The organism is Curvibacter sp. EU05-FHT14A10 (assembly GCF_058791075.1).
In genome coordinates, this window is the sequence record NZ_JBYTDE010000028.1 from 1 (window position 1) to 46,494 (window position 46,494).

Genomic DNA, 46,494 nt, shown 5'->3' on the forward strand with positions numbered 1-46,494 from the left:
CCTGTTGATGCGCGGCTGTCCAGCTCCTGTGCTTCAACCACCGCTTTGACGACCCATGCCCGCCCCGGCAGTTCCACACTCCATTTGGTTCTTTCCGGTTTGGATCACCGTTCGCGACATGCATTGTTTGTCAACTCACGCTGCGTCTGGAATCACCCAGCGCTCCGCTGCCGACCGAATGTGGGCCCGCATGGCGGACTCAGCCATCAAGGGGTCTCTGGCGACCAGGTTGCGATAAATCTGCTCGTGTTCTGCCAGTGCAGCGCTCCAAGTGGGTTGGCTTTCCAGTCGATTGCGCATGTGACTGGCCAGAGGCCGTTGTCTTTCATCGAAGAGGGTGCTGATCAGTGCCGTCAGCACCGAGTTGCCAGCCATCTCCGCAATGCGCACATGAAACTCTCGATCATGCGCCAACACATCCCGGCCCGCGATGATGTCGGCCCGCATGCCTTCGATGCTTTCCCGTACGCGTGCTAGCCCTTCCGTGGTGGCGTTCACGCAGGCGAGAACAATCACCGAGCCCTCGACCACCCCCCGGGCCTGCATCAATTCTGCAGGGCTCTCGCCCATCGGAATGGACATGGCAGGCCGTCGCATGGCTCGCGCGCAGACATAAACGCCGGATCCCATGCGGATCTCCACGCTGCCTTCGATCTCCAGCGCGATCAGTGCCTCGCGAAGCGAGGGACGTGACACCCCCAGTTGCTGCGCCAGGTCTCTTTCGGGAGGCAGGCGGCTGCCTTCGCGGAAATCACCGCTTTGGATCAGCACACGCACCCGATCTGCAATTTGTTGATACAGGCGTCTGGGCTCCAGGCTCTTTTCCAAGTCGTTCATAGGCAGGTTCATGTGAATTTTGGTCTGTCCAATTGGTCAGGCCAAAGGGGCCTTTGATGAAGTGTAAAGGCGATCAATAGGCCTCTGAATGCGAGATTGTGAGCAATTCGGCATGAATTTGTCTCTTTCATGATGGGATTCGGGTAAACCCGGTAAGGCCAATTTGCTTTGTGCATTCAAATTGGCCTTACCAAAAAGAAGATCAGGTGCCTTTGCATGGCACCGCCCATACCACTTTGAACTACGCTTTCGACTTCTCTGCTCCGCTCGCGTATGCCCCAGACCTGCTGGCCGGTGCGTGGACCACTTTGACGCTGTCACTGGCATCCACGTTCTTCGGCTTTCTGCTGGGGGTTCTTTGCGCCATCGCCAATACCAAGGGCACTCGCTGGATGGCGCGGTGTGCAGGGGCGTACATCGAGGTGATCCGGAACACACCCTTGCTGGTCCAGGTCTTCATCGTCTATTTCGGGCTGTCGTCGTTGGGTTGGCAGGTGGGCGCCTTCACCGCGGCCACCGTGGCGCTGGTCGTCAACGTGGGGGCCTACACCAGCGAGATCGTGCGTGCCGGTATCGAGTCCATTCCGAAAGGTCAACTGGAGGCGGCTGAGTGCATCGGCCTGAGCCGATGGCAGACCCTGTTGCATGTGGTGCTGCCACCGGCCATCGAGCGGGTGTACCCAGCGCTGACCAGTCAGTATGTGCTGCTGATGCTGGCCTCTTCGATCTGTTCACAGATTTCGGCTGAAGAACTGACGGCCGTGGCCAACCGCATTCAGTCCGATACCTACCGATCGGTAGAAACCTACCTGATTGTGGCGCTCGCCTACTTGCTGATGTCTTTGCTCATGCGGGGCCTGTTCTGGCTGCTGGCCCGCCTCGCTTTCCCACGCCGTCGCCGTCTCGGCACCCCACTCTGACCTGTTACGGAGCACGACATGGGATTTCTCAATGCGGCGCATCTGCGCTTTTTGTTCGATGGTTTGCTGTGGACTGTGGGCCTGTCTTTGCTGGCGTTCGCGGGTGGCGGTCTGCTGGGCTTTGCCGTGGCGCTGGGCAGCTCTTATGGTCCGCGCTGGTCGCGTCTGCTGGTATCGCTTTACATCAAGCTGATCCAGGGCACGCCACTGCTGGTGCTGTTGCCGCTGACCTATTTTGGCTTGCCGGCCCTGGGCCTGGACGTGGCTCCCCTGGCGGCGGCGGCCCTGGCTTTGTCCATCTACGTGTCGGCTTACCTGGGTGAGATCTGGCGCGGCTGCATCGAGTCCGTGCCGCGCACCCAGGCCGAGGCCGCCGAATGCCTGGCCCTGCGCTGGCACCAGCGGGTGTGGCATGTGATCCTGCCGCAGGCCATCAAGATCGCCACGCCGCCTACCGTGGGCTTCATGGTGCAAATCGTCAAAAACACGTCGCTGGCGTCGGCCATCGGCTTTGTCGAGCTGGCCCGGGCCGGGCAGATCATCAACAACTCCACCTTCGAGCCCTTCGTCATCTTCATGATCGTTGCCGCGCTCTATTTCGTCCTGTGCTACCCGCTGTCGGTGCTGAGCCGCAGCCTCGAGAGGAAATTCCATGTCGCCCATCGTTGAGATCGACAACATCTCCAAGTGCTTTGGCAGCACGCGTGTGCTTGAAGGGGTGTCCTTCACCGTGCGCAAGGGCTCGGTGGTGGCCATCATCGGCCAAAGCGGCTCGGGCAAGAGCACCGCTTTGCGCTGCATCGACCGGCTCGAAACCGTGGACAGCGGGCACATCAAGGTCTGTGGGCACGATGTGACCGGCCCGGGGCTGGACCTGCATCAGCTGCGCCGCGACGTGGGCATCGTGTTCCAAAGCTACAACCTGTTTCCTCACCTCACGGTGCTGCAGAACATCATGCTCGCCCCGCGCCTGGTTCAGAAGGCTCGCAAGGCCCAGGCCCGGGACACGGCCCTGGCGGTGCTCAATCAGGTGGGCCTGGCCGACAAGGCCGATCACTACCCCTCGCAACTCTCGGGCGGGCAGCAGCAGCGCGTGGCCATCGCCCGCTCGCTGGCCATGTCGCCCCAGCTCATGCTGTTCGACGAGGTGACCTCGGCCCTAGACCCCCAACTCACCGGCGAGGTGCTGCGCGTGATGGAGCGCCTGGCGGCTGACGGCATGACCATGATCCTCGTCACCCATGAGATGGCTTTTGCCCGCAAGGTGGCAGACGAAGTCATCTTCATGCACCGCGGCCGCGTGTGGGAGCACGGGCCTGCCTCCATCCTCGACGCGCCCGCCACCACCGAGTTGCGCGACTTCGTCGGCAACGGCCTCTGATCCGCTCATTCCATTCATACCCAGGAGACAAACCCATGAAAGCCCGTCGTTCCCTCTTGTTGCGCACCCTGCTGGCTTCAGCCGTCTTGCTGGCCCTGGGCCAGGCGCCGGCCCACGCCGACCTGCTCAAGGACATCCGTGAAGCGAAGAAGATCCGCATCGCGCTGGACACGGGCTCGCCCCCTTATGGTTTTGTGGATGACGCCCTGAAGCCCGTGGGCTCCGACGTCGAGACGGCCCAGATGCTTGCCCATGACCTGGGCGTGGCCATCGAAGTGGTGCAGACCACCAGCCCCAACCGCATCCCATTCCTGCAGACTGGCAAAGCCGACATTGTGGTCGCCTCGCTGTCCGTCACGCCCGAGCGTGAAAAGGTGATCGACTTTTCGGTGCCCTATGCCCAGATCCAGGCAGTCGTGGCCGGGCCCAAAGGGGCCGACATCAAGGGCTTTGACGACCTCAACGGCAAGCGCGTGGCCACCACCCGGGGCTCCAACAACGACAAGGTAGCCACCCAGTCGGCCAAGGGTGCGCAGATGGTGCGCTACGACGACGACGCCACCCTGGTCACCGCCACCGTGAGCGGCCAGGCCGACATCATTGCCACCTCGCCAGCCATCGTGAACACGGTGCTGGCCAAGGCCCCCCAGAAAGATCTGGCCATCAAGTTCGTGATGCAGACCGTGCCGCTGGGCATCGGACTGCGCAAGAACGAGCCCGAACTCAAGGCCTGGCTCAACGACTGGATCAAGCGCAACACCGACAACGGCAAGCTGGGTGCGATCTACAAAAAGTACCACGGCGGCTGATCCGTCCACTCCACCCACTCCTCCTCTACCCACCCGCCACCGAGATCCCGCCATGCTGACCGTCATCTGTGAAACCCCCGGAACCCTGCGCGCCCTGGAGCGCGACCGCCCCAGCCGCGGCGAAGGGGAGGTGCTGGTGCGCGTCAAGCGCGTCGGTGTGTGCGGCACCGATCTGCACATCTTCACCGGCAACCAGCCCTTTTTGCAGTACCCCCGCGTGATGGGGCACGAGCTGTCGGGCGTGGTCGAAGAGGCGGCGCCCGGCGGTCGCCTGGCCGTGGGCGATGTGGTCTATGTGATGCCCTACCTGTCGTGCGGGCAATGCGTGGCCTGCCGGCAGGGCAAGACCAATTGCTGCGTCAACATCCAGGTGCTGGGCGTGCACCGTGACGGCGCCTTCACCGAGTATTTGTCATTGCCCGAAGCCTTTGTGCACAAGGCCGAGGGCGTCACGCTCGACCAGGCTGCCATGATCGAGTTCCTGGCCATCGGCGCCCACGCGGTGCGCCGGGGCCGGGTGCAGGCCGGCCAGCGCGTGCTGGTGGTGGGGGCCGGGCCCATCGGCATGGCCGCCATGATCTTTGCCCGCCTGCGCGGGGCTGAAGTCACGGCCCTCGACGGGCGCCAGGACCGACTCGATTTTTGCCAGCGTGAGCTGGGCCTGACGCGCACCGTGGCCTTGGGAGAGGGCGATGAGGCCCAACTGGCCGAAGCCAGCCAGAACGAGTTCTTTGACCTGGTGTTCGATGCCACAGGCAATGCCCGGGCCATCGAGCGCGGCTTCGCCTTCGTCGCCCACGGCGGTCAATACGTGCTGATCTCGGTGGTGCGCGACACCATCAGCTTCTCTGACCCCGAGTTCCACAAGCGCGAAACCACTTTGCTGGGCAGCCGCAACGCCACCACCGAAGACTTCGAAACCGTGTTGAGTGCCATGCGCGCCGGCCAGGTGCCCACCGCCGCCCTCAACACCCACCGCATGACCCTGTCCGATGTGCCCGCCCACTTTGCCACCTTGCTGGACCCGAAGCAGGGCGTGGTCAAGGCCATCGTCGAAATCTGAGCCCGCCACCGCCATGGTCCAACCCATACTCCAGTTCGGCACCAGCCGCTTTCTGCAGGCCCACGTCGACCTGTTCATCGCCGAAGCCCTGGCCCAGGTGCCCGGGGCGGGCGACGCCCTGGGCGGTATCACCGTGGTGCAGACCACCGACCGCGCCGACGGCGCGGCACGCATTGCCGCACTGGCCCTCGGCCAGGGCTATCCGGTGCGCGTGCGGGGCGTGGCCGGTGGGCAGCGGGTGGATCGCCTGCAACACTGCGATGCCGTGCGCGAGGCCTGGCACGTCAACACCCGCTGGCCGGCCCTGCGTCAGGCCGTGGCCGAGGGCCATGTGACGGTGATCGTGTCCAACACGGGCGACCAGGGCTACCAGCTGCACGAGCAGGACGGCCCCGAGCTACTCGCCCAGGCCAGCCCCGCACCGCACAGCTTCCCGGCCAAACTGCTGGTGCTGCTGCACGGGCGCTGGCAACAAAGCCCCAACAAAACCCTCACCTTGCTGCCTTGTGAGCTGGTGGAGCGCAACGGCGAGGTGCTGCGCGACCGGGTCTGCCAACTGGCACTGCAGTGGGGCCTGCCCGAAAGCCTGCAAAGCTGGCTGCGCCAGGGGCCCGTCTGGGCCAACTCCCTGGTCGATCGCATCGTCTCCGAGGCCATCGACCCCATTGGCGCCGTGGCCGAGCCCTATGCCGTGTGGGTGGTCGAGCGCCAGGCCGGTTTGCAACTGCCCTGCCGGCACCCGGCCATCGTGCTCACCGACGACCTGGCCGCGCACGAGCGCCTCAAGCTGTTCCTGCTCAACGCGGCCCATACCTTTCTGGCCGAGCGCTGGCTGATCGAGCAGCGCCCCGTGGCGGAGACCGTGCGCCAGGCCATGGCCGATATCCCCCTGCGCGCCGAGCTAGAAGCCTTGTGGCGTGACGAAATCCTGCCCGTGTTCCAGGCCTTGGGCGAAGGCCCCCAGGCCGAGGCCTACCTGCGCGACGTGCGCGAGCGCTTCGAAAACCCTTTTCTCGAGCACCGCATCGCCGACATCGCCCAGAACCACGCGGCCAAAAAGCTGCGACGCCTCGCCCCCATCGTGGCCTTGGCGGCCCAGCGCGCGCCTGGCCTGGTGCAAGCGCGCCTGCAGTCCGCACTGGCCCCTACGCCTTGATGCGCCCCCCAACTGACTCCACCCAGCGCCCGTCCATGACCTCCGACCCCCTCACCCCAGCGCCCGCCCTGCAACTGTCCGCCCTCGACAACGTCGCCGTGGCCCGTCAGGCCCTGGTGGCGGGCCAGGCCCTCGCGCTGGGTGCCGGCCCGGCCGTGCTCGTGCAAGAGCCCATCCCCTCCGGCCACAAGGTGGCCTTGCAGCCCATCGCCAGTGGCCAAGCGGTCTACAAGTACGGTCAGCGCATCGGTCTGGCCTGTGCCGACATCGCGCCGGGCCAGCACGTGCACGTGCACAACCTGGCCATGGTGAACTCGGATGGTGCTCAGCACCCCGGGCAGGGCTACGTGCCCACCGTGCCGGCCGGCGATGCCTTGGGCTTTGACGGCTTTGTCCGTGCCGATGGTCGTGTGGGCACGCGCAACTACCTGGGCGTGATCGCCAGCGTCAACTGCTCGGCCACCGTGTGCCGTCACATTGCCGATGCCTTCAAGGGCGAAGCCCTGGCCGCCTACCCGCATGTGGATGGCGTGGTGGCCATCACCCATGGTAGCGGGTGCGGCATGGGCGGTGATGGCGAGGGCCTGGCGCTGTTGCAGCGCACCTTGCGGGGCTATGCCAGCCACCCCAACTTTGCGGGTGTGCTGGTGATTGGTCTGGGTTGCGAGGTCAACCAGATCGCCCCCCTGGTCAGCGAGATGGCGGCCCGCCCCGCGGGCCTGTTGGCCAGCCTCACCATCCAGGACGAAGGCGGCACCCGCGAGACCATTGCCGCGGGCAAGGCGATCGTGCAGGCCATGCTGGCCCAGGCCAATCAGTTTCAGCGCCAACGGGTGCCGCTGTCGCAGCTCACCGTGGGCCTGCAATGCGGCGGCTCGGATGCTTACTCCGGCATCAGCGCCAACCCGGTGCTGGGCGCCGCGGTCGACCTGCTGGTGCGCCATGGCGGCCGGGCCATTCTTTCTGAAACCCCCGAGATCTATGGCGCCGAGCATTTGCTGACCCACCGTGCCGCCACCCCCGAGGTGGCCCAGCGCCTGATGCAGCGCGTGGCCTGGTGGGAGCGCTATGCCGCTCTGCACGGCGGTGACCTCAACAACAACCCTTCGCCCGGCAACAAGGCGGGTGGCATCACCACCATCCTCGAGAAATCACTGGGCGCCGTGGCCAAGGCCGGCTCCACCGGCCTCATGGAGGTGCTCGAATACGCCCAGCCGGTCCAGGCCCCGGGCCTGGTGTTCATGGACACCCCGGGCTACGACCCGGTCTCGGCCACGGGCCAGGTGGCCGGTGGGGCCAACCTGATCTGCTTCACCACCGGGCGCGGCAGCACCTATGGCTGCAAGCCCACGCCCTCGCTCAAGCTGGCCTCCAACACCCCCATGTTCCAGCGCATGTCGCTCGACATGGACTTTGATTGCGGCGGCGTGGTCGACGGGCGCCAGACCGTGCTCGAAGCGGGCCAACACCTGTTTGCCCTCATGCTGGCCACGGCCTCGGGCCAGCGCAGCAAAAGCGAGGACAACGGCCTGGGGGACAACGAGTTCCTGCCCTGGCAACTGGGCGCGGTCATGTAGGCGAGGTGCCCGCCTGGGTCATTTGTGACGAGATCTGTCGCAATTTGAGAAAATCTGAGGCGGTATCTAATTGTTTCCGGGCTTACCCGGATAGGCCCAACTGGGTGGCGCTCTAACCTCCCCTGCGAGAACAACAACCCAGATGGAGCCCCACGATGAGCGTTCAATTCAAGATCAACGGCAAGCCGGTCACGGCCCAGGCCGAGACCGACACCCCCTTGCTGTGGGTGATCCGTGACGAGCTGGGCATGACCGGCACCAAGTTCGGTTGCGGCGCTGCCCTGTGCGGCGCCTGCACCGTGCATGTCAACGGCCAGCCCGCACGGTCCTGCCAGACCCCGCTCAGCGCCGTGGCCGGCAAGAACGTGGCCACCGTCGAAGGTCTGTCCAAGACCGCCAACCACCCGCTGCAGGTGGCCTGGCTCAAGCACGAGGTGCCCCAGTGCGGTTACTGCCAGTCGGGCCAGCTCATGAGTGCGGCAGCCCTGCTGTCGCGCAACAACAACCCCAGCGATGCCGACATCGACGCGGCCATGAGCGGCAACCTGTGCCGCTGCGGCACCTACAACCGCATGCGCGCCGCCATCAAGGATGCCGGCGCCATGATGCGCAACAAGGCCTGACCCCGGGAGACCCACATGAACAAGCACCAATCTGTTGCCAACACCTCCCGCCGGGCCTTCCTCAAGACCTCCACCGCCGCCACCGGTGGCCTCATCATGGGCGTCAGCCTGCCCCTGCTGGGCGCGGGCGCTGCGCAGGCCGCCGGCACCGTGCACACCCCGAATGCCTGGGTGCACATCGCCGACGACAACCGCATCACCCTGATGGTGGCCCGCTCCGAGATGGGGCAGGGCGTCTACACCTCCATGTCGATGCTGATTGCCGAAGAGCTCAACGTCGGCCTCAAGCAGGTCCAGGTGGTGGCCGCACCACCGGCGGCCGTCTATGTCAACGCCCTGTTGGGCGCGCAGATCACCGGTGGCTCCACCTCGGTGCGCGACGGCTGGGAGAAGCTGCGCGTGGCCGGCGCCCAGGTGCGCCAGATGCTGCTGCAGGCAGCCGCCAACCAGTGGAGTGTCGACGTGGCCAGCCTCAAGGCCGACCAGGGCATGGTCACCGGCCCGGGCGGCAAAAAGGCCAGCTACGGCCAATTGGCTGAAGCCGCTGCCAAGCTGCCCGTGCCTGAAAAGCCCGCCCTCAAAGACCCGAAAGACTTTGTCCTGGTGGGCAAGCGCACCAAGCGCATCGACACCCCCGCCAAGGTCAATGGCACGGCCGAGTTCGGCATCGACGTCAAGCTGCCCGGCATGGTCTACGCCTCGCTGGCCCAGTGCCCGGTGATTGGCGGCAAGGTGGTCAGCTTTGATGCCGCCAAGGCCAAGAGCATGCCCGGCGTCATCGATGTGGTGCAGATCCCCGACGGCGTGGCCGTGGTCGCGGCCAGCTGGTGGCAGGCCAAAAAGGCGCGCGACACCGTCACCATCCAATGGGATGAGGGCGCCGGCGCCCAGCTCAGCAGCGAAGGCATGATCAACAGCACCCGCGCCGCCGCTGCCAGCGCCAAGCCCATCGAGATCGCCAAGCCCCAGGGTGACGTGGCCGCCGCCTTCAAGGGCGCAGCCAAGGTGGTCGAGGCCGAGTACGTGCAGCCCCTGCAGGCCCACGTGCCCCTCGAGCCCATGAACTTCACGGCCCATGTCAATGGCGACAACATCCTGCTGGTGGGCCCCACCCAGTTCCAGCAAGGCGCGCAGGGGGCCGTGGCGGCGGCGCTGGGCGTCAAGCCCGAGGCCATCACCCTCAAGACCACCTACCTGGGCGGAGGCTTTGGCCGCCGCCTCGAGTTGGACTTCATCGTGCAGGCGGCCCAGATCTCCAAGGCCGTCAACAAGCCGGTCAAGCTGGTCTGGACGCGTGAAGACGACTTCACCCACGACTTCTACCGCCCCGTGGCCGTCAACCAGCTCAAGGCCGGGCTCGACGCCAGCGGCAAACCGGTGGCCATGCACTTCAAGGTGGCCTCGCAGTCGGTTACCCAGCGCGCCTTCGGCCTGCCCGCCAACACGCTGGATCCCTTCATGGCCGAAGCCTCGGTGCCGGGCTACAACATCCCCAACACCCAGCACGACCTGGTCATCCACGATGCCGGCCTGCGCGTGGGCTACTGGCGCGCGGTCAGCCACAACATGAACGCTTTCGCCAACGAAAGCTTCATCGACGAGCTGGCCCTGGCCGCCGGCCAGGACCCCTACCGCTACCGCCTCAGCCTGCTCGAAGGCAAGCCCCGCTTTGCCAACGTGCTCAAGCTGGCCGCCGAGAAGGCCGGCTGGGGGCAGCCGCTGGCCAAGGGCCGGGCCCGCGGCATCGCGCTGATGGAGGGCTATGACACCTACATGGCCCAGGTGGCCGAGGTCAGCCTCAACGAGGCGGGTGAGGTGCATGTGCACCGGGTCACCGTGGCGGTCGATCCGGGCCACATGGTCAACCCCGACACGGTCGAGGCCCAGATCCAGTCCAGCGTCGTGTTCGGCATGGGTGCTGCCCTCAAGCACCAGATCACGCTCGAGGCCGGTCGCGTGCAACAGACCAACTACAACACCTTCCAGCCGGTGCGCATGTTCGAGGCGCCCAAGGTCGACATCGTGCTCGTGCAAAGCCAGGAAAAGCCCGGAGGCATCGGCGAGCCCGCCACGGCCGTGGTGGGCCCCGCCATTGCCAATGCGGTGGCCGCGCTCACCGGCAAACGGGTGCGCCGCCTGCCCATCACGGCCGAAGCGCTCAAACAGGCCTGAGCCAGGCCTGAACGAGGCCTGAACGGCCCGGGCCCCCACTGAAGACCCAGCCCAGACCAGGGCCGTGTCTTCGGGCCATGGCCGGCCACCGTCATTTCGGCAGCCCAAGCCGTCAGAATGACAAACTGCCCTGTTGCCACCGGCACTTTGTGCTCTGGCAACGGTGCAGCACCCCGCCTAGACTTTTTCTCATCGATCCACCCCTTGAGAGAGAGTCCGCCATGTCCCGCAATTCCCACACCCCCCTGCGCAGCGTCCTGGTCCTGGGGGCCGGCAAGGTCGGCGGCACCATCGCCGACATGGTGGCCGAGGCCCACCAGCTGCCCGTCACCCTGGCCGACCAGCAGCCCGCCACCCACCCCGACGACGCCCTGGTGCAGCCCCTGCAGCTCGACGTTCGTGACCCGGCTGCCCTCGCGGCGGCCCTGTCACAGCACCCGGTGGTGATCAATGCCTTGCCCTACTTCCTGGCCCAGACCGTCGCGCCCCAGGCGGCCCGGCTCGGGGTGCACTACTTCGACTTGACCGAAGACGTGGCCGCCACCCAGGCCATCCGCCAGTTGGCGGTGGGCGCCCGCAGCCTGCTCATGCCCCAGTGTGGCCTGGCGCCGGGGGTGATCGGCATGTTGGGCATGCAACTGGCAGAGGGCTTCGACGAGTTGTTCGATCTGAATCTGCGCGTGGGCGCGCTCACCCGCCACGCCACCAACCGCCTGCGCTACAACTTCACCTGGAGCATCGACGGCGTCATCAACGAGTACTGCCAGCCCTGCGAGGCCATCGTGCAAGGCCAGCGCGTCAGCACCCAGGCCCTGGAGGGGCTGGAGCAACTGCTGCTCGATGGCGACACCTACGAAGCCTTCAACACCTCGGGTGGGCTGGGCACCCTGTGCGAAACCCTGCAGGGCCGCGTGCGCAACCTCAGCTACAAAACCCTGCGCTACCCAGGCCACCGCGACGCCATGGACTTTCTGCTGCATGACCTGCGCCTGATCGAACAGCGCGACCTGCTGCGCCAGGTGCTGGACCACGCCGTGCCGCACAGCCGTGACGACGTGGTCATCGTGCATGCCTCGGCCACCGGCCTGCGCCAGGGCCGCCTGGAGCAACAGACCCGCCTCGCCCGGGTGCAAGGGGGACTCTTGCGGGGGCGCCTACGCACCGCCATCGAGCTGAGCACCGCCGCCGGCGTGGTCGGGGTGCTGGAGCTGCTGCAACGCAGCCAACTGCCCGCAGCGGGCTTTGTCCGCCAGGAGCAGGTGCCCCTGCAGGCCTTGCTGGCCACCCGGGTCGGTCACCACTACGCCGGCCTGCGCGAGGCGGCTCAACCTGGCCTGGATGTTGCGACAGCCTCTGCGCCTGCAGGGGCAGCGACGGTGCCGCTCCTGCGCAAGGCACTTGCCGTTCACGCCTGATCGTGTGCCGCTCAAAAGCTGTGCGGTGGCATACTGGGCCGCGTCGGCCATGCGCCTGCAGCGCGGCGGTGCGTGGCTCGGTGGCCTGGCCGCCGCACAGACCAACAAAAGGGTTTTTTCAATGAGTAGCACGGTTGCCGTTCTGGGCGCTGGCATGGTGGGCGTGTCTTGCGCGCTGGAGCTTCAACGGCGTGGCCACCAGGTCACCCTGGTCGACCGATTGGGGCCCGGACGAGAGACCTCCTACGGCAATGCAGGTGTGCTGGCCCGCAGCTCACTGATCCCTTTCAACAACCCCGGCCTGTGGGCCAGCCTGCCCACCCTGCTCAAAAACCGCACGGCCCAGTTCCGCTACAACCCGGCCTTTCTGGCGCGCCACCCGGGCTGGGGGCTGGGCTTTCTGGCCCGGGCCCGGCAGGCCCCCTTCCAGCAGACCGCCGCGGCCCTAGACGCTTTGATCCGGCTCAGCCAGCCAGCCCATCGCCAGTGGTTGGCGGAGGCAGGGCAGGGCCATCGCCTGCGCGAGAACGGCTGGATCTTTCTGTACCGCAGCCAGGCCGCCTTCGATGCGGGCCAATTGGGGCGCGACGCCCTGGCCCAGTTCGGCGTGCAGACCGAGCCTCTGGATGCTGGTGCCCTGCATGCGCTGGAGCCGCACCTGCGCCCCCTGTTCCCCCGCGCCCTGTGGGTGCGCGATGCGGCCTCGGTCGACAGCCCTGGTGCCGTGACCGAAAGCTATGCGGGCCTGTTCACCGCCCGTGGCGGGCGCCTGCTGCAGGCCCCGGTGCAGGGCCTGGCCCGCACCGGGGCTGACGGTGGCTGGCAGGTTGATCTGGGTGAGGCCGGCCCGTTGGCCGCTCAGCGCGTGGTCCTGGCCCTGGGCCCTTGGAGCAAGGGCTTTTTGCAGCAGCACCTGGGCCTGTCGGTGCCCATGGCTTTTGAGCGCGGCTACCACATGCACTACGCGGCCGAGGGCGAGGCCACCCTGAGGCGGCCCGTGTACGACAGCGCCGGCGGCTACGTGCTCTCCCCCATGGCCCAAGGCCTGCGCCTGAGCACTGGGGTGGAGCTGACCGAGCTCGACGCCCCCCCCAACCACACCCAACTGGGGCTGGCCGAAACCGCTGCCCGCCAGGCTTTTGGGCTGGCAGAGCGGCTGGAGTCCCAGCCTTGGCTGGGCCGACGCCCCACCTTGCCCGACAGCCGCCCTGTGATCGGCGCGGCACCCGGGCGACCCGGGTTGTGGCTGGCCTTTGGCCACCAGCACATCGGCTTCAGCACCGGGCCCGGCACGGCCTTGCTGCTGGCGGCCTTGATGGACGGCCAGTCCCCGCCGTTGGACGCCACACCTTTCCGGCCAGAGCGCTTTGTGCGCTGAGGCCAGCGTCCAGGCCTCGCAGAGTACCTTTCGTCCGCTACAGTGGACGCATCGCGCCCCTGGCCCAGGCCAGAGGGCCGGCCTCCAGCCTTGAACCTTTGCATCCCCCATGGACGTCAAACTCGACGACACCGACCGCCACCTGTTGAGCCTGCTCCAGGCCAACGCCCGTGAACCCGTGGCCAACCTGGCGCGCAAGCTCCAGATCGCCCGTACCACTGTGGCCGCGCGCATCGCGCGCCTGGAGCGTGAGGGCGTGGTGGCCGGCTACGGCGTGCGCCTGGGCCAGCCGCTGGAGCGGGCGGCCGTGCGCGCCTGGTGTGGCCTCAGCGTCAATGCCAAAAAGGCCCGCGCCGTGCTGCAGGCACTGGAGCGCCTGCCTGAGGTGGAAGAGCTGTGTGCCGTCAGCGGCGCCTTCGACTACCTGGCCCTGCTGTGCTGCAACACGCCCGAGCAACTGGACCGCCTGCTGGACCAACTGGGCCAGATCGAGGGCATCCACCAGACCCACACCTCGCTCATCCTCAGCCGCAAGATCGACCGCCGCAGCCAGGTTTGAGCGGGTTGACGCGTCAGGCGAACACCGAGCGCGTCACCGCCAGCAGCTCCTGGCACACAAAGCGTGCCAGCGGGTCAGAGGCGTCGCGCCGGTGCGTCACCATCGAGATCGGCAACACCAGGGTGCGCCAGGGCAGGGGCACGATCCTCAGATCGCCATGGCTGCCGAACAGGCGCGTCAACATATCGGGCAGCACCGCCACCAGCGGGCTTTGCTTGACCACAAAGGGGATCGACAGCGGGTTGGCCGTGTGGGCCACCACCTGCCGAGTCAGGCCCAACTGCTGAAACACCTTGTCCACCAGGCCCGGCCCATCGCCGGCATAGCTGGTGTGGATGTGGGGCAGCCGGGCCAGATCCGCCGGCCGGGGGCGGGCCGGCACCTGCAGCAGGGTCGGGTTGTGCACGCAACTGAAACCCGAGCGAAACAACAGCACCGGCTCGTGCACGCTGCGCAGCCGGGGGAAATGCCCCAGCGCCATGCGGATTTCACCTGCGTCCAGTTGCTCCAGCTGTTGCCAGGCCGGCACTGGGCGCACCGACAGGCTCAAGCCTGGGGCCTTTTGCCGCAAGGCGGCCACCAGGCCGGGCAACAGCAGGGCCTCCAGCGGATCGTTCAGGCACAGGTCAAAGCGCTCCTGCACGCGCAAGGGGTCAAAGACGGCCTCGCTCAGCGTCATGGCCTGGGCCTCGGCCAGCCACTGGCGCACCCGCGGTGCCAGGGCCTGGGCGCGGGCCGTGGGCACCATGACCGCCCCTTCGCGGTACAGGATGTCATCGCCCAGCCACTCGCGCAGCCGGGCCAGCGCGTGGCTCATGGCCGGCTGCCCCAGGCACAGCCTCGCTGCGGCGCGGGTCACGCTGCGCTCGGCCACCAGGGCGTCCAGCGCCACCAGCAGGTTCAGGTCCAGGCGGCGCAGCGCGGTGTGATCAAAATCAGCCATGTTGATGTTGTGCATCAGAACAATCGATTGGCGTGATTGTGCCGCTCTGGGCAAACTCAAGCGAGATCATCGTTTCTTCAGCCTGCTGCAGGGCTGCCTTTTGCCCATGTCTGTTGCTTCCGTTTCCACCCTTCAGGTCGCTCGCGATCGCCCTTCCACCGCCGCGCTCTTGCTGGCGCTGGCCGCCGTGACCAGCGTGGAGTTTCTGGAGAACGGCCTGGTCCTGTTCGGCGCCGGGCCCATCATGGCGGGCGCCGGGGTGTCGGCCTCGGCCTTTGCCCTGGTCTATGCCGCCTATGGCGCCGCGGCCGTTTTCATGCTCTACAAGCACCAATGGGTGGTCGAGCGCCTGGGCTACCGTCGTTTTGTCGGCCTGTCGCTGCTGGTGTTCGGACTGGGCTCGGGGGTCTGCGCCAGCAGCCCGGCCGATGGCAGCGTGCTGTCACTGGCCCTGGGTCGATTGCTGCAGGGCCTGGGGGGCTCCACCTTCTTCGTGGCCGGGCGCATGCTGATCAATGAGCTGCCGCCGGAGCGGCGCTTTCACGGCCTGCTGACCTTTGTCTGTGCGCTGCTGGGGGGCACCGCGCTGGCGCCGTTGGTGGCCGCCGGTCTGCTGGGCCTGGGGGGCTGGCGGGCGCTGTTCGGGTTCGGCCTGGTCTGGGCTGCGCTGGTGGGCTGGGCTGCCAGGGCCTGCCTGCCGGACCAGCGCAGCGCGCCCCACGAACGCTCGCAAGAGCATTGGGCCTGGCTGCTGGTCGTGTTGGCCGGTGTGTGCGGCCTGCAATGGGTGATCCAGCAGATCCCGCTCCAGCGCGCCGACGAGCTGCCCGTGCAGGGCTTGGCCGTGGCCCTGCTCTCGACCTTGGTGCTCAGCCTGTTTGCCTGGCGCCAGTGGGGGCGCGAGCGCCCCCTGATCAACTACCGCGGGCTGGTGCAGCGGCGCTACCTGGTGGGCCTGGTGTTCTATGTCCTGGGCTACTTTTTGGCCGGCGCCATGGGTTTGCTTCTGCCCTGGATGCTGCACCAGGAGCTGGGTCTGTCTTTGCTGGCCACGGCCTTGTGGACCTCTCTGGGCCTGTTGAGCAGCGTCGGCATGGCCTTGCTGCACATCTTTGCGGCGCAACGCTGGCCGCGCCACCAGGGCTACATGCTGTCGGGGGTGCTGCTGCAGGCGTTGGCCTGCCTGCTGCTGTCACAGGTTCAGGGGGGTGGGCCGGGCTCGGGTTGGAGTGCGCTGGCGCTGGGGCTGGGCACGGTGCTGAGCGGCCTGTCGCTTCCCCTGTTCATCGGCCCGGTGGCCCAGGGCACCTTTGTGGAGCTGCCCCAGGCGGTGTTCTCGCACGGCTACCAGGTCAAGAACATCGTGCGCCAGCTCAGCCTGTCTTTCAGTGTGGCACTGCTCACGGGTTTGTTGCACCAATTGGGCGAAGGCCGCCTGGCCAGCCTGGGGGGTGCTTTGCAGGGCCTGGGGGCCTGGCTGGGTACGCCGGTGGCCCAGCCGGCGGCCTGTGTCTTCTTGTTGCTGGCCGGTCTTTCCGTACCGCTGGCCCTGGCCGTGCTGCTGCAGCGCGTGTTCCGCTAGGTGGGAAGGGCAGGGCGCGCCGCCCGGGCGTTTACGACATTTTTGCGCCCGGCCTGCCAGCTTCATCGGCATTTTTACGCGCTCTTTTTTAAGCTCATCCCCGAGTGCCAAGCCCCCAAGGCACGTCGGAACCCACGCATGAGCCTGTTCGCTTTTCTCTTGTCACCCTTGCACACGGCCGGCCCGCGCATGGCTGCTGCCGGGCATCGCCCACCTGCTGCCCCGGCAACCCGTTCGCTTGAAAGAATGCGTGTCACCGTGGCCGCCTGCGAGGCGGCCCAGGCTCGCCAGGCCGTGGCGACCTGCCCGAACAGCCGCATCGAATGCTGCCTGCCCTGGCCCGCCGATGCCCGCGTGCAACTGCACATCAGCCACCCGGCAGGGCAGGCGGCCGCTTTGCGGCGCTGCCTGCAGCGCGCTGTGCCCAGTTGCGACTGGGGCTCGATAAACCCCCCGCTACACCCTCCGCTCAATCCACCTTCGCCCCGGCACCGCTGAGGGCTCAGCCCTCGGTGCCAGAGCGTGCTCAGTGCTTGCACTGCAGCCACAAGGCGTTTGCGCGGCCGCCTGCCGATGACCCATAGCCGTGCACAACCTCCATCGCCATCACCGGATGGCACCCCTTCCATGATCAAGACAAGCCACGTTCTGGCGCCCCTGGCGCTCACCCTGTTTTGCAGCGCCGCCCTGGCGCAGGCCAGCGGCGAACCCGCTGCTGCCGACGCCTCGGCACACACGCTCACCGGCAATCTGAGCCTGGTGTCGGACTACCGCTTTCGGGGCATTTCCCAAAGCTGGCGCCAGCCGGCCGTGCAAGGGGGCTTTGACTACACCCATGCCAGCGGCTGGTACCTGGGCAACTGGAACTCCAGCGTGTCGTCCAACAGCTACAACAACGGGGCCAGCCTGGAGGTCGACCTCTATGGCGGTTACCGCTTTGATCTGGCGCCGGAGTGGGGCGCCGACCTGGGTCTGCTGCACTACCTCTACCCGAGCGCACGCCTGAACAGCGCACCGGCCCAGCCGAGCGCCAACGCTTACGACAACACCGAGCTGTACGCCGGCCTCAGCCACGGCCCTTTCAGTGCCAAGCTCTCGTATGCGGTCAGCGATTATTTCGGCCTCAAGGGCGACACTGCCGCCTATGCCTACTGGAGCGCCTTGCCCAATCGGGGCGGCTCGCGCGGCAGCACCTACCTTGACCTCAACTACAACCTGGATCTGGGGGACCAGCTCACGCTGGGCCTGCACCTGGGGCACACCTCGGTGCGCCATTACGGCGAGCTTTCTTACACCGACTACAAAATCGGCCTCGCCAAAGATTGGCATGGCCTGAACTTCGGGGCCGCGCTGGTGGGCAGCAACGCCGACACGGCGTACTACCAGGCGGGCAATTCGGCCGGGGCCGACGCCAGAAAGCTGGGCCGCCCCAGTGTCGTGCTCTCGCTGGGCAAGACCTTCTGAGCGTCGCCGCCGCTTCGTCATCAAGCGCCGCGTTTCGGGTCTGAGGCGCGGCTGCCCAGGGGTTCCGGGCAGGCTGCCGCTGGCCGCCAGATTCACGCACACGCAACTGCCGGCGGCAGCGGCGTCCTGCCCCGGGGCCTTGGCGGCTCGCGCACCTCGATCCGTGCGGTTCAGCTCACCGGTTCCAGGCTGGGCTGTGGGTTCAAGGCCTGCCTGGCGGCCCGCACATCAGCCCATATATCGGCCCCCACATCGGCGGATTGGACTGGCGCGTCGACCCGGCCCAGCGCCTGGCTCAGGCGGGCCTGGGCCTCGGCCTGGCGTGCCGTGCCTTGCCACAGCCGGGCCAGCGCGGTGGCGCAGCGCAAGGCCAGCAGGTGGGCGCCCTGGGTCTGGGCCAGTTGCCAGCCCTGCTGGTACAAGCCGGCCACCTCGGCGGGGTCGGCGTGCGGCTGGCTCAGCAGTGCATCGCCTTGCAGGCGCAGAAAGTCGGCCACCAGGTGCAGGTCGTGGTTGGCCTGGGCGCGCGTCAGCGCATCGCGGGTCACGGCCAGGGCCTCATCGCTGCGCCCCAGGCGCAGCAGTGCGTCAGCCAGGATGTGCATGAACGTCAGCTCGATGATGCGAAACGCCTGCCGGGCACCGGCCACACCCTGGTGCAGGGTGTCCAGGCCGCGGTCATCGCCCTGGGTGGCCAGGGTCCAGCCCAACACCGTGGCGCCACCGGCTTGCCACAACAGCAACTGGTGGCGCTGCCCATGGGCCAGCAACTCGTGGCTCAGCGCTGTCGCACCCTCCAGGTCGCCCAGGTGGCGGTGCAGCACCGCAGCGCAACCCAGCGCATAGCCCAGGCTGTGGGCGTGATCCAGGCGGCGCGCGTGCTGCAGGTTCTCCTGCGCCAGGGTGCGGGCCGACTCCAGCCGCCCCTGCAGCCAGCAGACCCAGCTGAGCAAGGCCCGGGCAGCCACGCCGATGTCTTCGCCAAAGCGGCGCACCAGGGTGTTGCCTGACACCTGGCGGCTCAGCGCCACGGCGGCCTCCAGGTGGGCCTGGGCCTGCACCAGTTCGCCCAGCCACAGGGTGTTGTTGCCATAGGCATAGGCCACGGCCAGCTGGGTGGCGGCGTCGGGGCTGGGGCCGGCCTGGTCGCGCAGGCGGTCGGCAAACTCCAGTGGGTGTTCGTCGGCGCTGCTGCGTCCCACCATCCACAGCCCCCACATCAGGGGGAAGCGGTCCTGCTCGGGTGGGGCCAGCGCGCTCAAGGCCCAAGCCTGCATGAAGCAGGTCTTGGCGGTCTCGGAGCCATAGCCTTCGGTGGCCACCAGCAAGGTGCCCAGGGCCACCTGCAGCTCCAGTTCGGTGCGCACCCGGTAGGCCTCCGTGGGCGGCAGGGCCTGCAAGGCCACCAGCCCCGCCTGAAAGTCGTGCAGGGCCTCGGCGTGGGCCGAGCGGTCGGCAGCCTGCCGGCCGGCGGCCAGCCAGGCCTGGGCCGCGCCCGGGTCGGTGGCTTCGCTCAGGTGGTGGGCCAGGATTTCGGGGTGGGCCTGCAGGCGTTCCGCAAAGTGGGTGCGCAGCACCTGGGCCAGCCGGGCGTGGATGGCCCGGCGCTCGGCCTGGGCCAGCGACTGGTAGGCCGCATCGCGCACCAGCGCATGCTTGAAATGGTAGGCCCCGCTGCGCTGCCGGCGCAGCAGGCCCGAGCGCAGCAGGGCCTCCAGCCCGTCGGCCACCCGGTCGGCCGGCTCACCCAGGGCCAGCAGCAAGGCGTCGCTGAAGTCACGCCCGATGGCTGCCGCCAGCTGCGCGATGTGTTTGGCCGGCCCCAGGCTGTCCAGCCGGGCGGCCAGCACATCCCACAGCGAGTCGGGCACTTGCTCGCTCAGGCCCGCCAGCCAGGCGCGGGTCAGTTCTTCCACAAACAGAGGCACGCCATCGGCCCGGCTGACGATGGCGGCCTGCCAGGCCTCGTTCAGGGCTTGGGCCCCAGCCAGGGCCTGCACCAGTTCACGCGCGGCGTGGGTGGACAGCGGGCCCAGCGTCATTTCAGCCATGCCGCTGTGCGCCAGGGCCGGGGGCAGGGCCTGGCGTGACGTGGCCAGCAGCAGCACGGGGGCCCCCAGGGCTACCAGGCGGGCCAGGGTTTCCAGCGTGGCCGCGTCGGCCCAGTGCAGGTCGTCCACCCAGAGCAGCATCGGATTGCCCCGGCCCAGGGCCACGATCAGTTCGCACAGCAAGGCTTGCTCGTGGCGTTTGCGCTCGGCCGGGTGGGTGTCGTCCTGGGCGGCAGCTTCGGGGGGCAGAGGTCTGTTGTCCAGCAGCCCCAGCAAACGTTTGAGCTGGTCCGGCTGCTCCAGGCCCAAGGCGGCCAAGGCCTGGCCCAGGGTTTGCTGGTTCAACGAGGCGGCATCGCGGTCCAGCCCCAGCCATGCGGGCAGGCTCTCGAGCCATGCGAAGTAGGGCGTGTGGGCCGATTCGGCCTGGCAGCGCAGTGTGAGCACCTGGGCACCCTCCTGCTGCACCTGGCGGGCCAGTGTGGCCGCCAGGCGCGATTTGCCCAGCCCGGGTTCGGCACGCAGCAGCAGGGCGGCGGCCCGCCCGCCCTGGCCCACCTGCTGCCACAGCTGGTTCAGTTGCGCCAGTTCGCTCTGTCGGCCCAGCAGCCGGGGGGGCTGGGGCTCACTCGCCTGCGGGTGGGCGGGCAGGGGCCGCCGGCCCAGCAACAGGGCGTGCGAGGGGGCATCAGGGCCCTCCTGCATGCTCAGCTGGAAATGGTTGTGCAGCCGCCGTTGCAGTGTCGGCCCCAGCACCAGTCCCCGGGCAGGGGCTTGCCAGGCCAGGCGACGAGCCTCTCGGGCCAGGGTGCCTGCTTCGTCGGGCCGGTTGGCATCGCTGCTGCCATGGCTCCAGCCCACGTGCAGGCCAACCCGCCAGCTCAAGGCGCCCAAGGGCTGCCAAGCGGCGGCCAGGTCCAGCGCGGCTTCGGCGGCGTCCCGGGGCGCCTGCTCCCGCGCCACCGGGTGGCCAAAATAGGCCAGCAGCTCGGCGCGCTCGGCCAGGGCCACATGGGCACCGCGCGCCTGCAGGCTGGCCTGCGCGCTGCTCAGGGCCTGCTGCAGCAGGGTGCTGGCGTCGTCGCCGGGGTGGTGCAGGTCCAGTTCGGCCACCAGGGCCACCAGCCGGCGCCGCTCGACCCTGGCCGGCCGCTCCGTGCCGGCGGGGGCCTGGCTTTGGCACTGGCGCTGGATCTGCTCGGCCAGTTGCAGGGTCTGCGGGCTGGGGCGCACCCCCAGCTCTTGTTCCAGCTGGCGCTCGAAGGTGTCGAAGTGGGCCAGGGCTGCCTCGGGGCTGTGGCGGGCCAGCAGCCGCATGCAACTGCGTTGCAGCGATTCGCGCCAGGGCTCCAGCTCGATGGCACGCCGGGCATGTTGAAGGGCGCGCGCCGCTTCGTGGCGCTGTTCGTGGTGGGTGATCAGCTCCTCCAGCAAGGCCAGGGCCCGCCGATGCAATGCATCGCGGCGTGCCAACAGCCAGGCCTCGAACTCGGGCGCATCGGGCAGGCTCAGCCCGCTCAGCAGGGGGCCGCGGTACAGCGCCAGTTGCTGCTCCAGCCGCAGGGCCAGTTCCTCCGGGCTGATCACCACCGCAGTGGCGCTGCGCTCGAACGCCGGCACGTCGAAATGGATCAGCGCCTGGTCGCTCAGGCGCAGGGCGCGGTGGCCGCCACCAATCCAGTCAGCCCCGGCCGGGCCCAGGCAGCGGCGCAGATCGAACACGCAGCGGCGCAGATTGGCCCGGGCCTGTTCGGCTTCCAGGTCGGGCCACAGCAGAAGGGCCAGGGCCTCGCGCGGATGCTCAGCAGGCTCCAGGGCCAGGTAGGCCAGCAGGGCGCGCACCTTGTCGTACGGAAATGCCAGCACCGGGCCCTCGTCGAGGCGAACCTCGAAGGGACCGAAAAACCGCAACGACAGACCTGCCCCGGGAGCACTTGAAGAGAGAGATGTCACCATTCAACAAGCCGCTCGTCTGGCCGTGGCGGGGCTAAATGTTAAAAATTGATTCTAGATGGACGGTCGATTCCCTCTGGATGGGTTTGCATTTTTGTTACCAAATGACACCTGAAAGCCGGTGCGGCGGCCGGAGGCCTTAGCGGGCAAACGACTGTTTCAGAAACTCGATGAAGGCGCGCACCCGGGTGGCCGATTGGTGGCGCTGCGGGTAAACCGCATGGACGTCGGCATCGGGTGTGGCGTAGCCCGGCAGCACCTGCACCAGGCGACCACTTTGCAGATGGCGCTCGATGTCCCATTCGGCTCGCATCAGGATGCCGTGCCCCTCCAGGGCCCAGTTGACGGCAATTTCACCGTCGTTGGTGCTCAGGGTACCGCGGGTCTTGATCGATTCGGTGCGGTCTTGCCGACCCCGCAGCGGGGTCAGGCGCCACAGGCCATAGGCCTCTTCGCCCTGGCGGATGCCGATGCAGTTGTGCCCGATCAGGTCGTTGGGCACCTTGGGGGTACCGAACTTTTTCAGGTAGGCCGGGGCTGCGCAAAGCAGGCGCCGGTTGGGGGCGATGCGCTGGGCAATCACCCGCGCATCGGGCGGTGCGCCGAAGCGGATGCAGACGTCGTAGCTGTCGTCGGTCAGGGCTGGCGGGTTCACCGACAGCTGGAGCTGCACCTCCACCTTGGGGTAGGTGCGTGCGAAGCGCGAGATGATGGGGGCGATGTGGGTGCGCCCGAAGCCCAGGGTGGCATTCACCCGCAGCAGGCCGCTCGGGGTCGAGCGCGAGACACCCAGCAGCTCGGCCATGTCGTCGATCTGGCCCAGGATGCGGCGTGCATGGGCCAGGTACAGCTCGCCCTCGGGCGTCAGGCTCATGCGGCGCGTGGTCCGGTTGATCAACAGCACCCCCAGCCGGGCCTCGATCTGGGCCAGGTGCTTGCTCACTGCCGGGGTGGTCACCCCCAGTTCGCGGCCCGCGGCGCTCAGGCTGCCAGCACTGGCCAGCACCGAGAAAAACCCCAGGTCGGCAGGTTGAATGAGCTCGGACATGGCGTGATTGTTGAATTCAAGTAAACGATGGTTTCACTATAGCGGCGCGCCAACGGGCCCGGGCCTCCCTACAGTGACAGCACTCAATTTCTGTCGGAGACCCACAGCCATGAAGACCTATGCGATCGCAACCATCCCCGGCGACGGGATTGGCAAGGAAGTGGTGCCCGCAGGCCAGGCGGTGATGCAGGCCCTGGCGGCCACCGGCGCTGGCTTCGGTTTCGAATTCGAAAACTTCGACTGGGGCGGTGACCACTACCGCCGCCACGGCGTGATGATGCCCGCCGATGGCCTGGAGGCCCTGCGGGGCAAGGACGCCATCCTGTTCGGGTCGGCCGGCGATCCTGACATTCCCGACCACATCACCCTGTGGGGCCTGCGCCTGAAGATCTGCCAGGGCTTTGATCAGTACGCCAATGTGAGGCCCACGCGCATCCTGCCGGGCATCGATGCGCCGCTCAAGCGTTGCCGGCCCGAAGACCTGAACTGGGTCATCGTGCGTGAGAACTCCGAGGGCGAGTACTCCGGCGTGGGCGGGCGGGTGCACCAGGGCCACCCGATCGAAGCCGCCACCGACGTCACCATGATGACCCGGGTGGGCGTGGAGCGCATCATGCGCTTTGCCTTCCGACTGGCCCAGTCGCGGCCGCGCAAGCTGCTGACCGTGATCACCAAGAGCAATGCGCAACGCCACGCCATGGTGATGTGGGACGAGATCGCCGCCCAGGTGGCGCTCGAGTTCCCGGACGTGCGCTGGGACAAGGAGATCGTCGACGCCGCCACGGCGCGCATGGTGAACCGGCCGGCCACGCTGGACACCCTGGTGGCCACCAACCTGCATGCCGACATCCTCAGCGACCTGGCGGCGGCACTGGCCGGCAGCCTGGGCATCGCACCCACCGGCAACATCGACCCCGAGCGCCGCTACCCCTCGATGTTCGAGCCCATCCATGGCTCGGCTTTCGACATCATGGGCAAGGGTCTGGCCAACCCGGTGGGCACGTTCTGGTCGGTGGTGATGCTGCTGGAGCACCTGGGCGAGCACGATGCCGCGCGCCGCCTGATGGCCGCCATCGAAGCCGTCACCGCCAACCCGGCCTTGCACACCGGCGACCTGGGGGGCCGGGCCACCACCGGCCAGGTGACCGAGGCGGTGTGCGCCCACCTGGGGGCTACCTCGATCTGACCCGGTGGCCTGATCAGGGTGGCCGGGTTTCAGTCCAGGCTGATTTCAACCCAGCCGTCGCGCTCGCGGGCTTCGAAGCGGTGGGCACACAAGCCCTTGGCCCCAGCCATCTGCCCGCTGCGCACATCAAAGCGCAGGCCGTGGGCCTGGCAGCGCACCCAATGGCCTTCCAGTGTGCCGAAGGCCAGCGAGGCGCCCGCGTGCGGGCAGGCGTCTTCGAGCGCATGGAGGGTGCCGTCGACCCAAAACAAGGCCAACTCGTGCCCGGCCACCCGCACCAGGGCCCGACCCTGCTGGCGCAGGGTCTCCAGGGGCAAAACGCTGACCCACTCAGCCATGGCTGTGCAGCCCGGCCCATTGCATCAGCCCATAGAAAAGGACGGCCAGAAACAGGGTTTCCAGGAGCATCAGCAGCACTGGCTTCCAGCCCACCGAAAGAATGTCCTTCAGATGGGTTTTCATGCCGATGGCCGCCATGGCGGCCACCAGGCAGGCCCGCGAGGCTTCATTGCCGGCCTGGGTCAGGGGCCTGGGTAGCCAGCCTGTGCTGTTGACAATGACCAAGGCCACAAATGCCACTGCAAACCAGGGCAGCAAGGGGGGGCGTGTGCCCCCTTGGGCCATCCCCTGGGCCCCATCCGGGGCGGCCCCCGGGGCATCCCCTGGCGTCTGGCCTTGGCGCTGGGTGCGTTCGTGCTGCAGGGTCATCCAGGCCGCAAACGCGATCACCGGCACCAGCATGGCCACGCGCATCAGCTTGATCACCGTGGCGGCATCTCCCACCTCGGTGCCCATGCTGTAGCCGGCACCCACCACCTGCGCCACATCGTGGATCGTGCCGCCCAAAAAGAAGCCGGCGTTCAGTGGGTCCAGCTGCAACCAGCGCACCACCAGGGGGTACAGCACCATCGCCAACGTCGACAAGGTGCTCACGCCGATCACCGTGAACAGCGTGGCGCGCTCTTTTTGCGGGTGCTGCGGAAACGCCGCAGCCAGGGCCAAGGCCGCCGAGGCGCCACAGATGGCCACAGCCCCCCCGCTGAGCAGGCCGAAGAATTTCTGAAACCCCATGAGCTGCGCGCTCACGATGCCAAAGCCGATGGTGGCCACCACAGCCACTACCACCATGGCCACCGGTTGCCAGCCCATCGACTGGACCTGGGCGGCCGTGATCTTCAACCCCAGCAAGGCCACGCCCCAACGCAGCACCTGGCGCGCTGCGAACTCGATGCCTGGGCGGCAGCGCCCCTCTTGCGACAGAAAATTGACCGCCATGCCCAGCAGCAAGGCAAACAGCATCACCGGCGCGCCATAGTGATCCGCCAGAAACAGGGCTGCGACGGCCACGATGGCGCTGATCAGCAGCCCCGGGCCCAGCAAGGCCAGGCGTTCACGCCACGCGCTCATGCCGCCACCTCGGTGGCCGTGGCCGGCTGCAGCAGCTTGTCCTGGAACTGTGCCCGCAAGGGGTGCTTGAGCATTTTGCCCGTGGCGCCCAGGGGGATGTGGTCCACGAACACCACGTCGTCAGGGGTCCACCATTTGGCAATGCGCCCCTCGTAGAAGGCCAGCAGGCTGGCGCGATCCAGTGAGGCGCCGGGTTTGAGGCTGACGATCAGCAGCGGGCGCTCATCCCATTTCGGGTGGCGTGCCGCGATGCAGGCCGCCATGGCCACCGCCGGGTGGGCCATGGCAATGTTCTCCAGCTCGATCGAGCTGATCCACTCGCCCCCAGATTTGATGACATCCTTGCTGCGATCCGTGATGTTCATGAAGCCCTGCGGGTCCACCGTGGCCACGTCCCCGGTTGGAAACCAGCCGTGGCTGCCGTCGCCCACCAGCGGGCTCGGGCCTGGCGAACCCAGGTAGTCTGCAGCCACCCAATGGCCGCGCACCAGCAGCTCACCCGCCTGGCAGCCATCCCAGGGCAGTTCCTGCCCCTCGGCGTCCACGATTTTCAGGTCGATGCCAAAAACAGACCGCCCTTGCTTGGCCTGCACGGCCCGGCGCCGCTCCTTGGGCCAGGCCAGTTGCTCGCCTTTCAAAACGCCGATGGTGCCGATCGGGCTCAACTCGGTCATGCCCCAGGCATGGATCACCTGCACCGCATGTTGTTCCTCGAACGCCTCCAGCATGGCCGGTGGACAGGCCGCACCGCCGATCACCGTGCGCTGCAGGGTTGAGAACCGATGGCCGCCGGCCTGCATGTGGGTCAGCAGGCCTTGCCACACCGTGGGCACGCCGGCGGCAAAGGTCACGCCTTCGGCCTCGAACAGGGCGTGCAGCGATGCGCCGTCCAGTGCCGGGCCCGGAAACACCAGCTTGGCGCCCACCATGCAGGCCGAGTAGGGCAGGCCCCAGGCATTCACATGGAACATGGGTACCACGGGCAAGATCACGTCGCGGGCCGACAGGTTCATGGCGTCAGGCAAGCCCGAGGCCAGGGTGTGAAGCACAGTGGAACGGTGGCTGTACAGCACCCCCTTGGGGTGGCCGGTGGTGCCGCTCGTATAGCACAGCGACGAGGCACTCAGCTCGTCGAGCTCTGGCCACTCGAAGTCCGGGCTGGCCGCCTCGATCAGGTCCTCGTAACACAGCAGGCCTTTGAGTGGCGTGGTCTGCGGCATGTGCGATCGATCGCACATCAGCACGAAGTGACGCACCGTGCCCAGCCGAGCCGCCACTGACTCCACCAGCGGCAAAAAGCTCAGATCGAAGCACAGCACCTGATCCTGGGCATGGTTGGCGATCCAGGTCAGTTGGTCAGGGTGCAGGCGCGGGTTCAGGGTGTGCAGCACCGCGCCACTGCCCGACACGGCGTAGTACAGCTCCAGGTGGCGGTAGCCGTTCCAGGCCAGGGTGCCCACGCGTTGACCGGCCTCGACCCCCAGGTGGGCGATTGCCTGCGCCATGCGGCGCGACCGCTCGGCCAACGCCCGATAGGTGTAGCGGTGCACATCGCCTTCGACGCGGCGGGACACCAGCCACTGGTCGCCGTGGTGCCGTTCCGCGTGACGCAGCAAGGCAGAGATCAGCAGCGGTTGCTGCATCATGAGTCCGTTCATGGTGGGGGTCCTACGAGGTTTCAAAGAAGTGGGGCAGGCGTGCGCCTGCCCAGGGTGCCGGGCGGCGGTGCAGGGGGTTGGGGTGTCGCGCGCGGGGCCGCGCGGCTCAGGGTCTGAGGCCTCGGATCGAGGCGGCGGGGGGCGGGGCGAGCGGCTATGGGTCCATGGCGATGGGCTGTCCGCTAGGGGCGGTCAGCCATCGGCACAGGTGGGCGTCTCCGCCGGGCTCAGGGATTGAGCTGGATGTTGAAGGTTCGCACGATGGCGCCATTGCGCTCGTAGTCAGCCTTCATCAACTGGGCCAACTGGGCGGGTGTTTGCGGCGCTTCGGTCTCAAAGCCTGCAGCGGTCATGCGTTCACGCACCTTGGGGGCCTGGGCGGCCCGGGCGATCACGGTGTGGATCTTCTCCAGCAGCTCGTTGGGCAGGCCTGCAGGCGCGATCACGGCCAGCCAGTTGCTGAACACCAGGTCCGGGTAGCCTTGTTCAGCCAGTGTGGGGACCTCAGGCAGCAGGGGCGAGCGCAGCTTCGAGGCCACGCCAAAGGCGCGCAGCTTGCCTGCCTGAACCATGGCGCGTGAGGTCACGATGCCATCGAACATGATCGGAATCTGCCCGCCCATGACCTGGGTGAGTGCGGGCGGTGAGCCGGCAAACGGGATGTGCTGCAGGTCCAGACCTGCCTTTTGATTCAGGATCATGCCGGCGTATTGCGAGCTGGTGCCCGCGCTGTACGAGGCAAAGCTGAATTTGCCCGGGTTGGCCTTGAGGTAGGCCACCAGTTCTTTCATGTCTTTGGCCGGCAGGGCCGGGTTGCCGACCAGCACCATGCCGGCGCGGGCCACCACGGCCACCGGCTTGATGTCGCGCAGGGGGTCGAAGCCCGTTTTCATGACGTGCGGAATCTCGGTCAGCACATTGCTGGCGGTCAGCATCAAGGTCTGCCCGTCAGGGGGCGCGCTCTTCAACGCCTGCGCGGCAATGGCGCCACCAGCGCCAGGGCGGTTGTCCACGATCACGGGCTTGCCCAGCTCCGTGCCGAGCTGGTCCGCCATCAGGCGGGCAATGACGTCCATGGTGCCGCCGGCGGGTGCCGGCACCAGCAGGGTCACGGGGCGGTCTGTCCAGGCCATGGCCGAGGGCAGGGCCAGCGCCAGCGCGGCGGCACAGGCGGCTCGGCGCGTCAGGGCGCTGAGGGTGTGAAGGTTCATCTTTGTCTCCTGATGGTTGGGGGCCGGTCGGGTTCAAGGGACCGTGCATGGCCTGTTTCAGCCATGCCGTCATCGTAGGCAGGGCGGTCGGCCGATGCTTGATAATTTGGGACATCAAGTTTCGAATTTGGGACATTTCATGGCGCTCACCCTCCGCACCGTGCGCAGTGCCAGCCTCAGCGGCTACCCAGACCTGGCGCAGTCCCTGGGCTTGAACGCGCCTGCCATGTTGCGCCATGCGGGCTTGCCACCGCGATCGCTGGACGACCCCGAAACCCTGGTGTCCGCAGACGCCGTGGCCCAGTTGCTGGAAGACAGCGCGCATGCCAGCGGCATCGAGGATTTCGGGCTGCGCCTGGCCGCGGGGCGCACCTTGTCCAACCTCGGGCCGATTGGCTTGGTGATGCGCTCCGAGCCGACCGCGCTGGCGGCCTTGAACACCTTGTTCCGCTACCTGCGCCTGCTCAATGCCTCGCTGCTGACCCGCCTGGACAGGCTGGCCGACACCGTCACCATCCGCGAGGCCTTGCTGGTCCCGCGCTCGGCGTCCATCCGCCAATCCACCGAGCTGGCGCTGGGGGTGATGTTCCGCATCCTGAAAGAGTTGCTGGGCCCCGAATGGCAGCCCTTGCGGGTGGCGTTCATGCACCGGCCCCCCCGGGACGAGGCGCGCCACAGGGCATTTTTTGGGCCCACGCTGGCCTTCAACCAGGACTTCACCGGCATTGTCTGTTCGGCCGCACAGCTCGACGTCGCGCTCAATCACAGCGATCCGCACATGGCACGCTTTGCCCTGAAGCTGCTCGACCAGGCCCTGAGCCGGCAACCCCAGCAGGCCCATGAAACCGTGCGCCAATTGATCGTGGCCTTGTTGCCTGGCGGACGTTGCACGGCCCAGCAGGTGGCGGCCCATCTGGGCGTGGATCGGCGCACCCTGCATCGCCACCTGAGCCTGGAGGGCGTGACCTTCTCTCGACTGCTCGATCAGGTTCGGCAAGAGCTGGTGCAGCGTCAGCTTGAGGCCAGTGACCTCCCGCTGAATGAGGTGGCGGGCCTGCTCGGGTTCTCAGCACCCAGCGCCTTCGCATACTGGTTTCGCCTGCGTTTCGGGTGCAGCGCTTCTGCGTGGCGTCGCGGGCAGGATCTGCTGCGCCTGGATGCGCCGCCATGAGGACGGTGATTGCCCGAAATGGGTGGCAAACCAGCGGGTGAAGGCGCTGGGGGTGCTGTAGCCCAGCAAATCGGCAATCCGCGTCATGTTGTACTGGGCATTGGCCAGGTAGCGTTGCACCAGCTCGCGGCGCACTTCATTGAGCAGGTCGGTGAAGCTGGCCTGGTCCTCATCCAGCTGGCGCTGCATGGTGCGCACACTCAGACCCAGGCCCTGGGCCACGCACTCGCTGTTGGCCCGGCCCATGGGCAGCATCAGGTAGATGGCCTGGCGCACCGCCTCGGTCGTGCTGTGCTGGCTGTTTCTCGGCAGTGACTCCAGAAACCGCTGGGCATAGCTGGCCATCACCGGGTCTGCCGAGGGGTTGGGGGCATCCAGGTCGGCCGACGAGAACACGAAGCCATTGAACTCGCTGCCGAACTCGATCCGGCAATCGAAGACCCTGCGGTGAACCGACAGGTCGGCTGGCGCCGCGTGGGTGAAGTTGACGCTGTGGGGGTGCCAGGCGCCGCCCAGGAAAGCCGCGCACATTCGAAACAACACCCCGATGGCCAGCTCGGTGGCCTGCGGCGACAGCATGCCCACCACCACCTCTTCGCGCACGATCACCATCTTGCCCACGTTCTCGAGTTGCATGGCCAGGGACTCGTTGAGCAGGTGGCGGTATTGCAGCAGCGTGGCCAGCGCATCGCGCAAGGTGGCCTGGTGGCTGATCAACAGGCTGACCACGCCAAAGTCGGCCAGTTGCCGGGCCTGTGCCATGCGCAAGCCAAAGGTCGGGCATTGCGAGGCCCGGGCAGCGGCCTCCAGCAGGTTCACGGCGGCCCGCGACGGAATGCGTTGTTCCGGGTCTTCGATCAAGGCCCGTGTCAATCCCGCCTGGCGCAGCACGTCCTGGGGGTTCAGGTTCACGGCCTGAGCCACTTCCAGAAACTTGGTCAGGACAGCGGAGCGAATCAGGTGGGCCATCGGTTCAGGGCGCTTTGTGGGGCTGGGTTTGGCATGAAATGCAAAGTTTGAGACATGTTTTGCAAAGCCGCCAGTCGGGTCAATCCCTAGAGTTGCCTCATTCATTGACGCCTTTGCAGGAGACAAGACCATGGCGCTCGCCGTTCGCATGCATGAAACCGGAGGACCCGAGGTGCTCCGCCTCGAAGAAGTGGCCGTGGGGGATCCCGGCCCAGGCCAGGTCAGGCTGCGGCACGTTGCCGTGGGCCTCAACTACGCCGACACCTACTTTCGCAACGGCACCTACCCGGTGCCCCTGCCCAGCGGCATCGGGGTTGAAGCGGCGGGTGTGGTCGAGGCCGTGGGTGAGGGGGTCGACCACCTGGCGCTGGGGGACCGTGTCACCTACACCGGCTTTCTCAATACCCTGGGGGCTTACTGCACCGAGCGGGTCATTCCGGCGGCACCGCTGATCAGGCTGCCGGCCGAGATCTCCTGTGAAACCGCCGCCGCCATGACCATGCGCGGCCTGACCTCGGCCTACCTGATGCGTCGGATCCACAACTTCCAGGCCGGCCAGACGCTGCTGCTGCATGCCGCTGCGGGCGGCGTTGGCCTGCTGGTCGCTCAATGGGCCCGGTTGTTGGGCGTGAACGTGATCGGCACCGTGTCCAGCGAGGCCAAGGCCGAAGTGGCCAAGGCCCACGGCTGCGTGGCCACCATCAATTACAGCCATGAAGACGTGGCCACCCGGGTGCGCGAGATCACCGGTGGCGTGGGGGTGGACGTGGTTTTCGACAGCGTGGGGCGCAGCACCTTCATGGCCTCGCTCGACTCGCTCAAGCGCCGCGGCCTGATGGTGTGTGTCGGCACGGCCAGCGGCACCATCCCGCCCTTTGATCCGCAACTGCTGGCCATGAAGGGGTCTCTGTACCTCACGCGACCGGCCCTGGCGGATTACATCGCCGACCCCGCTGAAAAGGCCGCGCTGGCCAGCGAGGTGTTCGGGCACGTGGCGGCAGGCCGCATCCGCGTCGACATCGAGCACCGCTATGCCCTGCAAGACGCCGTGCAGGCGCACCGGGCACTCGAATCACGCCAGACCACCGGGTCGTCGATCTTCGTGATCTGAGCGACCACCACCAAAAGACCGACAGGAGACATGACATGAAAATTCAAGCACTGACCTGTGCCATTGGTGCCGAGGTCCAAGGCGTGAGCCTGGCCGATGCCGCGCGTGACGAGGGCTTGTTCGCCGAGATCCGGGCTGCCTTGTTGCGCCATCGCGTGCTGTTCCTGCGCGACCAGGACATCACGCGGGCCGACCATGTGGCCTTTGCCCGTCGCTTTGGCGAACTGGAGGACCACCCCGTGGCCGGCAGCGACCCTGACCACCCCGGCCTGGTGCGCATCTACAAATCACCCGAGCAAGCCAACGATCGCTACGAAAACGCCTGGCACACCGACGCCACCTGGCGCGAGGCCCCGCCCATGGGTTGCGTGCTGCGTTGTGTCGAGTGCCCGCCGGTGGGGGGCGACACCCAGTGGGCCAACATGGTGCTGGCCTACGAGCGCCTGCCCGACAGCGTGAAGCAGCAGATCGAGGGCCTGCGCGCGCGGCACAGCATCGAGGCGACCTTCGGCGCGGCCATGCCGCTTGAAAAGCGCCTGGCCCTGAAGGCGCAGTTTCCTGACGCCGAACACCCCGTGGTGCGCATTCACCCCGAAACCGGCGAGAAGGTCTTGTTCGTCAATGCCTTCACGACGCACTTCACCAACTTCCACACGCCCGAACGGGTGCGCTATGGCCAGGACTACACCCAGGGCAGTGCCGCACTGCTCCAGTACCTGATCAACCAGGCCATGGTCCCTGAGTACCAGGTGCGCTGGCGCTGGCAACCCAACAGCGTGGCCATCTGGGACAACCGCAGCACCCAGCACTACGCGGTGATGGACTACCCGCCCTGCCACCGCAAGATGGAGCGCGCCGGAATCATCGGCGACAAGCCGTACTGACGCGCTGCAGGCCCTGTTTCAAGACCCCCCATTTGCCATTCCATCCGGAGACACACCATGAACTTCCTTGACGGCTCGAACTTTCCTGAAAACCAGCAAAAACTGGTCATCACCGCGGCCCCCTACGGCCCTGAGTGGATGCCCGAAGACTTCCCTGAAGACATCCCCGTGACCATGGAACAGCACATCCAGAAGGCGGTCGACTGCTACAACGCGGGCGCCACCGTGCTGCACCTGCACGTGCGCGAACTCGACGGCAAGGGCTCCAAGCGCCTGTCCAAATTCAATGAGTTGCTGGCCGGCATCCGGGCCCGCGTGCCCGACATGATCCTGCAGGTTGGGGGCTCGATCTCGTTCGCCCCCGAGGGCGACGGCGACGTGGCCAAATGGCTGTCCGACGACACCCGCCACATGCTGGCGGAGCTCAGCCCCACCCCCGACCAGGTGACCATCGCGATCAACACCAACCAGATGAACGTGGTCGAGCAGATGTGCGAGGCCGACATCCGTGGCACCACGCTGGCGCAACCTGCGATGTACCACGCCTACCGGGAGATGACGATTCCAGCCGGCCCGGACTGGGTGGAGGAACACATCCGCCGCCTTTCTGCCAAGGGCATCCAGACCCACTTCCAACTGGCCAACATCACCCAGCTGGAGACGGTCGAGCGCATGATGCGCCGGGGCGTCTGCAACGTGCCGCTGATCCTGACCTGGGTGGCCATTGGCGGGGGGTTTGACCAGCCCAACCTGTACAACCTGGCCAATTTTGTGCGTGGCTGCCCGGACGGCTCGGTGCTGACCCTGGAGTCGTCCATGCTCAACGTGCTGCCCCTGAACATGATGGCCATTGCCATGGGCCTGCACGTGCGTTGTGGCATTGAAGACAACCTCTGGACCCAGCGGCGCGACCGCAAGATGGGCACGGTCGAGCAGATCGAACAACTGGTGCGCCTGGCGAAAGAATTTGGCCGCGATGTGGCCAATGCCCAAGAGGCCCGAGAGATTTACCGCATCGGTACCTTCTACGACAACGCCGACCAGACCCTGGCGGCCAACGGCTTTGCCCCCAACCGTCGACCTGCTCAGCGCGGCCTGGCCCAGCCAGTCTGACGCGATGACACGGTGACACGGCTCCGCCCCTGCGCCGACCGGGCGCCGGCGGGTGTGTGCAGGGCGCGTGCGCAGGCAGCGCCCTTTTTTCATGTCTTCTTACAGCCCGGAGATGCGCCATGCTTCCCACTGTTCTGATCGTTCCTGGCCTGCGCGATGCGGTGCCAGGCCACTGGCAAACCCTGCTGGCCGAGCGCCTGCCCGACGCGCGCAGCGTGCCCGCCATGGGCCGCCAGGATCTGGATTGCCAGACCCGTGTCCGCGCCATCGAACAAGCCGTCAGTGCCATTGAAGGGCCGGTGCAACTGGTGGCCCACAGCGGGGGTTGCATCATGCTGGCGCATTGGGCCCAGGCCTCAGGCCAGTGCCACCGTGTGCACAGCGCCTTGCTGGCCACCCCACCTGATTTTGAAACCGCCATGCCCCCGGGCTACCCGAGCCTGGACGAACTGGCCCAGGCCGGCTGGTTGCCGGTGCCCAGGCAGCGGCTGCCGTTTCGCAGCCTGGCGGCGCTCAGCCGCAACGACCCCCTGGGCGACAGGGCGCGCATCTTGGATCTGGTGGCTCAGTGGGGCAGTGAATGCCTGGATCTGGGGGCCGTGGGCCATTTGAATCCGGCCTCTGGTTACGGTGATTGGCCCCTGGCGTTGACGCTGTTGGAACAGCTGCGCGTTTGATGGACCGGGCCGCGCTGCGGGCCGTTCAGGCGCGGGTTGGCGTGGTCAGGCTCGGCGGGCTTGAACGGTGATTCAACCCTTCCCAGCCTGCCTGGCGACGTACTCGCGCGCAGCCCTTGGGCTGCACGTCACCCGGCAGGACTGAGCCGTCAGCTTCAGAAGGAGTGACGGATCCCCACCATGTAGGCCGTGGTCGACTGGCCGGCGGCCACGGGCACGCCATACACCATGGCCTGGTTCATGGTGCCCTTGTTGTTCACCTGGCCCGCCTGCACATAGGCGGTGGTGCGCGGGCTCAGGCGGTAGTCCAGCCCAAGCGCCCAAAGTTGTGAACTGTTGGTCGAATCGGCCTTGTCGTTGATGCGGTAGAGCCCCGCGGTCAGCCGCACCAGGGGCGCAGCCTGGTAGCTGCCGCCCAGACTGAAGACATCGTAGTGGGCCCGGCCACTGGCACTGCCGTAGGCCGGCCGGGCAGCGCTCAGAATGCCCTGGCCACTGGCCACGCCCGAGGGGTTCTTGGCCCCCATGTAGCCCGCACTCACGCTGAAGTCGCCCAACGCATACGAGGCGCCCAGATGCACCAGGCGGTTGTTGCTGGCGCCCGTGGCGGCCGCAGGCAGGGTGTAGGCATCGCGGGCGTTGTAGTAGGCAGCCGAGGCCTTCAGGCCGCCGGCCTTGTACAGCAGTGTGAGGGCATCGCGCGACCCGGCACTGGCGTTACCCGCCACGTTGCCAAAGGTGTGCTGGTAATGGGCCGTGACCCCACGGAAGGTGGGCGAGGTGTAGACCACCGAGTTGTCATCGTAGATGGCGCCCAGAGGGGCATTGGTGGTGGTTCCAGCCCAGCCCGCCGAGCTGTTGATCCCCACCAGGGCGCCCAGGATGCTGCCGAAATACCGGCCTTCACGCGGGTCGGTGTAGGCCAGTGCGTAGTAAAGCGGGCTGATCTGGCGCCCGACCTTGATGTCGCCGAAATCACCGCCCAGACCCACCGTGGCAATCTGATTGAAGACCGCGGTGCTGGGCGTCAGGCTACCGCTGATCGGGTTGCCTGCGCCCGTGGCCAGGCTGATGTTGCCCTGCATCTGAAAGTGGGCTTTCAGGCCCCCACCCAGGTCCTCTGTCCCCTTGAAGCCGAAGAAGCTCGCGCCGATGCCACCGTCCTGGAACTTGGTGAGGCGACCCGTGTTGCTGGCCATGCCGGGAAAGCTGGTCGAGTAGCCGGCCGCCGAGCTGGTCTGGTGAACGATCCCGGCATCCAGGGTGCCGTAAAGCGTCACGCTGGATTGGGCTTGTGCCGCCCCGGCGAGCAGGCAGAGCGCGCTGGTGGTGAGTGTGCGGGTTTTCATGAGGTCTCCGATGTGGTTCAAAAGCTGGATTTCAGGAGGTCTCCTGGTGCAGGAGTCCTGGGGTGGGAATCTAGTTTTGGCGGTTGCCGGGCACCTCGCAAAAGGCGACACGCTCTTGCCATTTCATGCCAGCTAGGGGTCTGTACCGATCCCTGGGATCCGGGTTGGCGTGGGGCCCGATTCTTGAATCTGAGTTAACTGTGGATTCACTTCCGGGGTGATTCACAACTTGCATGAACTCCTAAAGTCGGTCTTCAAACAAGGGCCAGCCCCCATTCAGGAGACCGACATGAACTTTCACCCAACTGGGGCATCCAGGCCTCGACGGCGTTTGCTGCTGCAGGCCGCGGTCGGGGCGCTGGTCTGCCTTGCCGGTGCCGCCCAGGCCCAGGCCTGGCCCGCCAAGCCCGTCACCCTGGTGGTGCCGTTTCCGCCCGGAGGCACCACGGACGTGCTGGCGCGGGCCCTGGGCACGGCCCTGGCCAAGAGCCTGGGCCAGCCCGTGATCGTCGACAACCGCCCAGGGGCGGGTGCCACCATCGGAGCCGACTATGTGGCCAAGTCCAAGGCCGATGGCTACACCTTGCTGATGGGTGCGGTGCACCACACCATTGCCACCAGCGTCTACAAGAAGCTGCCCTACGACTTTCAGAAAGACTTCTCCCCCATCACCATGGTGGCGGTGGTGCCCAATGTGCTGGTGGTCAACAGCGCCACACCGGTGCGCAGCGTGGCCGAACTGGTGGCCCTGCTCAAGGCCCAGCCCGACAAGGCCACTTATGGCTCCAACGGCAATGGCACGGCCCAGCACCTGATCGGCACCCAGTTCCAGAACAACACGGGCGTGGCGCTCACCCACATCCCCTACAAAGGCAGCGGCCCCTTGGCCACCGACCTGCTGGGCGGTCAGATCACGATGTCCTTTGACACCATCACCCCGGTGCTGCCGCACATCCGCAGCAACAAGCTGCGTGCCCTGGCGGTCACCACCGCCAGCCGCTCGCCTGCCTTGCCCGAGGTGCCCACGCTGGACGAGGCCGGCCTCAAGGGCTTCAACATCGGCACCTGGTTCGGCGTGCTGGCGCCGGCGCTCACGCCGCGCGACATCGTGGCCCGCCTCAACACCGAGATGGTCAAGGTGATTCAGTCATCCGACTTCATCCGGCGCATGGACGAGATCGGCGCCCAGCCCGTGGGCGACCGGCCCGAGGACATGGCGCGCACCCTCAAGACCGAGACCGAGCGCTTTGCCGAACTGGTCAAGGCGGGCAAGGTGGTTTTGGACTGAGGGCTGCCGCAGGCCGGTGCCAGGCCCCGCACGGCGTCATCCCAGCGTCATCCCTGCGCCATCTCGGCGTTATTCCGAGCGCCGCACAGGTGATCTGCGCGGCTTCTATAGTGCGGTCATGACGCACCCCAAGCACCCCATGCTGCTCACCACTTCTTCACTCCCCAACCCTGCGGCCAACGCCCGGCCCCCCTCCACGCGCCGCCTGTGGCTGCTGGGCCTGCCCGCGCTGGCGCTGGGCGCCTGGGCCGCGGCCCCCCGCCTGGCCCGGGCCCAGGCAAGCTCAGGCTTGCTCGACGAATCCGACCCCGGCGCAGTGGGCTTGGCCTACCGCGCCGATGCGACCCGGGTCGACCCGGGCAAGAACCCCAGTTACAAACCTGGCCAGACTTGCGCCAACTGCGCCTTGTATGCCGGCGATGCAGCTCAGCCCCAGGGGGGCTGCGGTCTGTTCTATGGCAAAGAGGTGGCGGCCGCAGGCTGGTGCAATGCCTGGGAGCGCAAGCCCGGCTGATCCTTCACGGGCGTCGGCGCATCGGCCTCAGCGTTCGTTGCGCACCAACCGCACCGGCAGTTCCGATTTCTTCGCCACCTCGCCGTTCATTTCACCCGTGCCCAGGTCCACCGACCAGCCCTGCAGAAAGCTGAGCCGGTTCACCGACTCGCCCGACACGCCGCGGGTGATGTTGTCGTAGCGGTAGGCGTTCACGGCCTGGCCATTGGCGCGCGTCGTGGACGACCAGTGCCAGCCCAGGGGCGCATCCGGAAACAGTTTGGGGTCCAGGCCCTCGTCCTGGCGGTTGAGCTTGACCAGGCGCTGCAACTCCTTGGCAGTGGGCAGGCGCCAGGCCAGCCCGCTGTCGCGCTGGCGCTCGGCGGCACGCTTCATGGCCTCGGCCCGGGTCAGCAGCATGGGGCGGCCCTGGCAGTGGCTGCCGCTCCAGCGCATGCCTTCGGCACAACGGGCCCACACCAGCCCAGAGGCCGTCTCTCGAACCTCGTCGCTGTGCGGATCGCCAGCCAGCAACGCTGCAGGCTCGGGTGCTGCGGCCTGCACGCCAAGGGCTGCACCAAGCAGCAGAAAAACAGCCAACGAGCGGGGCAGGGCAATGATCATGTTCCGGATTGTGCCCAGGCTCTTTGTGCACCGGCTTGCGTTTCTTCAAATTGCTTGCACATTGGCTCGCCAAAATGAGGCGGCTGGGGCCCCGCACAAGGGCTGCAGCGTGTGTGACATTTCAAGGATTCGTTTCATGATCAAGGTTTCTCGTGAGTGGGCCACGCCGCTCACCATCGGTGTATTTGTATTGATGGGGGCCACCGGCCTGCTGATGTTCTTCCACTGGGACAACAGCCTTCAGAAGACCCTGCACGAATGGGTGGGTTGGCTGATGGTGGCCGCGGTGGTGGTGCACGCGCTGGCCAACTGGTTCGGCTTCAAGCGTTATTTCAAGCCTGGGCCGGCCCTGTGGCTCATGCTGCTGTTGGCCCTGGTGCTGGCCGGCTCTTTCGTGCCTTGGTCGGGCGGCGCCCCCAAAGGCCCATCCACCCCAGGCTTGGCCCTCCAGGCCGTGTCGGGCGCGCCCATCCGCCTGCTGGCCCCCCTGTATGGCAAGACACCTGAGCAGGCCCGCCAGGCCCTGGCCGAAGCGGGCATCCCACTGGCCGACGATGAGGCCACGCTGGCTGCGGCCGTGGGCAAGGACCGCGAGCGCCTGGGCCTCGCCCTCAAGACCCTGGCGCAAGGGCGGGCTGGCGCAGCACGCTGAAAAGCAGGCCGATGGCCCCTGAAATCGGGCGATCTGCGGGGGCGTGAAGTGGTAGTGTTGGCGCTGCCATGAACATCAACACCGCCTACCTCAACACGCTGCTGAGCGCTTCGGCCTCCAACGGGTCGGGCTCTCAGGCCACCCAAGCGACGGGTGCCTTGGCGGCGGCGTCGGCGGCCCTGACCAAGACGGCCACCCGCATCCAGGCCGACGCGAGCGCCACCACCGCCCAGTTGTCATCGTTTGGCCAGCTCAAGTCGGCGTTGGCGACCGGTCAGACGGCTGCGCAGGCCTTGACCCAGCTGTCATCGGTCTCGTCAGCGTCGGAGGTGACCCAAGCCACCGGGGATTTCTTCAATGCCTTCAATGCGGCGGTGAAGGCGGCCAAGACCACAGCAGCCGTGTCGGGCTCAAGCCAGGCGGCCCAAGCGGCGGGGCGTGTCGGTCGCGATCTGGATGGCGCTTTGACCGGTGGCGTGGCCAATCAGAGCGCCATGAGCAAGCTGGGGCTGTCGGTGCAGGCCGATGGCTCCCTGAAGCAAGATGCCAGCAAGTTTGCCGCCGCCCTGGCCAAAGACCCGGCCGGCGTGAGGGCGGCCCTGGCCCAGTTGGGCCAGCAAGTGCAGGCCGCAGCCAACAAGGAACTGGCCGGCGACGGCAACGTGGGCGCCAGTGTGGCCAAACTCAATCTGCACAGCAGCGCCCTGGCGCAGCAGCAAAAGGCCATGCTCAGCCTGCAGCAGAGCACGGGCTTGTCGGTGTATCAGCAGGCCTCGGGTTCATAGCGATGCCAGCACCAGGCCGTGCCTGGCGCGCGGTGTGAAGCCCTTGCAGGCCAAAGGCCGCGTGGCCCGCGTCACCGCCCACAGAGCCTGCTACGATCAGCGCGCCTCAACCGGTGAGGGCCTGTTCCTCATCACCCCAAGCTGCCCCCTTCCTCCTTTGCACGCATCGCTGATGCGAGCCGCCCCACTCTCATCCACCATGGACAAGTCAATGCTCCAGCAGCAGGTGTTGGACCGCCTGGCCCAAGACCTGCTGCAGGTCGAACAGGCTTTGCGCGAGGCCCATGAAGCGGCCACCCACGAAGAAAACATCGCCGAGAACAAATACGACACCCTGGGCCTCGAAGCCGCCTACCTGGCCACCGGCCAGGCGCGCCGCGCCGAGGCCATCCGCCAGGCCCTGGCCCATTGGCGCCAGTTTCGTCCACGCCCCTACGATGCCGGCCTGGGCATCCAGTTGGGCGCACGGGTCTGCCTGGCCGATCCCAACGGCCAGCAGCAGCACCTTTTCTTGGGCCCTGCCGGCGGCAGCATGAAGCTGCACAGCGGCACCCAGATCATTCAGGTCATCAGCAGCGATGCGCCGCTGGGCCGCGCTTTGCTGGGCAAAGGGGAGGGGGATGAGGTGGTGATTGGCACCGGGCCTGCCCACCAGCGGTTTGAGGTGTTGCAGGTGGCATGATTGAGAGCAGCCCACTGGCAAGCACGCCCTCTTGCGCCAAACACGTCGAATGGAGCGATGATGGAGGCCATGACGCTCTGGGAAAAGTTGACCTATGACCCGGATGGGGGGCCGCGTATACGGTCGCCATTGCCAGCGGGCATCGCGGGGGGCGTGCTCGTTTTCGTCACGCTGAGGTCCATCGTGGAAGACAGATGGCAGATAGGCAAAGGCCCTCACCCGAGGGTCATCCACTTCGAGGATCACCCCAAGACCTTCGTGCTGGCATGCGTGGCGTATCTCTTGTTGGGACTCGGTGCGCTTTGGTATTCTCGTCGCCAGTTTTCACGACACCGCGACGGTTGAGGTATGCCACAGGCTGGCGCTCGGAACCGCGCGCTCCGTCGCCTTGCCGGCATCCAACGCAGGGATCAGCCGCGAGCCACTGGCCGGGGTGCCCCATGCGTGTGGCCTGACCAGGCGGCTCAAGAGTTCAAACAGACGACGACTCGTCACGACCACGGACGGACTTTGTTGTCGATTAAAACAGCAGCTTCTGCGCGCTGGTCAAGGCCAGAAAGCTGTCGCCCAAGGGCTGGAGAATCGCATCGGCGATGGGCTGGAGTTGCTTGGTGAGGTAGTGTTCATAGTCAATGCGGGCGTGTCGCGCTTCCAGGGGCTCGGGGCCGCTCTGTGTCATCACGTACTGGATCCAGCCCCCGCGCTGGTATTGCTGGGGGCGGTTCAGCCGGGCGTTGTGGGCGTCGGCCAGGCGCGCTGCGCGCACCTGGGGTGGGGTGTTGACCTGGTAGGCATCCAGCGCATGACGCAGCCGTTTTCGGTAGACGAGCAGCGCATCCATCTGGCCTTCCAGCATCGAGCGCGCGTAGTCGGCCACATAGGCCCGGTAGGGTTCGCCATGGAAGATGCGCGACAGCAGGCCCTCCTGAAACTGACGGGCCAGTGGGGTCCAGTCGCTGCGCGCCATCTCCAGCCCGCGGTAGACCATCTCCTCACGCCCCGCTTCATCGACGCTCAGGCCGGCGTAGCGCTTTTTACTGCCGACCTCCGAGCCTCGGATGGTGGGCATGAAGAACTTGACATAGTGGGTGTCGAACTCGATTTCGAGAAAGTTCTCCAGTTGCTGCTCCTCACGCAGCTTGCGGGTCCACCACGCGTTGATCTGCTGCACCAGGGTGGCCGCAATGGCGTGGGCCTCGGCGTTGGGGTGTTGGCGTTTGAGCCAGATGAAGATGGAGTCGGTGTCGCCGTAGATGACCTGGTAGCCGCGCTGCTCCACCCACATGCGTGTGAGCTTCATCACCTCGTGGCCGCGCAGGGTCACGGCGGACACCAGCTTCGGGTTGAAGAATCGGCACTCCGAGGCCCCCAACACGCCGGCAAAGGAGTTCATGAGCAGCTTCAGGGCCTGCGACAGCGGCTGGTTGCGCGAGCGCTTGGCCTCGTCCCGGGCCGTCGACAAGGTGGTCACGATGTCGGGCAGGCAGTGCTTGTCGCGCGAGAACAGCGTGCCTTGCGGCCCGTGCACCAGACCGCTTTCGGCATCCGCGTGCGATCCCTCGGCCAGGCCCACGGGGTCGACCAGAAAGGTCCGGATGATGGAGGGGTACAGGCTCTTGTAGTCCAGCACCACCACCGAGTCGTAGAAGCCCGGGTTGGAGTCCATCACATAGCCGCCCGGGAAGGCCTTGGCCGCGATGTCCCCCACGTTCGGGGCCACGTAGCCCAGGCGGTGCATGCGTGGCAGGTAGTGGTGGCTGAACGCGGCGATGGAGCCGCCAAAATGATCCACTTGCAAACCCGTCGTCTGGGCTCGTTCGAGCATGAAGGGCAGCAGCTCCAACTGGTCGAAGATGCGCAACACGAGCGCGCAGTCCTGGATGTTGTAGCTGGCCAGCGCGGGCTTGTCTGTTTGGAAACGTCGCTCGATCTCGGCCATCTTGTCATAGGCATCGCCGATCTCCTTGCCCTCGCCCAGCAGGGCTTGTGAGACCGATTCGAGGCTGAACGACGGAAAGCTCCACATGCCCGCCCTCAGGGCTTCGATGCCATCGATCACCACGCGGCCCGGCATGGGGGCGAACAGGTAGCCCTGGCGGCCCGGGTGGGGGCGCCACGCGATGGGGCGATGCTCGCGCCCCAGCAGCAGTGGCACGGCGCATGCGTCGGCCGCCTTCTGCAGCACCCGCAGATCGAACTGGATCACGTTCCAGCCGATGATGACGTCGGGGTCATGGGCCGCAAACCAGGCATTGAGCTGCTCGATCATCTGCTGGCGAGTGGGGCAGTACACCAGCCTGAAGTCCCTCGTTGGCTCGGCCGGCGCTGGCGCCGGCGACAGCATGAACACCACCCGGTCGCCCGCACCGTCCAAGGCGATTGAGTACAGCGCCTCGGTCGCGCTCGTTTCGATGTCCAGCGACACCACCTTCAAGGTCGGGCGCCAAGCCGGCAAGGGCTTCAAGCGGCCGTTGACCAGGGTAGAACCTTCGCGCAGCCCGCCCTCGACCAGCACACCGGCGGTGATGAACCGCTCCATCAGGTATCGGTCGTGCGGGCGCACATCGGCCTCATAGAGTGGGATCTGCAGAGGCTGAAGGGCTTGCGCCAGCTTGCTGAGGTCGCGGAATCTGCGGGCATAGACGCCGAGCACGGGCGCCTGGTCGAAGGTTTTCAAACCGAGCTCTTTGAGCTCCAGGCCTGGCAGCTTGGCCAGTTGGGCCTCGACCACCGCCCGATGGTGGGCCGACACAAAGGCGACCGAGGTCTGCTGGGTCAACAGCACCTTCATCGGCCCCTCGTCGGTGGCCAGCCAGTATTCGATCTCGGTCCCCTCAGCGAGATCGCGCCAGTGGCGGGTGAGCAGGAAGCCCGAAAGCTCGGTGGGTGCGGGCACGGAGGACATCAGATCAAGGATGCTGGCGCGGGCCCATGCGTGACCCCATGGGCGAACAGGTTGATGGGTGGGGGTGCTTGCTCATGATACTGATATTTTGTACAGTATCGACCATACTCGCACCGAGAAGCCCATGTACAAAGCACCCCGTTACGTGTTCCGGCCCGCCCGCCCCTCCCGACCGGCACCCGCATTGCTGCGCCGCATCTGGGCCTGGTTCTGAGGCGGCACGGCAATGTCATGGGGCCAAGACCTTGTGCGACGATGACTCACGCGCATTCTCCTGCACCACCATGCAGGTGCTTCCAGCGCGGTATCGCGAAAGGCGGCCCGTTGATGGTGGGCTGACCGTCAATCCAAGATACGAGCAGGGTTCAGGATGCCCTGGGGGTCGAGTAGTGCCTTCAGACTGTGCATGAGTTGTATTTCCACAGGCGAGCGGCTGTGCGCGAGAAACTCCTTTTTCACCACGCCGATGCCATGTTCGGCCGAGATGGAGCCGCCCACGCGGCCCGTGGCGGCATAGACGACCTCTTCCACTTGGTGCAAGCTTTCTGGCGACCCGTGCGGGCCGGAGAGCACATGCAGGTTTCCATCGCCGATGTGGCCGAAGAACAGGTGCCGCTGCGCCGGAAAGCGGCGCTCCAGTTCAGCTCCCACCGATTCCACGAAGGCGTCCATGGCTGCCATGGGGATGCCCACGTCGAAGGCGGCAAATGGCTTCAGTTGGCCCAGCAATTCACCGATTGACTCGCGATAGGCCCAGAGCTTTTTGCCGTCGTCCACCGACTGGGCTACCACCACGTCTGTGATCAGGCCCTGCTCCAGGGCGGCGCCCAGCTCACGTTCCAATGCCTCGCGGTCACGCTCGTCATGGGCACCCAGGGTTTCGACCAATGCGTAGACCGGGTGGGCTGCATCGAAGGGCCGGCGCAACCGCGTCACCTCCATGGCTGCTTCCAGGTAGTCGGACCACATCACTTCGAAGGCCGACAAGGCGGGAAGCGCACGTCGCAGATCGCGCACCAGGCGTGTGGCGGCGTCGAACGAGGGCAGGGCGCACAGTGCCGTGTTGGCCGCAGTGGCCCGGGGCGATAGCTTGAGCACCAGGCGCGTGATCACGCCCAGCGTGCCCTCCGCACCGATGAACAGGTGCTTGAGGTCTACGCCTGTCGTGTTCTTGGTCACTCGGTTGAGCATGGTCATCAGTCGCCCGTCGGGCAATGCCACCTCCAGCCCCAACACCAGGTCGCGCATGGTGCCGAAGCGGATCACCCGGTTGCCGCCCGCATTGGTGGCCGCGTTGCCGCCGACCTGACAGGAACCGCGCGCGCCCAGGTCAAGCGGAAATGACCAGCCCAGTTCCTCCACGCGTTGCTGCAATTCCTCCAATACCACGCCGGCTTGCACCATGGCCGTGCCGCCCACGGTGTCGATGTCCTCGATCGTGTTGAGCTTGGCCAGGGACAGCGCCACCTCCGCCCCTGTGGGTGTGGCGCCGCCCGCAAGCCCCGTCAGCCCGCCCTGGATGACCACAGGCTGGCCCAGGCCGCTGCATACCGCGAGCACACCGGCCACCTCTTGAGGTGTGCGGGGGAACACGACCATGGCGGGCGCGTGGCGCGGTGCCTCGCTCCAGTCGCCCGCATGGCCGGCAGTCACGCCAGGGTCTTGCACGATCTGGCCCGCCGGCAGGATGCGGGACAGGGCTTCCACCAGGTTTTGCTTCGGCACATCCCGCCGCGATATCGTCTGCATGGCCATCGTCTCCGTGTTGATGGCATCGAACTCTACGGAAAGATCAACGCGCGGAGAAATACGCCTTGCACCCACGCGCCATCAGATAAAACTCATGGCAACGCTCGCCCCATCAGTTGCCCGTCGGCCAGCAACTGGGCGATGAGTTCCAGCAGCAGGTCGCGCACCAAGTGGCCAGCCGGCGTCAGCGGCTGCTCCACGGACCAGACCACCGACTGGGTGCGGCTGAGCACAGGTTCCACGATGCGCCGGGCCACAATGCCACGCGCCTCGAATGCCGGAAATGAATTGCGCGGCATGACCGCGAAGGCCAGCCCACCGCAGACCATGCTGCGCAGCAGGTCGGAGCTGTTGACCTCGTAGCGCACGTTGAGCGGGCAGTCCAGCGCGACGGCCGCGCGCTCGATCAACTTGCGCAGGTCGTGATCACGATCGGGTTCTACCAGAGGGCGGTCGCCGATCTCGCGAAACAGGATGTCGCCCGTGGCATTGCCCATCTGCTCCCGGGTGCCGAACAGGCAGAAGTCCTCTTCGTAGGCGGGCCGGAATTCGAGCTTGGACATCTCGGATGCGGTGGGCAGCAGGGCCAGGTCGACGCGCCGCGCCTCGACCAGGGTCTGGGCTTCGCGCGACATGGCCGTGGTCAGGTGCAGTTGCACTTCGGGTGCCCGCTCCTGGATCAGGCGGTACAGGGGGACCACCAGCACGGGCGCAATCGAGCCCACGATGCAGGCCCGCACCACGCCCCGGAACTGCGAGGCGGCGTCGCGCACATCCTCGCGCAGGCGCTCCATCTGCCGCAGGATGGAAGCTGCCCGGTCGAACAGGCGCTGGCCTTCGATGGTGAGGCGCACGCCCCGGGCGTGGCGCTGCAGCAGCACGACGCCCAGCTCTTCTTCCATCGCCGCGATATGGTGACTGAGTGCCGGTTGGGCGATGTGCAGGGTGGCAGCGGCCGTCGTGATGCTGCCGGAGCGAGCGATCTCCACGAAATACTTGAGCTGGCGGGGCGTCATGGCAGGTACTCTAATGCAGTGGGCGCCTGGCGGCACCCGCCGCTCACGTGACGCCTGCCAGCGCTGGTACGGCCATCACCGGCAGGGCTTTGCGTCTCCATGCCAGGCGGGTGCACTCGTTGGCCAGCGTGAAACGGTAGCGCGGCTCCTCGCCCTGGCACCGCCAGGCGAACGCTTTCATGGCGCGGCGGCTGCGGCCAGCGCCTCCTGCGGCACGGGTGTGGCCCCCCCGGCGCCCATGCGCGAGGCCACCTGCACACCGCCCAGGCGCTCGATCATGCGCAACTGGTCGGCCTTGGCAAGCGCATCCACCGCCTCGGGATCGCAGATGGCGCGCAGCTCGGCCTCCATCGCGTTCAGTACTTCGCCATAGGCGGGGTCGCTGGCCAGGTCGGCAAGTTCCTCGGGGTCGGCCACCAGGTCGAACAGCTCGGGCCGATGGCGCACGTAATAGTGGTACTTGAAGCGTCCCTTGCGCACCATGAAGCCGGCCGTGTTGCTGCCGGCCGCGTGGTACTCGCTGAAGACCACGCGCTCGGGTTCGGCGGGGCCTGCACCCAGTTCCAGCAGCGAGCGGCCGGGCCGGCCCTGCATCTCGGGCCTGGGGTCGATCCCCGCGCCCTGCAGGATGGT

General features: G+C 66.9%; 42 protein-coding genes. 26 read left to right on the forward strand and 16 right to left on the reverse strand.

The window, feature by feature from the left end:
• Window positions 1–135: 135 nt before the first annotated feature.
• Window positions 136–849 (reverse strand): FadR/GntR family transcriptional regulator, encoded by a 714-nt coding sequence (locus AC3WUT_RS28515; RefSeq protein ID WP_492350443.1) that lies wholly within the window; start codon window positions 847–849, stop codon window positions 136–138.
• A gap of 224 nt (window positions 850–1,073) precedes the next feature.
• Here AC3WUT_RS28515 and AC3WUT_RS28520 point away from each other — a divergent pair, with 224 nt between their 5' ends.
• From AC3WUT_RS28520 to AC3WUT_RS28575, 12 genes are all read left to right on the forward strand, one after another.
• Window positions 1,074–1,757, forward strand: coding sequence for an amino acid ABC transporter permease (locus tag AC3WUT_RS28520; RefSeq protein WP_492350484.1), 684 nt, complete (start codon window positions 1,074–1,076; stop codon window positions 1,755–1,757).
• Between the two features lie 18 nt (window positions 1,758–1,775).
• Window positions 1,776–2,426, forward strand: a complete 651-nt coding sequence (locus AC3WUT_RS28525; protein ID WP_492350444.1) for an amino acid ABC transporter permease — start codon at window positions 1,776–1,778, stop codon at window positions 2,424–2,426.
• Window positions 2,410–3,138: an amino acid ABC transporter ATP-binding protein gene (locus AC3WUT_RS28530; protein WP_492350445.1), complete on the forward strand. Its 729-nt coding sequence runs from the start codon at window positions 2,410–2,412 to the stop codon at window positions 3,136–3,138. The genes AC3WUT_RS28525 and AC3WUT_RS28530 overlap by 17 nt, the downstream gene beginning before the upstream one ends.
• 35 nt (window positions 3,139–3,173) lie before the next feature.
• Window positions 3,174–3,947, forward strand: a complete 774-nt coding sequence (locus tag AC3WUT_RS28535; protein ID WP_492350446.1) for a transporter substrate-binding domain-containing protein — start codon at window positions 3,174–3,176, stop codon at window positions 3,945–3,947.
• 52 nt (window positions 3,948–3,999) lie between these two features.
• Window positions 4,000–5,010 (forward strand): zinc-binding alcohol dehydrogenase family protein, encoded by a 1,011-nt coding sequence (locus tag AC3WUT_RS28540; RefSeq protein WP_492350447.1) that lies wholly within the window; start codon window positions 4,000–4,002, stop codon window positions 5,008–5,010.
• Between the two features lie 13 nt (window positions 5,011–5,023).
• On the forward strand, window positions 5,024–6,166 hold the full coding sequence (locus tag AC3WUT_RS28545) for a mannitol dehydrogenase family protein (protein WP_492350448.1): 1,143 nt from the start codon (window positions 5,024–5,026) through the stop codon (window positions 6,164–6,166).
• 35 nt (window positions 6,167–6,201) lie between these two features.
• The gene (locus tag AC3WUT_RS28550; protein ID WP_492350449.1) at window positions 6,202–7,743 is read left to right on the forward strand and encodes a UxaA family hydrolase; all 1,542 of its coding nucleotides are present in this window, start codon (window positions 6,202–6,204) and stop codon (window positions 7,741–7,743) included.
• Between the two features lie 155 nt (window positions 7,744–7,898).
• Window positions 7,899–8,366, forward strand: coding sequence for a (2Fe-2S)-binding protein (locus AC3WUT_RS28555; protein WP_492350450.1), 468 nt, complete (start codon window positions 7,899–7,901; stop codon window positions 8,364–8,366).
• Window positions 8,367–8,381: 15 nt separating this feature from the next.
• Window positions 8,382–10,538 (forward strand): xanthine dehydrogenase family protein molybdopterin-binding subunit, encoded by a 2,157-nt coding sequence (locus AC3WUT_RS28560; protein ID WP_492350451.1) that lies wholly within the window; start codon window positions 8,382–8,384, stop codon window positions 10,536–10,538.
• A gap of 221 nt (window positions 10,539–10,759) precedes the next feature.
• Complete coding sequence (locus tag AC3WUT_RS28565; RefSeq protein WP_492350452.1) at window positions 10,760–11,953, forward strand: saccharopine dehydrogenase family protein; 1,194 nt, start codon at window positions 10,760–10,762, stop codon at window positions 11,951–11,953.
• Window positions 11,954–12,074: 121 nt separating this feature from the next.
• The gene (locus AC3WUT_RS28570; protein ID WP_492350453.1) at window positions 12,075–13,331 is read left to right on the forward strand and encodes an NAD(P)/FAD-dependent oxidoreductase; all 1,257 of its coding nucleotides are present in this window, start codon (window positions 12,075–12,077) and stop codon (window positions 13,329–13,331) included.
• A gap of 109 nt (window positions 13,332–13,440) precedes the next feature.
• Window positions 13,441–13,890, forward strand: a complete 450-nt coding sequence (locus AC3WUT_RS28575; RefSeq protein WP_492350454.1) for an Lrp/AsnC family transcriptional regulator — start codon at window positions 13,441–13,443, stop codon at window positions 13,888–13,890.
• 13 nt (window positions 13,891–13,903) lie between these two features.
• Here the strand turns inward: AC3WUT_RS28575 and AC3WUT_RS28580 are convergent, their stop codons facing one another.
• The gene (locus AC3WUT_RS28580) at window positions 13,904–14,848 is read right to left on the reverse strand and encodes a LysR family transcriptional regulator (protein ID WP_492350455.1); all 945 of its coding nucleotides are present in this window, start codon (window positions 14,846–14,848) and stop codon (window positions 13,904–13,906) included.
• Window positions 14,849–14,939: 91 nt separating this feature from the next.
• On the opposite strand from AC3WUT_RS28580, the gene AC3WUT_RS28585 reads away from it, so the two are divergent.
• From AC3WUT_RS28585 to AC3WUT_RS28595, 3 genes are all read left to right on the forward strand, one after another.
• On the forward strand, window positions 14,940–16,415 hold the full coding sequence (locus AC3WUT_RS28585) for an MFS transporter (RefSeq protein ID WP_492350456.1): 1,476 nt from the start codon (window positions 14,940–14,942) through the stop codon (window positions 16,413–16,415).
• A gap of 138 nt (window positions 16,416–16,553) precedes the next feature.
• Window positions 16,554–16,913 (forward strand): hypothetical protein, encoded by a 360-nt coding sequence (locus AC3WUT_RS28590; RefSeq protein ID WP_492350457.1) that lies wholly within the window; start codon window positions 16,554–16,556, stop codon window positions 16,911–16,913.
• Between the two features lie 129 nt (window positions 16,914–17,042).
• Window positions 17,043–17,879, forward strand: a complete 837-nt coding sequence (locus AC3WUT_RS28595; protein WP_492350458.1) for a TorF family putative porin — start codon at window positions 17,043–17,045, stop codon at window positions 17,877–17,879.
• A gap of 170 nt (window positions 17,880–18,049) precedes the next feature.
• Here AC3WUT_RS28595 and AC3WUT_RS28600 read toward each other — a convergent pair whose 3' ends face one another.
• Window positions 18,050–21,886 carry an ATP-binding protein gene (locus tag AC3WUT_RS28600; protein WP_492350459.1) on the reverse strand — a complete coding sequence of 1,279 codons (3,837 nt, stop codon included), beginning with the start codon at window positions 21,884–21,886 and terminating at the stop codon, window positions 18,050–18,052.
• A 136-nt stretch (window positions 21,887–22,022) separates the two neighbouring features.
• The gene (locus AC3WUT_RS28605; RefSeq protein WP_492350460.1) at window positions 22,023–22,931 is read right to left on the reverse strand and encodes a LysR family transcriptional regulator; all 909 of its coding nucleotides are present in this window, start codon (window positions 22,929–22,931) and stop codon (window positions 22,023–22,025) included.
• Window positions 22,932–23,040: 109 nt separating this feature from the next.
• Here AC3WUT_RS28605 and AC3WUT_RS28610 point away from each other — a divergent pair, with 109 nt between their 5' ends.
• Entirely contained in the window at window positions 23,041–24,117 is a 1,077-nt protein-coding gene (locus tag AC3WUT_RS28610; RefSeq protein WP_492350461.1) for a tartrate dehydrogenase, read from the forward strand.
• A gap of 29 nt (window positions 24,118–24,146) precedes the next feature.
• Here the strand turns inward: AC3WUT_RS28610 and AC3WUT_RS28615 are convergent, their stop codons facing one another.
• The 4 genes from AC3WUT_RS28615 to AC3WUT_RS28630 all read right to left on the reverse strand — a co-directional run bounded on the left by AC3WUT_RS28615 (window position 24,147) and on the right by AC3WUT_RS28630 (window position 28,393).
• Window positions 24,147–24,455, reverse strand: a complete 309-nt coding sequence (locus AC3WUT_RS28615; protein WP_492350462.1) for a Rieske (2Fe-2S) protein — start codon at window positions 24,453–24,455, stop codon at window positions 24,147–24,149.
• Window positions 24,448–25,524: a YeiH family protein gene (locus AC3WUT_RS28620; protein ID WP_492350463.1), complete on the reverse strand. Its 1,077-nt coding sequence runs from the start codon at window positions 25,522–25,524 to the stop codon at window positions 24,448–24,450. Before AC3WUT_RS28620 ends, AC3WUT_RS28615 begins: the two co-directional genes overlap by 8 nt.
• A complete protein-coding gene (locus tag AC3WUT_RS28625) occupies window positions 25,521–27,182 on the reverse strand; it encodes a 3-(methylthio)propionyl-CoA ligase (protein ID WP_492350464.1) in 1,662 nt (553 codons plus the stop codon). The genes AC3WUT_RS28620 and AC3WUT_RS28625 overlap by 4 nt, the downstream gene beginning before the upstream one ends.
• 227 nt (window positions 27,183–27,409) lie before the next feature.
• Complete coding sequence (locus AC3WUT_RS28630) at window positions 27,410–28,393, reverse strand: tripartite tricarboxylate transporter substrate binding protein (RefSeq protein WP_492350465.1); 984 nt, start codon at window positions 28,391–28,393, stop codon at window positions 27,410–27,412.
• A gap of 139 nt (window positions 28,394–28,532) precedes the next feature.
• Here AC3WUT_RS28630 and AC3WUT_RS28635 point away from each other — a divergent pair, with 139 nt between their 5' ends.
• Window positions 28,533–29,564, forward strand: coding sequence for an AraC family transcriptional regulator (locus AC3WUT_RS28635; protein WP_492350466.1), 1,032 nt, complete (start codon window positions 28,533–28,535; stop codon window positions 29,562–29,564).
• On the opposite strand, the gene AC3WUT_RS28640 is transcribed toward AC3WUT_RS28635, so the two are convergent.
• Window positions 29,460–30,533: an AraC family transcriptional regulator gene (locus AC3WUT_RS28640; RefSeq protein ID WP_492350467.1), complete on the reverse strand. Its 1,074-nt coding sequence runs from the start codon at window positions 30,531–30,533 to the stop codon at window positions 29,460–29,462. The two genes, AC3WUT_RS28635 and AC3WUT_RS28640, sit on opposite strands and share 105 nt — an antisense overlap.
• A gap of 130 nt (window positions 30,534–30,663) precedes the next feature.
• Between AC3WUT_RS28640 and AC3WUT_RS28645 the strand changes: the two genes are divergently transcribed.
• The 4 genes from AC3WUT_RS28645 to AC3WUT_RS28660 all read left to right on the forward strand — a co-directional run bounded on the left by AC3WUT_RS28645 (window position 30,664) and on the right by AC3WUT_RS28660 (window position 34,318).
• Complete coding sequence (locus AC3WUT_RS28645) at window positions 30,664–31,644, forward strand: quinone oxidoreductase family protein (protein WP_492350468.1); 981 nt, start codon at window positions 30,664–30,666, stop codon at window positions 31,642–31,644.
• A gap of 35 nt (window positions 31,645–31,679) precedes the next feature.
• The gene (locus tag AC3WUT_RS28650; protein ID WP_492350469.1) at window positions 31,680–32,528 is read left to right on the forward strand and encodes a TauD/TfdA dioxygenase family protein; all 849 of its coding nucleotides are present in this window, start codon (window positions 31,680–31,682) and stop codon (window positions 32,526–32,528) included.
• 57 nt (window positions 32,529–32,585) lie between these two features.
• On the forward strand, window positions 32,586–33,641 hold the full coding sequence (locus AC3WUT_RS28655; RefSeq protein WP_492350470.1) for a beta-keto acid cleavage family enzyme: 1,056 nt from the start codon (window positions 32,586–32,588) through the stop codon (window positions 33,639–33,641).
• A 119-nt stretch (window positions 33,642–33,760) separates the two neighbouring features.
• Window positions 33,761–34,318: an RBBP9/YdeN family alpha/beta hydrolase gene (locus tag AC3WUT_RS28660; RefSeq protein ID WP_492350471.1), complete on the forward strand. Its 558-nt coding sequence runs from the start codon at window positions 33,761–33,763 to the stop codon at window positions 34,316–34,318.
• A 155-nt stretch (window positions 34,319–34,473) separates the two neighbouring features.
• Here the strand turns inward: AC3WUT_RS28660 and AC3WUT_RS28665 are convergent, their stop codons facing one another.
• The gene (locus tag AC3WUT_RS28665; protein WP_492350472.1) at window positions 34,474–35,667 is read right to left on the reverse strand and encodes a porin; all 1,194 of its coding nucleotides are present in this window, start codon (window positions 35,665–35,667) and stop codon (window positions 34,474–34,476) included.
• Between the two features lie 289 nt (window positions 35,668–35,956).
• Here AC3WUT_RS28665 and AC3WUT_RS28670 point away from each other — a divergent pair, with 289 nt between their 5' ends.
• Window positions 35,957–36,955, forward strand: a complete 999-nt coding sequence (locus AC3WUT_RS28670; protein WP_492350473.1) for a Bug family tripartite tricarboxylate transporter substrate binding protein — start codon at window positions 35,957–35,959, stop codon at window positions 36,953–36,955.
• Between the two features lie 118 nt (window positions 36,956–37,073).
• On the forward strand, window positions 37,074–37,469 hold the full coding sequence (locus AC3WUT_RS28675; RefSeq protein ID WP_492350474.1) for a high-potential iron-sulfur protein: 396 nt from the start codon (window positions 37,074–37,076) through the stop codon (window positions 37,467–37,469).
• Window positions 37,470–37,496: 27 nt separating this feature from the next.
• On the opposite strand, the gene AC3WUT_RS28680 is transcribed toward AC3WUT_RS28675, so the two are convergent.
• Complete coding sequence (locus AC3WUT_RS28680; RefSeq protein ID WP_492350475.1) at window positions 37,497–38,072, reverse strand: Lcl C-terminal domain-containing protein; 576 nt, start codon at window positions 38,070–38,072, stop codon at window positions 37,497–37,499.
• Between the two features lie 136 nt (window positions 38,073–38,208).
• Between AC3WUT_RS28680 and AC3WUT_RS28685 the strand changes: the two genes are divergently transcribed.
• From AC3WUT_RS28685 to AC3WUT_RS28695, 3 genes are all read left to right on the forward strand, one after another.
• Window positions 38,209–38,724 carry a DUF4405 domain-containing protein gene (locus AC3WUT_RS28685; RefSeq protein WP_492350476.1) on the forward strand — a complete coding sequence of 172 codons (516 nt, stop codon included), beginning with the start codon at window positions 38,209–38,211 and terminating at the stop codon, window positions 38,722–38,724.
• A gap of 68 nt (window positions 38,725–38,792) precedes the next feature.
• On the forward strand, window positions 38,793–39,509 hold the full coding sequence (fliD, locus tag AC3WUT_RS28690; protein ID WP_492350477.1) for a flagellar filament capping protein FliD: 717 nt from the start codon (window positions 38,793–38,795) through the stop codon (window positions 39,507–39,509).
• Between the two features lie 199 nt (window positions 39,510–39,708).
• The gene (locus tag AC3WUT_RS28695) at window positions 39,709–40,191 is read left to right on the forward strand and encodes a GreA/GreB family elongation factor (protein ID WP_492350478.1); all 483 of its coding nucleotides are present in this window, start codon (window positions 39,709–39,711) and stop codon (window positions 40,189–40,191) included.
• Window positions 40,192–40,711: 520 nt separating this feature from the next.
• On the opposite strand, the gene AC3WUT_RS28700 is transcribed toward AC3WUT_RS28695, so the two are convergent.
• The 5 genes from AC3WUT_RS28700 to AC3WUT_RS28720 all read right to left on the reverse strand — a co-directional run.
• Window positions 40,712–43,096, reverse strand: coding sequence for a DNA polymerase II (locus AC3WUT_RS28700; RefSeq protein ID WP_492350479.1), 2,385 nt, complete (start codon window positions 43,094–43,096; stop codon window positions 40,712–40,714).
• A 342-nt stretch (window positions 43,097–43,438) separates the two neighbouring features.
• Window positions 43,439–44,845, reverse strand: a complete 1,407-nt coding sequence (locus AC3WUT_RS28705; protein ID WP_492350480.1) for an FAD-binding oxidoreductase — start codon at window positions 44,843–44,845, stop codon at window positions 43,439–43,441.
• A gap of 92 nt (window positions 44,846–44,937) precedes the next feature.
• Window positions 44,938–45,861 carry a LysR family transcriptional regulator gene (locus tag AC3WUT_RS28710; protein ID WP_492350481.1) on the reverse strand — a complete coding sequence of 308 codons (924 nt, stop codon included), beginning with the start codon at window positions 45,859–45,861 and terminating at the stop codon, window positions 44,938–44,940.
• A 43-nt stretch (window positions 45,862–45,904) separates the two neighbouring features.
• Window positions 45,905–46,042 (reverse strand): hypothetical protein, encoded by a 138-nt coding sequence (locus AC3WUT_RS28715; protein WP_492350482.1) that lies wholly within the window; start codon window positions 46,040–46,042, stop codon window positions 45,905–45,907.
• Window positions 46,039–46,494: sulfatase/phosphatase domain-containing protein (locus AC3WUT_RS28720; RefSeq protein ID WP_492350483.1), on the reverse strand; the 456-nt coding region annotated here is incomplete at its 5' end. The genes AC3WUT_RS28715 and AC3WUT_RS28720, both read right to left, overlap by 4 nt.

Coding starts and splice junctions, on each gene's coding strand:
- AC3WUT_RS28515 (WP_492350443.1), bottom strand. CDS start 849: ATGAACCTGCCTATGAACGACTTGGAAAAGAGCCTGGAGCCCAGACGC.
- AC3WUT_RS28525 (WP_492350444.1), top strand. CDS start 1,776: ATGGGATTTCTCAATGCGGCGCATCTGCGCTTTTTGTTCGATGGTTTG.
- AC3WUT_RS28530 (WP_492350445.1), top strand. CDS start 2,410: ATGTCGCCCATCGTTGAGATCGACAACATCTCCAAGTGCTTTGGCAGC.
- AC3WUT_RS28535 (WP_492350446.1), top strand. CDS start 3,174: ATGAAAGCCCGTCGTTCCCTCTTGTTGCGCACCCTGCTGGCTTCAGCC.
- AC3WUT_RS28540 (WP_492350447.1), top strand. CDS start 4,000: ATGCTGACCGTCATCTGTGAAACCCCCGGAACCCTGCGCGCCCTGGAG.
- AC3WUT_RS28545 (WP_492350448.1), top strand. CDS start 5,024: ATGGTCCAACCCATACTCCAGTTCGGCACCAGCCGCTTTCTGCAGGCC.
- AC3WUT_RS28550 (WP_492350449.1), top strand. CDS start 6,202: ATGACCTCCGACCCCCTCACCCCAGCGCCCGCCCTGCAACTGTCCGCC.
- AC3WUT_RS28555 (WP_492350450.1), top strand. CDS start 7,899: ATGAGCGTTCAATTCAAGATCAACGGCAAGCCGGTCACGGCCCAGGCC.
- AC3WUT_RS28560 (WP_492350451.1), top strand. CDS start 8,382: ATGAACAAGCACCAATCTGTTGCCAACACCTCCCGCCGGGCCTTCCTC.
- AC3WUT_RS28565 (WP_492350452.1), top strand. CDS start 10,760: ATGTCCCGCAATTCCCACACCCCCCTGCGCAGCGTCCTGGTCCTGGGG.
- AC3WUT_RS28570 (WP_492350453.1), top strand. CDS start 12,075: ATGAGTAGCACGGTTGCCGTTCTGGGCGCTGGCATGGTGGGCGTGTCT.
- AC3WUT_RS28575 (WP_492350454.1), top strand. CDS start 13,441: ATGGACGTCAAACTCGACGACACCGACCGCCACCTGTTGAGCCTGCTC.
- AC3WUT_RS28580 (WP_492350455.1), bottom strand. CDS start 14,848: ATGCACAACATCAACATGGCTGATTTTGATCACACCGCGCTGCGCCGC.
- AC3WUT_RS28585 (WP_492350456.1), top strand. CDS start 14,940: ATGTCTGTTGCTTCCGTTTCCACCCTTCAGGTCGCTCGCGATCGCCCT.
- AC3WUT_RS28590 (WP_492350457.1), top strand. CDS start 16,554: ATGAGCCTGTTCGCTTTTCTCTTGTCACCCTTGCACACGGCCGGCCCG.
- AC3WUT_RS28595 (WP_492350458.1), top strand. CDS start 17,043: ATGATCAAGACAAGCCACGTTCTGGCGCCCCTGGCGCTCACCCTGTTT.
- AC3WUT_RS28600 (WP_492350459.1), bottom strand. CDS start 21,886: ATGGTGACATCTCTCTCTTCAAGTGCTCCCGGGGCAGGTCTGTCGTTG.
- AC3WUT_RS28605 (WP_492350460.1), bottom strand. CDS start 22,931: ATGTCCGAGCTCATTCAACCTGCCGACCTGGGGTTTTTCTCGGTGCTG.
- AC3WUT_RS28610 (WP_492350461.1), top strand. CDS start 23,041: ATGAAGACCTATGCGATCGCAACCATCCCCGGCGACGGGATTGGCAAG.
- AC3WUT_RS28615 (WP_492350462.1), bottom strand. CDS start 24,455: ATGGCTGAGTGGGTCAGCGTTTTGCCCCTGGAGACCCTGCGCCAGCAG.
- AC3WUT_RS28620 (WP_492350463.1), bottom strand. CDS start 25,524: ATGAGCGCGTGGCGTGAACGCCTGGCCTTGCTGGGCCCGGGGCTGCTG.
- AC3WUT_RS28625 (WP_492350464.1), bottom strand. CDS start 27,182: ATGAACGGACTCATGATGCAGCAACCGCTGCTGATCTCTGCCTTGCTG.
- AC3WUT_RS28630 (WP_492350465.1), bottom strand. CDS start 28,393: ATGAACCTTCACACCCTCAGCGCCCTGACGCGCCGAGCCGCCTGTGCC.
- AC3WUT_RS28635 (WP_492350466.1), top strand. CDS start 28,533: ATGGCGCTCACCCTCCGCACCGTGCGCAGTGCCAGCCTCAGCGGCTAC.
- AC3WUT_RS28640 (WP_492350467.1), bottom strand. CDS start 30,533: ATGGCCCACCTGATTCGCTCCGCTGTCCTGACCAAGTTTCTGGAAGTG.
- AC3WUT_RS28645 (WP_492350468.1), top strand. CDS start 30,664: ATGGCGCTCGCCGTTCGCATGCATGAAACCGGAGGACCCGAGGTGCTC.
- AC3WUT_RS28650 (WP_492350469.1), top strand. CDS start 31,680: ATGAAAATTCAAGCACTGACCTGTGCCATTGGTGCCGAGGTCCAAGGC.
- AC3WUT_RS28655 (WP_492350470.1), top strand. CDS start 32,586: ATGAACTTCCTTGACGGCTCGAACTTTCCTGAAAACCAGCAAAAACTG.
- AC3WUT_RS28660 (WP_492350471.1), top strand. CDS start 33,761: ATGCTTCCCACTGTTCTGATCGTTCCTGGCCTGCGCGATGCGGTGCCA.
- AC3WUT_RS28665 (WP_492350472.1), bottom strand. CDS start 35,667: ATGAAAACCCGCACACTCACCACCAGCGCGCTCTGCCTGCTCGCCGGG.
- AC3WUT_RS28670 (WP_492350473.1), top strand. CDS start 35,957: ATGAACTTTCACCCAACTGGGGCATCCAGGCCTCGACGGCGTTTGCTG.
- AC3WUT_RS28675 (WP_492350474.1), top strand. CDS start 37,074: ATGACGCACCCCAAGCACCCCATGCTGCTCACCACTTCTTCACTCCCC.
- AC3WUT_RS28680 (WP_492350475.1), bottom strand. CDS start 38,072: ATGATCATTGCCCTGCCCCGCTCGTTGGCTGTTTTTCTGCTGCTTGGT.
- AC3WUT_RS28685 (WP_492350476.1), top strand. CDS start 38,209: ATGATCAAGGTTTCTCGTGAGTGGGCCACGCCGCTCACCATCGGTGTA.
- fliD (WP_492350477.1), top strand. CDS start 38,793: ATGAACATCAACACCGCCTACCTCAACACGCTGCTGAGCGCTTCGGCC.
- AC3WUT_RS28695 (WP_492350478.1), top strand. CDS start 39,709: ATGGACAAGTCAATGCTCCAGCAGCAGGTGTTGGACCGCCTGGCCCAA.
- AC3WUT_RS28700 (WP_492350479.1), bottom strand. CDS start 43,096: ATGTCCTCCGTGCCCGCACCCACCGAGCTTTCGGGCTTCCTGCTCACC.
- AC3WUT_RS28705 (WP_492350480.1), bottom strand. CDS start 44,845: ATGCAGACGATATCGCGGCGGGATGTGCCGAAGCAAAACCTGGTGGAA.
- AC3WUT_RS28710 (WP_492350481.1), bottom strand. CDS start 45,861: ATGACGCCCCGCCAGCTCAAGTATTTCGTGGAGATCGCTCGCTCCGGC.
- AC3WUT_RS28715 (WP_492350482.1), bottom strand. CDS start 46,042: ATGAAAGCGTTCGCCTGGCGGTGCCAGGGCGAGGAGCCGCGCTACCGT.